The 42,097-nt window shown below is 64.8% G+C and carries 43 protein-coding genes and 1 pseudogene (1 of these 44 cut by a window edge); 26 read left to right on the forward strand and 18 right to left on the reverse strand.

Annotated elements, in window-relative coordinates:
* Nucleotides 1-156 carry the start of a hypothetical protein gene (locus tag OMP43_RS13265; RefSeq protein ID WP_051743944.1) on the reverse strand. The gene continues 795 nt to the left of window position 1, outside the view, so the window shows 156 of its 951 coding nt (coding positions 1-156); the start codon lies at nucleotides 154-156; its stop codon lies off the left edge, out of view.
* 161 nt (nucleotides 157-317) lie between these two features.
* Between OMP43_RS13265 and OMP43_RS13270 the strand changes: the two genes are divergently transcribed.
* Nucleotides 318-1,556 (forward strand): site-specific integrase, encoded by a 1,239-nt coding sequence (locus tag OMP43_RS13270; protein WP_013039113.1) that lies wholly within the window; start codon nucleotides 318-320, stop codon nucleotides 1,554-1,556.
* 314 nt (nucleotides 1,557-1,870) lie between these two features.
* On the opposite strand, the gene OMP43_RS13275 is transcribed toward OMP43_RS13270, so the two are convergent.
* Nucleotides 1,871-2,749: an AAA family ATPase gene (locus tag OMP43_RS13275; RefSeq protein WP_009824028.1), complete on the reverse strand. Its 879-nt coding sequence runs from the start codon at nucleotides 2,747-2,749 to the stop codon at nucleotides 1,871-1,873.
* Nucleotides 2,676-4,076, reverse strand: a complete 1,401-nt coding sequence (locus tag OMP43_RS13280; RefSeq protein ID WP_004212864.1) for a Mu transposase C-terminal domain-containing protein — start codon at nucleotides 4,074-4,076, stop codon at nucleotides 2,676-2,678. The genes OMP43_RS13275 and OMP43_RS13280 overlap by 74 nt, the downstream gene beginning before the upstream one ends.
* A gap of 191 nt (nucleotides 4,077-4,267) precedes the next feature.
* Between OMP43_RS13280 and OMP43_RS13285 the strand changes: the two genes are divergently transcribed.
* Together OMP43_RS13285 and OMP43_RS13290 are read left to right on the forward strand one after the other, a co-directional pair.
* A complete protein-coding gene (locus tag OMP43_RS13285) occupies nucleotides 4,268-4,840 on the forward strand; it encodes a recombinase family protein (RefSeq protein WP_009824027.1) in 573 nt (190 codons plus the stop codon).
* Nucleotides 4,841-5,129: 289 nt separating this feature from the next.
* Nucleotides 5,130-6,332, forward strand: a complete 1,203-nt coding sequence (locus OMP43_RS13290; protein ID WP_013039112.1) for an aspartyl protease family protein — start codon at nucleotides 5,130-5,132, stop codon at nucleotides 6,330-6,332.
* On the opposite strand, the gene OMP43_RS13295 is transcribed toward OMP43_RS13290, so the two are convergent.
* Nucleotides 6,326-6,745, reverse strand: coding sequence for a helix-turn-helix domain-containing protein (locus OMP43_RS13295; RefSeq protein WP_007406847.1), 420 nt, complete (start codon nucleotides 6,743-6,745; stop codon nucleotides 6,326-6,328). The two genes, OMP43_RS13290 and OMP43_RS13295, sit on opposite strands and share 7 nt — an antisense overlap.
* A 75-nt stretch (nucleotides 6,746-6,820) precedes the next feature.
* Between OMP43_RS13295 and OMP43_RS13300 the strand changes: the two genes are divergently transcribed.
* The 13 genes from OMP43_RS13300 to OMP43_RS13360 all read left to right on the forward strand — a co-directional run bounded on the left by OMP43_RS13300 (nucleotide 6,821) and on the right by OMP43_RS13360 (nucleotide 21,465).
* On the forward strand, nucleotides 6,821-7,447 hold the full coding sequence (locus OMP43_RS13300; protein WP_004212870.1) for a cation transporter: 627 nt from the start codon (nucleotides 6,821-6,823) through the stop codon (nucleotides 7,445-7,447).
* On the forward strand, nucleotides 7,447-9,414 hold the full coding sequence (locus OMP43_RS13305) for a cytochrome c/FTR1 family iron permease (protein WP_176599432.1): 1,968 nt from the start codon (nucleotides 7,447-7,449) through the stop codon (nucleotides 9,412-9,414). The genes OMP43_RS13300 and OMP43_RS13305 overlap by 1 nt, the downstream gene beginning before the upstream one ends.
* Nucleotides 9,415-9,487: 73 nt before the next feature.
* Nucleotides 9,488-9,784: a hypothetical protein gene (locus OMP43_RS13310; protein WP_007406840.1), complete on the forward strand. Its 297-nt coding sequence runs from the start codon at nucleotides 9,488-9,490 to the stop codon at nucleotides 9,782-9,784.
* A 60-nt stretch (nucleotides 9,785-9,844) separates the two neighbouring features.
* Nucleotides 9,845-11,122: a TolC family protein gene (locus OMP43_RS13315; RefSeq protein WP_013039111.1), complete on the forward strand. Its 1,278-nt coding sequence runs from the start codon at nucleotides 9,845-9,847 to the stop codon at nucleotides 11,120-11,122.
* Nucleotides 11,122-12,300, forward strand: coding sequence for an efflux RND transporter periplasmic adaptor subunit (locus OMP43_RS13320; protein WP_070936352.1), 1,179 nt, complete (start codon nucleotides 11,122-11,124; stop codon nucleotides 12,298-12,300). The genes OMP43_RS13315 and OMP43_RS13320 overlap by 1 nt, the downstream gene beginning before the upstream one ends.
* A 3-nt stretch (nucleotides 12,301-12,303) precedes the next feature.
* Nucleotides 12,304-15,549, forward strand: a complete 3,246-nt coding sequence (locus tag OMP43_RS13325; RefSeq protein WP_004212878.1) for a CusA/CzcA family heavy metal efflux RND transporter — start codon at nucleotides 12,304-12,306, stop codon at nucleotides 15,547-15,549.
* Nucleotides 15,550-15,602: 53 nt separating this feature from the next.
* The gene (locus OMP43_RS13330; RefSeq protein WP_013849881.1) at nucleotides 15,603-16,091 is read left to right on the forward strand and encodes an SRPBCC domain-containing protein; all 489 of its coding nucleotides are present in this window, start codon (nucleotides 15,603-15,605) and stop codon (nucleotides 16,089-16,091) included.
* Entirely contained in the window at nucleotides 16,088-16,465 is a 378-nt protein-coding gene (locus OMP43_RS13335; protein ID WP_009824022.1) for a hypothetical protein, read from the forward strand. Before OMP43_RS13330 ends, OMP43_RS13335 begins: the two co-directional genes overlap by 4 nt.
* A gap of 47 nt (nucleotides 16,466-16,512) precedes the next feature.
* Nucleotides 16,513-16,926: a hypothetical protein gene (locus OMP43_RS13340; protein WP_004212881.1), complete on the forward strand. Its 414-nt coding sequence runs from the start codon at nucleotides 16,513-16,515 to the stop codon at nucleotides 16,924-16,926.
* A gap of 3 nt (nucleotides 16,927-16,929) precedes the next feature.
* Nucleotides 16,930-17,616, forward strand: a complete 687-nt coding sequence (locus tag OMP43_RS13345) for a hypothetical protein (RefSeq protein ID WP_004212882.1) — start codon at nucleotides 16,930-16,932, stop codon at nucleotides 17,614-17,616.
* On the forward strand, nucleotides 17,613-18,221 hold the full coding sequence (locus tag OMP43_RS13350) for a cation transporter (RefSeq protein ID WP_004212885.1): 609 nt from the start codon (nucleotides 17,613-17,615) through the stop codon (nucleotides 18,219-18,221). Before OMP43_RS13345 ends, OMP43_RS13350 begins: the two co-directional genes overlap by 4 nt.
* A complete protein-coding gene (locus tag OMP43_RS13355) occupies nucleotides 18,218-20,719 on the forward strand; it encodes a heavy metal translocating P-type ATPase (RefSeq protein ID WP_004212886.1) in 2,502 nt (833 codons plus the stop codon). Before OMP43_RS13350 ends, OMP43_RS13355 begins: the two co-directional genes overlap by 4 nt.
* Complete coding sequence (locus tag OMP43_RS13360; protein WP_004212890.1) at nucleotides 20,716-21,465, forward strand: HAD-IIB family hydrolase; 750 nt, start codon at nucleotides 20,716-20,718, stop codon at nucleotides 21,463-21,465. Before OMP43_RS13355 ends, OMP43_RS13360 begins: the two co-directional genes overlap by 4 nt.
* A 196-nt stretch (nucleotides 21,466-21,661) precedes the next feature.
* On the opposite strand, the pseudogene OMP43_RS13365 reads toward OMP43_RS13360, so the two are convergent.
* The 9 genes and pseudogenes from OMP43_RS13365 to OMP43_RS13405 all read right to left on the reverse strand — a co-directional run.
* A pseudogene (locus OMP43_RS13365) lies at nucleotides 21,662-24,214 on the reverse strand (Tn3 family transposase); the annotation flags it as partial.
* 77 nt (nucleotides 24,215-24,291) lie between these two features.
* Nucleotides 24,292-24,774 carry a cytochrome c gene (locus OMP43_RS13370; RefSeq protein ID WP_021224435.1) on the reverse strand — a complete coding sequence of 161 codons (483 nt, stop codon included), beginning with the start codon at nucleotides 24,772-24,774 and terminating at the stop codon, nucleotides 24,292-24,294.
* A 12-nt stretch (nucleotides 24,775-24,786) separates the two neighbouring features.
* Nucleotides 24,787-26,022 carry a molybdopterin-dependent oxidoreductase gene (locus OMP43_RS13375; RefSeq protein WP_021224436.1) on the reverse strand — a complete coding sequence of 412 codons (1,236 nt, stop codon included), beginning with the start codon at nucleotides 26,020-26,022 and terminating at the stop codon, nucleotides 24,787-24,789.
* An 89-nt stretch (nucleotides 26,023-26,111) separates the two neighbouring features.
* Nucleotides 26,112-27,263: a TDT family transporter gene (locus OMP43_RS13380; RefSeq protein WP_037513249.1), complete on the reverse strand. Its 1,152-nt coding sequence runs from the start codon at nucleotides 27,261-27,263 to the stop codon at nucleotides 26,112-26,114.
* A complete protein-coding gene (locus tag OMP43_RS13385) occupies nucleotides 27,260-28,132 on the reverse strand; it encodes a LysR family transcriptional regulator (RefSeq protein WP_021224438.1) in 873 nt (290 codons plus the stop codon). The genes OMP43_RS13380 and OMP43_RS13385 overlap by 4 nt, the downstream gene beginning before the upstream one ends.
* 337 nt (nucleotides 28,133-28,469) lie before the next feature.
* A complete protein-coding gene (locus OMP43_RS13390) occupies nucleotides 28,470-29,240 on the reverse strand; it encodes an anti-sigma factor (RefSeq protein WP_021224441.1) in 771 nt (256 codons plus the stop codon).
* Nucleotides 29,237-29,746, reverse strand: a complete 510-nt coding sequence (locus tag OMP43_RS13395; protein WP_021224442.1) for an RNA polymerase sigma factor — start codon at nucleotides 29,744-29,746, stop codon at nucleotides 29,237-29,239. The genes OMP43_RS13390 and OMP43_RS13395 overlap by 4 nt, the downstream gene beginning before the upstream one ends.
* A 1-nt stretch (nucleotide 29,747) precedes the next feature.
* Nucleotides 29,748-31,187: a YncE family protein gene (locus OMP43_RS13400; RefSeq protein WP_021224443.1), complete on the reverse strand. Its 1,440-nt coding sequence runs from the start codon at nucleotides 31,185-31,187 to the stop codon at nucleotides 29,748-29,750.
* Nucleotide 31,188: 1 nt separating this feature from the next.
* Nucleotides 31,189-31,554, reverse strand: a complete 366-nt coding sequence (locus OMP43_RS13405; protein ID WP_021224444.1) for a DUF305 domain-containing protein — start codon at nucleotides 31,552-31,554, stop codon at nucleotides 31,189-31,191.
* 232 nt (nucleotides 31,555-31,786) lie between these two features.
* On the opposite strand from OMP43_RS13405, the gene OMP43_RS13410 reads away from it, so the two are divergent.
* Nucleotides 31,787-32,353, forward strand: coding sequence for a recombinase family protein (locus OMP43_RS13410; protein ID WP_004212894.1), 567 nt, complete (start codon nucleotides 31,787-31,789; stop codon nucleotides 32,351-32,353).
* A 6-nt stretch (nucleotides 32,354-32,359) separates the two neighbouring features.
* Here OMP43_RS13410 and OMP43_RS13415 read toward each other — a convergent pair whose 3' ends face one another.
* Both OMP43_RS13415 and OMP43_RS13420 read right to left on the reverse strand, forming a co-directional pair.
* Nucleotides 32,360-33,784: a transposase gene (locus OMP43_RS13415; protein WP_216313314.1), complete on the reverse strand. Its 1,425-nt coding sequence runs from the start codon at nucleotides 33,782-33,784 to the stop codon at nucleotides 32,360-32,362.
* Between the two features lie 94 nt (nucleotides 33,785-33,878).
* Nucleotides 33,879-34,295, reverse strand: coding sequence for a helix-turn-helix domain-containing protein (locus OMP43_RS13420; protein ID WP_021224446.1), 417 nt, complete (start codon nucleotides 34,293-34,295; stop codon nucleotides 33,879-33,881).
* 63 nt (nucleotides 34,296-34,358) lie between these two features.
* On the opposite strand from OMP43_RS13420, the gene OMP43_RS13425 reads away from it, so the two are divergent.
* Nucleotides 34,359-34,775 (forward strand): mercuric transporter MerT family protein, encoded by a 417-nt coding sequence (locus OMP43_RS13425; RefSeq protein ID WP_004213257.1) that lies wholly within the window; start codon nucleotides 34,359-34,361, stop codon nucleotides 34,773-34,775.
* Nucleotides 34,775-34,996, forward strand: coding sequence for a GDCCVxC domain-containing (seleno)protein (locus tag OMP43_RS13430; RefSeq protein ID WP_004213258.1), 222 nt, complete (start codon nucleotides 34,775-34,777; stop codon nucleotides 34,994-34,996). The genes OMP43_RS13425 and OMP43_RS13430 overlap by 1 nt, the downstream gene beginning before the upstream one ends.
* 16 nt (nucleotides 34,997-35,012) lie before the next feature.
* Here the strand turns inward: OMP43_RS13430 and OMP43_RS13435 are convergent, their stop codons facing one another.
* Complete coding sequence (locus tag OMP43_RS13435; RefSeq protein WP_004213260.1) at nucleotides 35,013-35,597, reverse strand: DsrE family protein; 585 nt, start codon at nucleotides 35,595-35,597, stop codon at nucleotides 35,013-35,015.
* 27 nt (nucleotides 35,598-35,624) lie between these two features.
* Nucleotides 35,625-37,097, reverse strand: a complete 1,473-nt coding sequence (locus OMP43_RS13440) for a multicopper oxidase domain-containing protein (protein ID WP_216313316.1) — start codon at nucleotides 37,095-37,097, stop codon at nucleotides 35,625-35,627.
* A 203-nt stretch (nucleotides 37,098-37,300) separates the two neighbouring features.
* On the opposite strand from OMP43_RS13440, the gene OMP43_RS13445 reads away from it, so the two are divergent.
* Genes OMP43_RS13445 through lgt form a run of 7 tightly spaced genes read left to right on the forward strand, consistent with a single transcriptional unit; the run spans nucleotide 37,301 to nucleotide 41,407 of the window.
* Nucleotides 37,301-37,642 (forward strand): metalloregulator ArsR/SmtB family transcription factor, encoded by a 342-nt coding sequence (locus OMP43_RS13445; RefSeq protein ID WP_004213264.1) that lies wholly within the window; start codon nucleotides 37,301-37,303, stop codon nucleotides 37,640-37,642.
* A gap of 2 nt (nucleotides 37,643-37,644) precedes the next feature.
* Nucleotides 37,645-38,070: a YeeE/YedE family protein gene (locus tag OMP43_RS13450; protein WP_004213265.1), complete on the forward strand. Its 426-nt coding sequence runs from the start codon at nucleotides 37,645-37,647 to the stop codon at nucleotides 38,068-38,070.
* 3 nt (nucleotides 38,071-38,073) lie between these two features.
* The gene (locus tag OMP43_RS13455; RefSeq protein WP_004213266.1) at nucleotides 38,074-38,517 is read left to right on the forward strand and encodes a DUF6691 family protein; all 444 of its coding nucleotides are present in this window, start codon (nucleotides 38,074-38,076) and stop codon (nucleotides 38,515-38,517) included.
* Entirely contained in the window at nucleotides 38,514-39,293 is a 780-nt protein-coding gene (locus tag OMP43_RS13460) for a sulfite exporter TauE/SafE family protein (protein WP_004213267.1), read from the forward strand. Before OMP43_RS13455 ends, OMP43_RS13460 begins: the two co-directional genes overlap by 4 nt.
* Nucleotides 39,294-39,312: 19 nt before the next feature.
* Nucleotides 39,313-40,062, forward strand: a complete 750-nt coding sequence (locus OMP43_RS13465; RefSeq protein ID WP_007016078.1) for an MBL fold metallo-hydrolase — start codon at nucleotides 39,313-39,315, stop codon at nucleotides 40,060-40,062.
* A gap of 36 nt (nucleotides 40,063-40,098) precedes the next feature.
* A complete protein-coding gene (locus OMP43_RS13470) occupies nucleotides 40,099-40,485 on the forward strand; it encodes a rhodanese-like domain-containing protein (protein ID WP_004213269.1) in 387 nt (128 codons plus the stop codon).
* Between the two features lie 46 nt (nucleotides 40,486-40,531).
* Nucleotides 40,532-41,407, forward strand: a complete 876-nt coding sequence (gene lgt, locus OMP43_RS13475) for a prolipoprotein diacylglyceryl transferase (protein ID WP_007016079.1) — start codon at nucleotides 40,532-40,534, stop codon at nucleotides 41,405-41,407.
* Nucleotides 41,408-41,410: 3 nt separating this feature from the next.
* Here lgt and OMP43_RS13480 read toward each other — a convergent pair whose 3' ends face one another.
* Nucleotides 41,411-42,025: a DUF6118 family protein gene (locus OMP43_RS13480; protein WP_228222247.1), complete on the reverse strand. Its 615-nt coding sequence runs from the start codon at nucleotides 42,023-42,025 to the stop codon at nucleotides 41,411-41,413.
* Nucleotides 42,026-42,097 lie beyond the last annotated feature (72 nt).

Genomic DNA, 42,097 nt, shown 5'->3' on the forward strand with positions numbered 1-42,097 from the left:
GATCGGCACGCCGGCGAGACCTGCTAACGCCGCGGCGCCGTGAAGGCGCGATCGCGCAAGGAAAATGTCGGCGCTTGTACTATGATGAAGCCGGCCGTCGAGCCGGCCGAGCAGCAACATTGGGTCATTTGCGCGGCGGTCGACGATCTCCTGCATCGCTCTTACGCTTAGCGCGTGAGGAAACCAAAGTCAGCAGTTGGTTTCGCCTCATGCTATCGTCGAAAAGTTCATATGCGATAATTGCACTTATCACATAAGCAGATTTGACCGTTCTTTATAAGGTGGGCTACAAGCGCGGCTGAGGAGCGAGGCGCGTCGTGAGCACCGAAACCGCCCGGGAAGGGCCAGAAATCCCCGTAGCGCCGCCTGAGGCTGTCCTGCCGGCCGTCAGGGCGCCGGCCGACCTTGCGTGGACGATCGTGCAGATGCGCGCCGGCGAGCGCATCACCGTCAACGAGGGCCTGATCGCCGCCTATCAGGCCGCTTCATCGCCCCATAGCATCCGTGCGCTCAAGTCCGACGTCGAGGCGTTCGATGCGTGGTGTAGGCGCAACAACCGGATCGCGCTGCCGGCCACGCCCGAGACCGTGGCCGATTATCTCGACGCGCGGGCCGGGAAGGGGAGCCGGCCGGCCTCGCTATCCCGCTACAAGGCGTCGATCGCCAAGATCCACCAGCTGCTCGAGCTCAAGGATCCGACGCCGGCGCCGCTGGTGAAGCTGCGGCTCCAGACGGTGCGCCGCGAGAAGGGGGCTGCGCAGAAGCAGGCGCGGCCGCTGCGGTTCAAGGGCCCGGTGCGCGACGTCGAGCGCGACAAGGCGCGGGGGCTCAACATCCGCGCGCTGCTCGAGAGTTGTGGCGAGGATCTGCCGGGGCTGCGTGATCGGGCGCTGCTATCGGCCGCTTATGACACCGGGCTGCGCGCCTCCGAACTGGTGGCGGTCGCCATTGAGCATATTGAGGAGGCGATCGATCCCGAAGCGCGGCTGCTGCAGATTCTGCGTCATAAGGGCGATCAAGACGGGGAGGGGGCGACCGCCTACCTCAGCCCGCGCACCGTCGCGGCGATCGCGGCGTGGACCGAAGCGGCGGGGATCACGACAGGGCCGCTGTTCCGGCGGGTGCAGGTGCGGCGCTACAAGGCGCGGGCAGCCGTGCGCGGTCGGCCGATCGACAGCATCTCGGGCCGGGAGACGTGGGATCTGCGCAAGACGCTGTCCAAGCCGGCGGTGAAGGCGCGCGTCGAATATGACATCGGCACCGTGGCGCTGCACCCGGGCTCGATCGGACCAATCTTTCGGTCGATCATCGGCCGCGCGTTCGACCGTGGCGCGCTGCCCGATTTGACGGCGGACGATCTGGCGCGGTTGCTGAAGGGGATCAGTGCGCACTCGACGCGGATCGGGCTCAATCAGGACCTGTTCGCCAGCGGGGAGGATTTGGCCGGCATCATGGACGCGCTGCGGTGGAAGTCGCCGCGGATGCCGCTCGCTTATAATCGCAATCTCGCGGCAGAGCAGGGGGCGGCGGGGCGCCTTATGGCGAAGATTGGCTAGTCATGACGGCCTAAATAGGTCTTTGGATGATGCCGTGCGACCACACGACGGCGGCAGGTAGATCGAGGGATTTGCGCAGCGGCAAGAACCGGAGAAGGGAGGCTGAGCCCCCGGGGTCTTGAGCTACAACGTTAAGCCTAAGAAACGGGCAGGGGCCTGGTAGCGCGTAGTGTATGAGCGAAGCCACCATCGCTCAAACTCATCAGCACAGTCCAATTTCGAAGAGGAAACAAGAAAGTGGTTCCGGAAACGGTATGGATCTTATCCTGTGTAAACGCTCGCGCTAAATGGCGGCGTTCTGATCGCGCTATTTGTCAGTTGCCGGGTCCGATGACGAGGCAATCGCGCGCGGCCTGAACGATGTCAGCGGTGACCTCCTCGACGCGGTTGAGGGTCATGATCCGCCGCATCTGCGCGAACAGGCGCTCCATGAGCCGGAAGTTGCCGCGCGTGATGCGGATCACGGCTGCCTGCGCTTCGATCGCGTCGAGTTGGGCCGGGTCGAAGCTGATCCCGAAATCGCCGGCGTGGGTCGCGAGCAGCAGCCGCATTTCGGTCTCGGTAAGCGGTTTGAACTCGTGGACGAAGCCGATCCGCGAGTAGAGCTGGGCATAGCGGGCGAGGCGCTTCTCCAAGCCCGGCATACCCATCAGGATCAGCCCGAAGCCGTGGCGATCGGCCATGTCGCGGAGATGTTCGAGCGACTTTATGGTCAGGCGGTCGGCCTCGTCGACGATGACGAGGGGGCAGGCGATGCGGGCGGCGTCATGGGTGATTTCGTCCTGCGAGCCGCCCGCGACCGTCAGCCGGGCATAGCCCAGCTTAATGAGGTTGAGGCCCAACACCGCGTCGATCGTCTTGGGCGTGTTGCTGACCGACACGGTGTAGAAGACGGCGCGGCAGCGAGCGACCTTTTCGCCAAGGAGCGCGGCAATGGGACGGAGCGCGGCATATTCCCCCAGGTCGGGGAAGCTGGAAAACTCGCGCGCCGATCGCGTCTTTCCGACGCCCGGCCGGCCATGACACACGCCGATATAGCGGTAGTGCGCGCAGGCTTCGGCAAACTCGACGAACCGGGCATGTTCGCGGGTCGCCAGGAACGGCTGCTCGACCAGGAACTCAATCGTCAGCGGCGTAGAGCCGGAGCCCTCGGTAGGTGGTGGGCCGGGAAGCCGTATCCTCTTGGTCGCCATCGAAGGTCTCCGTGGGGGCAGGCACCTGCTTGTCGCGCTCCTTCGCGCCGCGCCGGGCGCGCTGGATCGCGCGCAACGACGGGTGCCCAGCGTGCTCGGAGCTGAGCGCACGGCAGACGAACCGGCCCTGGTGGTAGACGTGGATCTCGGTCAGGTCGCGGGGGTCATAGACCGCCTCGACCTGCTCGCCGACGAAGGCCGCGAGCGTGGGTTCGACATAGCGCCTGCCCATCAGACGGATGCCGTCGCGCAGCACTTTACGGGGCTTGGGCACGTGCACGAGCAGCATGTCGAGCTGTTCAAGGCTGTCGGGCATTGCGGGCAGGAACCCGCCCTTCTGCCAGCGCGTGATCGGCGGTTCGCCGGTGCTGCCATGCGGGCGACGATGATAGACGCCGCACACGAACGCCTCGAAGCGGGCGCGCAGCTCGTCGAGCGTGAGCACTGGCGCCGACAGCGGCTTGCCCGCGATCAGGTGGCCGGGCAGGTCGGGCAGGAACATGTCGTTGATGGTGCGGAACAGCCGCTCGATCTTGCCGCGCCCGCGAGGACGCCCCGGCAGCGAATGGATGAGGCGGATTTTGAGGGCGATGCACGCCTGCTCGATATGCTCGGAGATGAAATCCGAGCCGTTGTCGACGTAAAGCTGTTCGGGAATGCCGCTGACGATCCATTCGGGATTGGGCTTGCGCCAGATCGCCTGCCGCAAGGCGAGCGCCGTGTTGAGGGCACTGGGGGCATCGAGGCTGAGGAAGTAACCGGCGATGGCTCGGCTGTGATCGTCAACGATGACGGTCAGCCAAGGACGCACCGGGGTTCCGGCATCATCGAGCACGAGAATGTCGAGAACGGTATGATCGGCCTGCCACATCTCGTTCGAGGTCGCGGCTTCGCGCCGATGCACTAGCTCGTGCTGGTCGCGGTAGACGGCCGGATCGGAGGCTGCGGCGATCTGGCTTGCCGGTATCGCCCTGACGACACGCGCGACGGCCGCATAGCTGGGGGTTCGGTGTCCATGCGCGATGGCGAGTTCCTGCACCTTTCGGTGAATGGCGGCGACCGGGGGTCGCGGGCGCTTGGTGGCGAGAGTGCGGGTCAGTTCGACCAGATGTTCCGGCAGGTGCAGCCTGCCCCGATCGTTGCGCGGCAGACGCGCGAGACCGGCAAGTCCTTCGGCACGGTAGCGCCCGAGCCAGCGCTGCAACGTCCGCTCGCTCAGCGTGCCGGTGCGGGCGAGGTCCGCGAGCGGGATGCCATCGGCGAGGTGCGGTTCAAGGACGCGGTAGCGCTCGATCGCCAGCGGCGGGACAAGCGCCGGATGCGTCACCGCCGACGGTCCGTGTCGCAGGTAAGGAAAACGGAGATTTGCCTGCCCATCGCCATGCGAGTCCGCTCGCGTTGCCAAACCGGCCTGTTCGACGTAAATCTACCCGGTAAAGAAAACTAGGGCAACATAGACCTGCCGATGACGACTTTCTTCCCAAACCGCGCCCGATCGGGGCGCCACCGGCCCTACGCATGAAAATCGGTTACGCCCGCGTATCGACCGCCGAGCAGAACCTGGACCTCCAGCGTGATGCGCTGAAGGCTGCCGGCTGCGAGAAGGTCATCACCGACAAGGCCTCCGGGGCGACTGCCGCTCGCCCTGGATTGGAAAAGGTGAAGGAGCTGCTTCGCGCCGGCGACACACTGGTGGTCTGGCGCCTCGACAGGCTCGGCCGCTCGCTCCGTGATCTGATCGGATGGATGACCTACCTCGACGAGGAAAAGGTCGGGCTGCTGAGCCTGCACGAGGCGATCGACACGACCACCACGTCGGGCAAGCTTACCTTCCACCTGTTCGGGGCATTGGCGGAGTTCGAGCGCAACCTGATCCGCGAGCGGACCCAGGCCGGTCTCACCGCAGCCCGCGCTCGCGGCAAGAAGGGTGGCCGGCCGGCCGCACTCGGCAAGGACAAGCGCGACCTGCCCGTCAGGCTCTACCACGAGAACACGATGCCGATCGCCAAGATTTGCTCGATGCTCGGCATCTCCAAGCCAAAACTCTACGCCTATGTGCGATCGGCCGAGACCAAGCCGGTAGCCGCGTAGCGACGCTCGCCGACAAATAGCGCGATCAGAATGCCGCCACTTAGCGCGAGCGTTTACACCGTTCGCGGTCCCGATCGGCCCAGCGTCCCCCGGAACCGTTCGTTATCGGGAAGGCATCTAAGCGGTCTGCACCATCCTTCATCTAAAGTTCTCCAAGCGCTTCTGAGGATTTTCGGGCGCACCAAAAGCACTTGCTCCTCCAGTGGCTGGAGCATGTAACCGCAATTTGCTCTCCTGCGGACGGGGGGCTGGAGGTGGCTTTTTGACGGCCCGTGTTGAAGCAATCGGTATGTCTCGACGCTCATTAGTGGCGCGGCTGGTGGCCTGTGGAACCGGCTTGGTGCTCGGTTCTCCAACGCTCGCGCGACAGACTTCCCGGTCTGCGGGCTCGTGGAACTTCGGTGCGGCTCACCTCGAATGGGAGCCGCTGGAAGTCGGCACGGGTGATACCCTCCTTGTTTCGGCACAAGTGCGCGGAGTGCCGGTGCGGGCGGTGCTCGACAGTGGCAGCGGCGCGTCGATCATGAGCACGGCGCTCGCGGCGAAGCTCGGCTTGAACGATGGTGAGCGGCGCATGATTAGCGGGCTGAGCGCCAAGGCCCCGGTGCTGCTGGTCCGCGACATCGACGTACAGCTCGCCCGCGAAACCCGTCGCTTACCCTTTGCCGTCGTTGGTGATCTGAGTTCAGTGTCGGCGGCCTTCGGACGACCGATCGATATCCTCCTCGGTGCCGATATGTTCACGGGTAGCTGCATCGCGCTCGATTTCGCGAAAAGGCGTATGGCGGTCGTCAAGTCAGGCACGTTTCTCGCCGGTCCCGACTGGCGCGCTGTCGCGCTCGGGCGCGGTGCCAAGCAGGAGCTGTTCATTCGAGCTTCCGTCTCGGGTTTGCCTCCCGTGCCCTTGATGATCGATCTTGGCAGCTCGGCCGCGCTGATGCTCTCGTCGGCCTATGCCCGCGATCAAGGGCTGTTGAACGGGAAGCTCGTCTCGACCGCGGCGATCGGCGGCGTCGATGGTGTGCGTATCAACGATGCTTTCACGATCCAGAACATCAACATCGAAGGGCTTGGCGTCTCGAACGTCCCCACACTCGGGATGAGAGCTTGGCTCTCCACCAGCACGGTTGGCAATGTCGGCCTACCGCTGATCGCTCAATTCGACGTGGTGTTCGACGTGACCGCCGGATTCGTGTGGCTCCGGCCACTCGGTCCTCGTCGTCGCCTGCCGATGCTGAAGGACCGTAGCGGCCTTGGCCTCGCAGCCTCACCAACGGCGCTCACCGTTGTTCATGTGGCGGCGAACAGTCCCGCGGAAAAGGCTGGCTGGGCGGTCGGCGACCGGATCGTGGCGGTGAACGGCCATTCGATCGATGCGAACTATACGCGTGGGGAGCTCTGGCAAGTGCGCTCCCGGCCTGCTGGCACCCTCGTAAAGCTGACGATGGCCTCGGGTGATGTGCGCGAGCTCAGGCTGGCCGATTATTATTGATCGGCTTGAGGGTGGCCTTTGCCGATCGCCTTCATGATCCGACAATCGGCCATGCGCGCCTTGGTGCAGCTCTGGCTGAGCATTGCCAACTCATCCCGCAACACCGCGAGTTGCGCCAGTCTCTCCTCCACATCCTTGAGGTGCTGAGCAGCGATAGCTGAGGCGGCACCACAATCCTGGTCCGGGTTCTGCGCCAGCCCCATCAACGAACGGATCTCGTCGACGGAGAAGCCAAGCCGGCGACCGTTGCGGATGAAGTGCAAACGCTCAATGTCACTGGCATCGTAGGTTCTGCGACCCGACGCCGTGCGAGGGGCGGATCGGAGCAACCCGATCGACTCATAAAAGCGGATCGTCGTCACCTTCGTCGAGGTCTCGCTGGCGAGCTGCCCAATCATCACCGGCTTCATCATGCCATCCTTGCTTATGCGAACGTGTCGCACATTTCGCTTGCTTCTACAGCGACTGGAGGTGGTAAGGAAGGCCGCATGAATGCTTCTACCGAAAGCTGCGGGTGCCACGGGGAGCCCGCGCGCGCGCAAACCGATCCGGCCTATCGCCGTGCGCTGCTGACCGTCGTGGTGCTCAACCTCGGCTTCGGAGTCGCCGAGCTGTTCGGCGGGTTCATCGCCGATAGCCAAGCGCTGAAAGCGGATTCCCTCGATTTTCTCGGGGACGGGTCGATCAGCCTTATCGGTCTTCTCGCGCTTGCCTGGTCCGCACGGGCGAGGGCAAAGGTCGCGCTGACGCAGGGGTTGTTTCTCGGTGCGCTTGGCGTGGGCGTAATCGGTTTCGCGATTTGGCGCGCCCTGAACGCAACCGCGCCCGATGCCGAACTGATGGGCACAATCGGCGTTGTCGCGCTCGCGATCAATGTCGTGTCCGCCTTGGTGCTTGCGCGTTTCCGGGAAGGGGACGCCAATGTTCGCGCGATCTGGCTGTTCAGCCGCAACGACGCGCTCGCCAACGTGGCGGTGATCGCCGCAGCCGGTCTGGTGGCGTGGACAGGAAGCGCCTGGCCGGACCTCGCCGTCGCCGGCCTCATCGCCCTCCTGTTCCTCCACTCCGCTTATGAAATCGTCACTGGCGCTCGGCGCGAATTGGGAGAGCGGTAGTGCGTCTGCTCGCGTTGATCCGGGCAATGCTCTCGTTGCGGCTGCTCTCCGCGCTCGCGGCGCTGCTGATCCCTGCTGCGGCAATCGCCGAACCCGGCGACGTGCAAACCGCATGGCGGCTGCTCGACTATATGGCCGTCGATTATGGCGGCGCGGTCGCCAACGGTCGGATCAAGAGCACGTCGGAATATGCCGAGATGACGGAGTTCGCCGCGTCGGTCTCGACACGGCTTCAGGGCCTGCCGGCGAAGCCGGAGCGTCAAGCCCTCATCCAGCGGGCTGCCAACCTCCAGGCGGTGATCGCGGAAAAGGGACCGACTGAACAGGTGGCAACATTGGCGCACGGGCTCGCGGCCGATCTGTTGCGCGCCTACCCGGTGCCGCTCGCGCCCGATAAGGCTCCGAACCTCGTCTCCAGCGATGCACTGTTCCGACAATCCTGCGCGTCCTGCCACGGGATGACGGGCAACGGCCGTGGCCCTGACGCCGCCAAGCTCGCTACGCCCCCGATTGCTTTCACCGATGCCGAGCGCGCGCGCCAGCGCAGCGTGTTCGCGCTCTATCAGGTGGTGACGCAAGGCATCGACGGGACCGCGATGCAGAGCTTCGCCGATCTGCCCAACGATCAGCGCTGGGCGTTAGCATTCCGAGCCGGGAGCTTCGCCTTCACGGATGCGCAGGCGCGCGAAGGCGAGCGGCTTTGGAAATCCGACCCGACCCTTCGCCGGCGCATTCCGGACCTGAAAACCCTGGTCGCGCTCACCCCGGCCGCGCTCGGCGCGGCGATCGGCGACGCCAAGGCTGACCCAGTGCTCGCGTTCCTGCGTCGTCATCCCGAACAGGTGATACAACAGGCTCCCGGCTCGCTCGCGGTCGCCCGCGCCAAACTCGCCGAAAGCGTGGCGGCTGCGCGGCGCGGCGATGCGCGCATGGCGAAAGAGCTGGCGCTGTCGGCCTATCTCGATGGGTTCGAGCCGATCGAGCCAACACTCACCGCGCGCGACGCGACGCTGATGGGTCGAATCGAGGGCGCGATGGGGGAGTTCCGCGCCTCGATCGACCGGGGCGCGTCGCCCGATGATCTCGCGGAGAAGGTCGCAGTACTGGGCGGCCTTTTCGACGATGCGGAAGCGGCGCTCGCGCCTGATGCCGCCACCGAAGCGTCCACGTTCCTGGGCGCGTTCACGATCCTGCTGCGTGAAGGGCTCGAAGCCCTGCTCATCGTTGTCGCCATGATCGCGTTCCTGCGTAAAGCCGAGCGCGGCGAGGCGCTGCGGTACGTGCATGGCGGCTGGGTCAGCGCGATCATCGCGGGCGGGATCACCTGGGCGGTCGCCACCTATGCGATCGGGATCAGCGGTGCGAGCCGGGAGCTGACGGAAGGGTTTGGCTCGCTGTTCGCCGCGGTCGTGCTGCTCTCGGTCGGGATTTGGATGCACGGCAAGGCGCAGGCCGATCAGTGGCAGCGCTATATTCGCGAGAAGATGTCGCGGGCGCTCTCGGGCGGGTCGGGCTGGTTCCTGTTCGGGCTGGCGTTCGTCGTAGTTTATCGCGAGGTCTTCGAGACGATCCTGTTCTATGCCGCGCTTTCGGCGCAAGGTGACAACGGGATGCTTCTCGCGGGGGCCGGGTCGGCGATTGGACTGCTCAGCCTGATCGCTTGGGCCATGCTTCGCTACAGTCGCAAGCTGCCGATCGCGCAGTTCTTCCGCTATAGCTCCTGGCTCATGGCGGTCCTGACCGTCGTGCTGGCGGGTAAAGGCGTCGCCGGGCTCCAGGAAGCCGGCCTTATCAACATCGCACCGCTCGCGGACGTGCCACGGCTGTCGATGCTCGGCGTGTTTCCCACTTGGCAATCGGTGCTGGCGCAACTCCTGATGGCGGTCGCCATTGCGGTCGGGTTCGCCTGGAACGGGCGCGACCGATCCCGCTCGGGTTCCGGCTCAGTGACCCTTGGTTCGAATTAGTGCAATGACATGAAAACCCTTCCGTGATAGAGGCAAGCTAGTGCGAGCCTTTTTGCCTTTCCTGACATGCCTGATGCTGGTCCTGACCAGCTTCTCCGGCATGGCCCATGCCGCCGATCTGGCGGGGGGAAGCATCGCGGGCGTTGAGTTCACGGTCCATACCGCCGGTGACATCGATCAGGTGCCATCGGACTCGGACAAGAATGTCCCGCATCATCACAATTATTGTCACGGACACGACGTCGGCGCGCCTGCGCGCACGACGATGGAATATACCCCCGTCCTCACAGTGCCCAAGCCGACAATCTCCGCCTCTGCGTCGCTCGACGGCCGCACCGGCATGGTCCATTTGAGGCCCCCCCAAGCCTGACGTCCGATTTGGGCGTGCGTTGGCGCGCCCCTGTCGATCATCGTCAGGAGTCCTATTTTCATGAATCGTATCCTCGCGGCCATGCTGGCCGCAGCGTCTTGCGCCACGATGGCGCAGGCGCAGGTCGGACCGTCCGCGCCTGTTGCGCAGGATGCGCCGGTCTACACGCTTGACCAAGCGGTCAGTGCAGCGGGCGGTTCGGCCCCTGCTGCGGAAGCGGCGACAGCTGGAATCGACGCGGCCCGTGCAGGTCGCACAGTCGCCGGCTTGCGGCCCAATCCGGTGGTTCAAGGCCAAGTCGAGAATGTCATCGGCTCCGGGCCGTATCGGGGGGTCCGCAGCGCGGAAACCACGGTCGGCTTTGCGATCCCGATCGAGCTAGGCGGCAAGCGCGGCGCCCGCGTCGCGGTCGCCAATGCGCAATTGTCCCGGGCCGAGATCCAGGCCGCGATCATCGCGGCGGATGTCCGGCTTCAGGTAACGCAGCTCTATGTCGAAGCGGTCGCGGCCGATCGCCGGGTAATGACAGCCCGCGATCAGGCCCGGATCGCCAGCGATGCGCTGCGGGCCGCGAGCGTTCGCGTGCAGGCAGGGCGGGCATCGCCACTCGAGCAACAGCGCGCGGATGTCGCGCGTATCAATGCCGACGCCAATGTGGAGCGGCAGCTTCGCTTGGCCGAGGCGGCCCGCGCCAATCTGGCGCGTCGGATCGGACGGCCGATCGACGGCCTGCTCGATGACACGCTGCTCGATCGCCTTCCCGATGTGAACGTCTATGGGCCGTTGGCACCGGTCAACACGACCGGCACACTCGCGCTGGCGGCAGCCAACGCGGATTTCTCCATTGCCGAAGCCGGCGTGCGGCTCGCGCGCGCCAATCGCGTGCCTGACCTGAACGTCGGGCCGTCGATCCGCCGCCTGGAAGCGACCAACGACATGGCGGCGGTGTTCAGCGTGTCGATCCCGATCCCGGTGTTCAACAATGGTCGCGCCGCGATTGCGCAGGCGACCGCGCAGCGGACCCAGGCGGATGCGCAGCGCCGCGTGACCGCGCTCGACATCGAACAGGCGATCACGGACGCGCAGGCGCAGGCGGCCAATGCCGCAACGACGGCTCGTGCGGCGTCGGGGCCGGCGCTGGCGGCTGCACAGGAGGCCGCCCGCATCGCGCGGATCGGCTATCGCGAGGGCAAGTTCGGCCAGCTCGAATTGCTCGATGCTGAACGCACGCTCGCCGAAACGCGGGTCGCCGCGATCGACGCGCTTGCCAATTACCAGAATGCCCGCGCGCAAGTGGAGCGACTGACCGCTCGTGCGCCCAATGGGGGGAATCAGTGATGAAGAGCTTTTATCTCGCGGGCGCGGCGTCGCTCGCCCTGCTCTTGGCTGCCTGCGGCGGCAAGGATGGCGGAAACGAGGCAACTGCCGAAGGCGCAGCTGCCAATGAGACGGCAGCGGGCATGGAAAAGGGCGGTGCTGAAGGCGGTCATGCCGGTGAAGGCGTCGTCACATTGGGTGCCGACCAGATCGCCACAGCGGGCGTCCAGGTCGGACGGCCGATCATCGGCGGGGCCGGGACGATCGAGCTGCCCGCGATCATCGAGGGCGACCCACAGGGAACGCAGGTCGTCTCGGCCGCAATTGCGGGACGCGTGGTCGCGCTCACCCGTAACCTCGGCCAATCGGTCGGACGCGGCCAGACCATTGCGGTCATCGAAAGCCGCGAGGCGGCGCAGATCAAGGGCGAGGTCGAGGCGGCGCGGGCGCGGCTTCAGCTCGCTAATTCGAACCTCGCGCGCGAACAGCGGCTGTTCGCGCAGAGAGTCTCCCCTGAACAGGATCTGATCGCCGCCCGCACAGCGGCGACGGAGGCGCGGATCGCCCTGACGCAGGCGCAGAGCATGGTTTCGGCGGCGGGTGTCGGCGGCGGCGGGCTCAACCGGCTCGGCATTGCCGCGCCGATCTCGGGCCAGATCATTGCGCGCCCCGTGACGCTGGGACAAACGGTCGCGGCGGATGCCGAACTCTATCGCATCGCCAACCTGAGCCAGGTGTCGATCGCGCTTAATCTCAAGCCCGAGGATGCGGGCCGGGTGCGTCCCGGCAATACGGTGCTGGTGAAGGCGGCAGGCCGTCAGGCGACCGCCCGCGTGACCTTCGTGTCGCCGGCGCTTGATCCGCAGACGCGGCTCGTGCCTGCGCTCGCCACCCTCGACAATCGCGGTGGCGAATGGCGGGTCGGCGAGCCTGTGACGGCAGCCGTGCAGCTCACGGGCAGCGGCGGGAGCGGGGCGGTCCGCGTGCCGACGACGGCGGTCCAGAGTTTCGAGGGCAAGTCGGTCGTGTTCGTGCGCACGCCCACCGGCTTCAAGGCGACCCCGGTCCAGCTCGGCGATGCGTCGGGCGACACGGTGATCGTCCGGTCGGGCCTGACCGGCAACGAACAGATCGCCACCACCGGAAGTTTCACGCTCAAGGCCGAGATCGGCAAGGGCGAAGCGAGCCACGAGGATTAAGCCATGATCGCCCGTATCGTAACCTGGGCGGTCGAGAAGCGCTGGCTAGTCCTGCTCCTCACCGTCATCGTCGCCGCCATCGGCGCCTTTTCCCTCTACCGGCTACCGATCGACGCGGTGCCGGACATCACCAACAATCAGGTCCAGATCAACGTCCGCGCGCCTGCCCTCTCGCCCGAGCTGGTCGAGAAGCAGGTGTCGTTTCCAATCGAAACCGCGCTCGCCGGCACCCCCGGCCTGGAATATACGCGCTCGTTGAGCCGCAACGGCTTCGCGCAGATCACGGCGGTCTTTTCGGACGCGACGGACATCTATTTCGCCCGCCAGCAGGTGGGCGAGCGTCTGCGGGGCGTGCAAGAGAATCTGCCCGACGGCGTGAACCCTGAAATGGGTCCGATCGCGACAGGCCTGGGCGAGGTGTACATGTACACCGTTCGTCTCGATCATCGCGAGGACGACAAGCACAAGCCCGGTGAACCGGGCCAACAGCCCGATGGCAGCTACATCACGCCAGAGGGCGAGCGACTGACGACCGAAGAGGACAAGGCGACCTACCTGCGCACCGCGCAGGACTGGATCGTGACGCCGCTTCTGAAGACCACACCGGGCCTCGCCGGTGTCGACTCGATTGGCGGTTACGCCAAGCAGTTCCTCGTCGTGCCCGACGTGCAGAAGCTGGCCTCGCTCGGCATCACGCTGACGGACCTGGGAAATGCGCTGGAGCGCAATAACACCAGCGTCGGCGGTGGCTTCGTCAATCGCAATGGCGAAGGTCTGGCTGTTCGCTCGGATGCGCTCGTTCGCAATGCCAGCGAGTTGGCCAGGACCGTGATCGCGACACGTAACGGCGTGCCGATCACGGTCGAACAAGTTGCGACTGTGAAGACGGGTCAGGCGATCCGCATGGGTTCGGCATCGGAGAACGGTACCGAAGTCGTCGTCGGCACGGCGATCATGCGGATCGGCGAGAACAGCCGCATCGTGTCGACCGCGGTCGCTGAGAAACTGAAGACGATCAACGCTTCGCTGCCTCCTGACGTCGTAATTCAGCCGGTGCTGAACCGCACCGAGCTGGTCAATTCGACGATCAAGACGGTCGCGAAAAACCTGTCCGAAGGCGCGGTGCTGGTCATCGTCGTGCTCTTCCTGCTGCTCGGCAACTTCCGTGCGGCCCTGATCGCGGCGTTGGTCATCCCGATCACCATGATGCTGACAGGCTTTGGTATGCTGCGCGCTGGGGTCTCGGCCAATCTGATGAGCCTTGGGGCTTTGGACTTCGGTCTGATCGTCGACGGCGCCGTCATCATTGTCGAAAACGCGCTGCGCCGGCTTGCCGAGCAACAGCATCATGAAGGCCGATTGCTCAGCGTCAAGGAACGGCTCGCGACCGTGGCAGCCGCTGCGCGTGAGATGATCCGTCCCTCTGTGTACGGGCAGGCAATCATCATCCTCGTCTACGTACCGCTGCTCACGCTGACCGGCGTGGAGGGTAAAACGTTCGGACCGATGGCGCTGACCGTCATCATCGCGCTCGCCTTCGCCTTCATCCTCTCTCTCACCTTCGTGCCGGCGATGATTGCGATCTGGCTGTCGAAGAAGGTCGAGGAGAAGGACGGCCGCATCATCACGTGGCTGAAGAAGCGCTACGAACCCGGTCTCGACCGGGCCATGAAGCGCCCGACGCTGACGATCGGTGCGGGTGTGGGAAGCCTTGTGGTGGCGGCGCTTGCTTTCACTACGCTCGGCTCGGTGTTCCTGCCGCAGCTCGACGAAGGCGATTTGCTGATCCAGTCGCTCCGCATTCCGGCAACGTCGGTCCAGCAGAGCCAGGCGATGCAGGTGCCGATCGAGCGGATGATGTCGAAGCAGCCGGAGGTGCAATTCGTCTATTCCAAGACGGGCACCGCCGAGCTGGCGGCCGACCCGATGCCGCCGAACGCGACCGACATGTTCGTCATCCTGAAGCCGCGCAAGGATTGGCCGGATCCTGAGCTTCCCAAGGAGGAGCTGGTCAGCCGGATCGAGGGTAATCTCGCGAAGATTCCGGGAAATGCCTACGAGATCACCCAGCCCATCCAGATGCGCTTCAACGAGCTGATCGCCGGCGTGCGCGGCGACATCGCGGTGAAGGTGTTCGGGGACGACTTCAACCAGATGAACCGGACGGCCGAGCAAATCGCGGCGGTGCTGCGCAGAACGCAAGGCGCAGCGGACGTGAAGGTGGAGCAGACGACCGGTCTTCCCATGCTCGACATTCGCGTCAACCGCGACGCGATGGCGCGGTTGGGCGTTACGGCTCAGGATGTGCAGGACACCGTGACTGCGACGATCGGCGGGCGAACATCGGGCCAGATCTTCGAGGGCGACCGTCGCTTCCCCGTGGTGATCCGCCTGTCGGAGGCGCAGCGTGCCGACATCGGCCTGCTCCAACAGGTGCAGGTGCCGGTGGCAGGCGGCGGCTATGTACCGCTGTCCAGCGTCGCCGAGATCAAGGTGGTCGATGGTCCGAACCAGATCAGCCGCGAGAACGGCAAGCGGCGCGTGGTGGTGCAAGCCAACGTGCGTGGCCGCGACGTCGGATCCGTCGTGGCGGATGCGCAGGCGGCGATCGGCAGCCAACTCCGGCTGCCTGCCGGCACCTATCTCGAATGGGGCGGCCAGTTCGAGAACCTCCAATCGGCAAGCGAACGGCTGAAGCTGGTCATTCCGGCTTGCTTCATCTTGATCCTGCTGCTCCTCTACGGGGCGTTGGGATCGGTCCGCGACGCCGCGATCGTGTTCACCGGCGTGCCTTTCGCGCTGGTGGGCGGCGTCCTGTTGCTGTTCCTGCGGGGCATGGACTTCTCGATCTCGGCGGCAGTGGGCTTCATCGCCCTCTCGGGCATCGCGGTCCTCAACGGCCTCGTCATGGTCAGCTCGATCCAAGATCTGATCCGATCAGGGATGAGCCGCGAGGAAGCCGCGCATGTTGGCGCGATGCAGCGTCTGCGACCCGTCATCATGACCGCGCTAGTCGCCAGCCTCGGCTTCGTGCCGATGGCGCTGGGCGAAGGCGCCGGCGCAGAGGTTCAAAAGCCTTTGGCGACGGTCGTCATCGGCGGTCTGATCTCGGCGACGCTTCTTACGCTGTTCGTGCTGCCGACACTCTATGCCCGGTTCGGGCAGAAAGTGATCGAGAAACCCGAGCACTACAATGAGGAGCATGAAGGGGACGACCACGGTCAGACCTTCGTGAACAACTTGGCCTGATGGATGGGCGGGGCGATCCGCGATCGCCCCGCCCATCTCTGGGAGATGGGGATATGCCTCGCACCATAACCAGCTCGATGCTTCACGGCGGGCCACTGCGCATCTGGTCGGCACTCACCGATCCGGATCATCGCCGGGCGTGGAGTCCGCTCGTATTTCTCGATGATCCGTCCCGGCTCGGCGACACAGAATGCACCTTTGCGATCCAGGGCATCACCCGGCCAATTCGGACGCCAGCACGGATTGATCGATTCGATAAACCGCACGCCTTCGCTTGGTCCTGCGGCATCCCCTATCTGTTCACGCTCGAAGAGCGGTACGAGCTGGCGGGGGACGATGGCGGCACCAGGCTAACGCATAGCTGCACGCTGCGCGGGGCGCTCTCCCTGCCGTTCGCGGCGATGATGTTGCGCCGCCTGCGATCCCTGATGGTCGAATCTGACGATCGCCTCGCAACCTATCTCCGCTGGCGGGTAGGTCAGCCTGCCCGGGCTATCAATCGTCAGCGCGTCCCCTTCCGCTGCAGGAGGAAGGCGCGATGATGATGCACTGTAAGCGGGTGCTGCCCGCCGTCATCCTCGTTGTCGGGCTCGCGGCGTGCTCGGAAAGAAAGCCGCCAGCCCCGCCAACGGAGCAGCAGATCCATTCGTCCGACAGCGCCGTGGCGACCGGGGAAATGGGGCGGCATAGATATCGCTGTTCCGACGGGGAACCGCTGTTCGTCGATTACAAGGACAACGGCCTGCAGATCGATTTGCGGCGCTCCAACGGGGGACCGCCGATGATGCTGACCGCGCCAGCGCAGGGCCTGCAATATGTCGGCGAAACAGCCACCGCGACCTTCAAGGGGTCGCAGCTCACCATCGTGGAAGGCGATGGCCGTACCCGGATCTGCGAGCAGGAAGGCACGCGATGAACTGCCCTGCCTTCGAACGCCACAGGGCGCTTCGTCGGAAGAGACCGATGTCTGACACGTCGATTTCAAATGTGACAACCTTGTGCGGCCTGAATCGGGCCGGTCTGGCGATCGCGCGCCTCGGCGTCGTTCTCGTCTCCGGGGCGGTTATAGGGGCGTGTAATCCAGCGCCGACCCAGCCTACCGAGCCGGCGCATGAAAAGCATCTGACGTCGAAACTAATCGCGCAGCGCATCATGTACTGCGACGACGGCACACGCGCCGATGTCGACTTCATCGATGACGGCTTGAAAATGGCCGTCACCTGGCTGCCGAAGGGCAGGACCGAGATCCTGCGCGCGCAGCGAACCGGTGACGAGTTTCGCGGCGACCATTCGCGGGCTGTCGTGGCGGGCGGATCGATCGCGTTCACGCGACGCGGGAAGATCCGCGTCTGCCACCGAACCCCGGAGGAGTCCTAGGAAATGCAGGCACTGCTCTATACGCTTGCGCCTGTGCTGGCGGTCGTGCTCGGCGCGATTGTCGCGAGCCGCACCAAGTTGAAACCTGGCCTCGTGGCGGGCCTACAGCATCTCGCTGCCGGCGTCGTGTTCGCGGCGGCAGCGACCGAAATCCTGCCGCAGGTCAAGCATGAGGCATCGCCCAGCGCGACGTTGATCGGCGGGGCGGCGGGCGTCGCGACCATGCTGGGGCTCAAGGCTCTTGAGGCCCGCTTCAAGGGGCCGATGGCGCTACTCGCCGCGATCGGCATCGACATTCTGGTCGACGGCCTGGTGCTCGGCCTCGCTTTCGTGGCGGGCGAGAAGGCAGGTCTCCTGCTGACGATCGCGCTCACTCTGGAAGTGTTATTTCTGGGACTGACGCTGACCGACGAGCTGGCGGAAACCTATCGCTCGCGCTTGCGCATCATCGTGATCGTCTCGGCATTGGCCCTGCTGCTGCCGATCGGCGCGCTCGCTGCCGTGCCGGTCGCCGCGCTGTCGCCGGTGATGATCGCCGGCTTCCTCAGCTTCGGGCTGATGGCGCTGCTCTACCTCGTCACGGAGGAGTTGCTGGTCGAGGCGCACGAGAAACCCGACACCCCGCTCATCAGCTCGATGTTTTTCGTCGGCTTCCTGGCCCTGCTGACACTTGAGGAGATGATGGGATGATCCCGGGCAACGACAACAATGGCGGGCAGGAGCGCCGCACACTGTGGATCGTCCTGCTGCTGAACGCGGCGATCGCTGCGGGCTTCTTCGTTTCCGGCTTCTTCGCGGACTCGAGCGCGCTGATCGCCAACGGCGTCGACAACCTGTCCGATACGGCTGTGTATGCGCTGAGCCTTGTGGCGCTCACCCGGGGCCAGACATGGAAGACACGCGCCGCGGTCGCTTCGGGCGTCATGCTGCTGATCTTCGCGGGCGGCATCTTGATCGATGTCGGACGGCGCTACGTGCAGGGCAGCGAGCCCATCGGACCTACCATGATGGTCATGTCCGCGATCGCCGGCGTCGTGAATTACCTCTGCCTGCGGCTGCTCCAGCGCCTCAAGGATCCGGACGTCAATCTCCGGGCCGCAACCACCTTCAGCTTCAACGACTTCATTTCCAACGGCGGCATCCTGATCGCCGGCGTGCTGGTGCTGTGGTTGGGTACCAATTGGCCGGACCTGCTGGTCGGCTTCGCCACCGCCATCATCGCCATCAAGGGCGGTGTCGAAATCCTGCGCGACGCGCGCGCCGAAACCAAGAAAAGCGAAAGGAGGTCGTCATGAACGACAAGCTCGAACTCGACATTCCAGTGTTGTTGCCGGACCTTCCTGACGCGGCCGATGCCTGCCTGGACCGTCTCGTATCAACCCTGTCAAAGCGCGAAGGTGTCGAGCGGGCGCATGTGATCTGTCTCGACGGCAACACGCCAGCGGCGCTGTGCATCCATTTCGATGCCGCCAAGCTGCCGCTGCCACGGTTGCGCGAAATGGTGCGCGCCGCAGGTGCCGAAATCACCGAGCGCTACGGCCATGCGATCTGGCAGGTGACGGGGATCAACCACGAACGTCGGGCGCGCACGGTCAGCGATGCGCTGTGCGCCTTGCCCGGCGTGGTCCAGGCAAGCGCCAGCACCAGCGGGTCTGTCCGGGTCGAATATGATCGCCGCGAAACCACCGAAGAGGAGGTGCGCGCTGCGCTTCGCAAGCTGAAGGTGAGGGTGGGCAAGCGGGTCGCTGCCGATGAACATGCCGGCCACGACCACGGCCCCGGGGGCCACGGCGCGGGCGAAGAGAAGCACGGCCCCGGCGATGGCCACGACCATAGCCACGCCGAATTTCTCGGCCCCAATACCGAGCTGATCTTCGCGCTCGCCTGTGGCGCGCTGCTGGGGATCGGCTACGCGATCGAGAGGCTGGTCGCTGGCGCGCCCGAATGGCTGCCGACCGCCTGCTATATCGCAGCCTATTTCTTCGGCGGATTCTTCACGCTGCGCGAGGCGATCGACAACCTCCGGATGAAGAAGTTCGAGATCGACACGCTGATGTTGGTCGCTGCGGCCGGCGCCGCTGCGCTGGGCGCATGGGCCGAAGGTGCGCTGCTGCTGTTCCTGTTCAGCCTCGGCCATGCGCTTGAGCATTATGCAATGGGCCGCGCCAAGAAGGCGATCGAGGCGCTGGCGAAGCTCGCGCCCGAAACCGCGACCGTGCGACGCGGCGGGCAGACCAGCGAAATCCCGGTCGAGCAGATGGTCGTCGGGGACATTGCCATCGTCCGCCCGAACGAGCGCCTGCCTGCCGACGGCTTCGTCATCAAGGGCACCAGCGCGATCAACCAGGCCCCGGTCACGGGTGAAAGCATCCCGGTCGACAAGGTGCCGGTCGCAGATGCCGCAGCGGCACGCGCCAAGCCCGATGCAGTCGACGCGGAAAGCCGGGTTTTTGCTGGTACGATCAACGGCGGCGGCGCGATCGAGATCGAGGTGACACGCCGTTCCAATGAAAGCGCGCTTGCCAAGGTCGTGAAGATGGTGAGCGAAGCGGAGACGCAGAAGTCGCCGACGCAGCGCTTCACCGACCGGTTCGAACGGATCTTCGTGCCCGCCGTCCTGGTCCTGTCAGTGCTCCTGCTGTTCGCATGGGTGGTCGTCGACGAGCCGTTCCGCGACAGCTTCTATCGCGCGATGGCGGTGCTGGTGGCGGCAAGCCCGTGCGCGCTCGCGATCGCAACGCCGAGCGCGGTCCTGTCGGGCGTTGCCCGTGCAGCGCGGGGCGGCGTGCTCGTGAAGGGCGGTGCACCGCTCGAAAACCTCGGGTCGCTCAAAGCGATCGCTTTCGACAAGACGGGCACGCTGACCGAAGGTCGTCCGCGCATCACTGATGTCGTGCCCGTCGATGGCGCCGATGAAGGCGAGTTGCTGGCGCTGGCTGTCGCCGTCGAAGCGTTGAGCGACCATCCCCTGGCCCAAGCGATCGTCAAGGACGGCCGCGAACGTCTGAACGATCGTGCCGTGCCGACTGCCGGCGACCTCAAGAGCCTGACCGGTCGGGGCGTCACCGCGAGCGTGGATGGCGAGACGGTGTGGATCGGCAAGGCCGAGATGTTCGGAAGTGAGGGCATTCCGGCGCTGGGGCAGGGCGCGCAGGACGCAATCGCGAAGCTGCGCGAGAACGGCCGCACGACAATGGTGGTCCGCAAGGGGGACCGCGACCTGGGCGCGATCGGCCTGATGGACACGCCTCGCGAAGCTGCCAAGACCGCGTTGCGTCGGCTGCACGAGATGGGCGTGTCGCGGATGATAATGATCTCCGGCGATCACCAGAAAGTCGCCGAAGCGATCGCCGACGAAGTCGGGATCGACGAAGCGTGGGGCGACCTCATGCCCGAAGACAAGGTTGCCGCGATCAAGAAGCTCGCCGGCGAAGACAAGGTCGCGATGGTGGGCGACGGCGTGAACGATGCGCCGGCGATGGCAAGCGCCACGGTCGGCATCGCGATGGGCGCGGCGGGGTCGGACGTTGCGCTGGAGACAGCCGACGTGGCGCTGATGGCCGACGATCTGGCGCACCTGCCATTCGCAGTCGGTCTTAGCCGCCATACCCGTGGAATCATCCGGCAGAACGTCTTCGTCAGCCTGGGTGTCGTCGCCTTCCTGGTGCCTGCTACCATCCTCGGCCTCGGCATTGGGCCAGCGGTGGCGGTTCATGAGGGATCGACGCTGCTCGTCGTCATCAATGCGCTCAGGCTGCTCGCCTACCGCGATCCGGCAGGGAAGGCGGCATGAAGTGGCTGATCGCCTTCGACCTCGACGGCACGCTTGCCGAGAGCAAGCGGCCGTTATCGGAGGATATGGCCGCAATCCTCGCCCGATTGCTCGCCATCACGGATGTGGCGGTGATCTCGGGCGGGGACTGGCCGCAGTTCGAAAAGCAGATCGCCTCGCGCCTTCCTGCCGGCGTCGCGCTCGACCGTCTCTGGTTGATGCCGACCACAGGCACGAAACTCTATCGGTTCATCAATGGCGCTTGGCGCGCGGTCTATGCCGAACTGTTCGACGACGCGGAGAAGGCGAAGATCCGCACGGCCTTCGATCAGGCGCTGACCGATGCCGGTCTCGCCGACGAACGTATCTGGGGCGAACGGATCGAGGACCGGGGCAGCCAGATCACCTTTTCGGGCCTGGGGCAGGCAGCGCCGCTGAAGGAAAAGGAAGCGTGGGATCCTGACCGAAAGAAGAGGACCGCGTTGCAGGCCACGTTGCGCGCGAAGCTGCCGGAGCTCTCGATCAATCTCGGTGGCACGACATCGATCGACGTGACCAGAGCAGGGATCGACAAGGGCTATGGCCTGAAGCGCCTGAGTGCCGAGAGCGGTGTCCCGCTCGACGGGATGCTGTTCATTGGGGATGCGATATTCCCCGGTGGGAATGACTATCCCGCTGCTGAAATCGGCCTCGACACAGTGAGGGTGCGCGACGTCGCGGAAACCACCGCCGTCGTGACCGCCATCATCGCGTGTCTGCACCGATAGGATCAAGATACATGGTCGGCTCCATCGCGGAATGCCGCATTGTCAAAGCTCTGGCTTCTGTCGCTTAGGGCAGCGCTTCCTAAAACGAAAAGAAGGCAATGTGCGCGTCTCCGCGAACAAAGCCTCCAGCGATCAATCTAAGAGATTCCGCCGCGCTTCTCAATCGTAGGGGGCGTTTGCGGGAGGGGGCGGAATCCTACGCTAAGGATTTGGGCCAGCGATATTCCCCGGTTAGATTGATGTGTTCCCATCCCAACGGCGAGACGTGGGCGAGTAGATCAGGCGCGATATGGGTACCGCTGGCGGCCCGGGTATTGACGACCTCGCCGAGCTTCATGGTGTTCCAGAATATGATGATGGCGGCGAGCAGGTTCATTCCGGCGATGCGATAGTGCTGGCCTTCGCCGGATCGATCCCGGATTTCACCTCGGCGGTGGAAGCTGATGGCGCGCTTTAGGGCGTGGTGGGCCTCACCCTTGTTGAGGCCGATCTGAGCCTGGCGCTGGAGGCCGGCATCAAGAATCCAGTCGATCATGAACAGGGTTCGCTCGATGCGGCCCACCTCTCGCAATGCGAGGGCCAGCTCATTCTGGCGCGGGTAAGAGGCGAGCTTGCGAAGAATCTGGCTGGGGGCGACGATCCCCGCTGCGATCGTCGCCATGATGCGCAGGATGTCGGGCCAGTTGCGCTCGATGAGCGGTTCATTGATCTTACCTCCGACCAGCGCTCGCACATTGGCCGGCGTCGCGTTGGGCGTGAAGGCATAGAGTCTTTTCTGAGGGAGATCGCGGATACGGGGGGCGAACCTGTAGCCGAGCAAGGCGCAGGCGGCGAACACATGATCGGTGAAGCCGCCCGTGTCGGCAAAATGCTGGCGAACGCGGCGGCCCGCGTCATTCATGAGCAGCCCGTCCAGGATATAGGGAGTCTCGCTGACCGTTGCCGGGATCACCTGGGTTGCGAACGGCGCATATTGATCGGACACATGGCTGTATCCCTTGAGGCCCGGGACGTTGCCATATTTCGCGTTGATCAGATTCATCGCCTCGCCCTGCTCGGTAGCAAGGAAGAACTGCCCGTCGCTGGATGCCGATTGCCCTTGTCCCCAGAAGGCGGCCATGGGCAGGGCGGCGTGGGCCTCCACGATCATGGCGAGCGCCCGATCATAGGCGCTGCCTTCGACATGCCAGCGCGCGATCCGCAGCAATTCCCAGAAGCTGTGCGTGTTGGTCGCCGCCGCCATCTTGCGCAAACCGAGATTGACGCCTTCCGCCAGCAACACGTTCATCAGGCCGATCCGGTCGCTGCAGGGCGCGCCGGTGCGCAGATGCGTGAACGCCTCGGAAAATCCGGTTCGCTCATCGACTTCCAGCAACAGATCGGTGATCCTCGCGGGCGGGAGCTGTTGATAGAGATCGAGCACGAGATCCTCGGCCCCTTCGGGCGTGTCGGCCCTCAGCTTGTCGATGTGCAGCTTGCCGTTCTCGATGATGCCGCCTGGGATCGTGCCGGTTCGCGCCGCGCGGCCAAACTCCTTCAGCCGTGTATCCAGTCGAGCCCTGCGCTCGGCCAGCCATTCGCCGGGCCGCAGCGGCACGGCGAGCCGCGCGGTCTGCTCTATCGCCTGTGGCGGGACCAGAAGCTGCTTGAGGTCGCCATAGCGGCGCGATCCCGCCAACCATATGTCACCGGACCGGAAGGCGTCGCGGATGTGGAACAGCACCGCGATTTCCCAAAGCCGGTGGTCGCCGCTGGGCTCAGCGCGAAGATGACGATGCCATTTCGAGTTGGGACGTAGAAAATCCACCGGCGGATCGACCTTGATCCCGTTACGCAGCATCGCAACGGCCGCCAGAAGAGGCGTGGCGATCGGCGCCGCCTGCATGTCGAGCAGGCGCAGCATCCTGGGCGCGTAGAGGCGGAAACGGTGATAGCCGTCCAGCACACGGCTGAGCGGGTCGGCCGCGAGCACGTTGGTCAGCGCGGAGGCCGTGGCGACAAGGGTTCTGAACCGTTCCCAGCCAGGCCCGGTGGCGATTATCCCGTCCAGGGCCGTGCCATCGTCCTGCGCTCCAAGCAAAGCACCACCGATTTCGGCAAAGGACTTCAGCGTGTCCCGAACGGCCGCCTTTTCGTCGGCGATCCTGGTGTTGCAAAGGCGTTCGGAGGCCCGATAGAGACGGCCTACGATGCGATCGTGGGTCTCCACGATGACATCGGCCAGCGATGACCGCCATTCCAGGGTGCAGACAGCGAGGATCGCAAGCCGCCTGTCTTCGGGCAGATCACGCATGCCGTCGGCGTAATAGCGCTCGCCCTGCCGGCGAAGCCGGGTCACACGATGCGCCGGCACGCCGTCCAGCAAATCCGCCGGAAGATCGAACCTTTGAAGATATTCCAGTCGATCCATCAGCCGGTTAGCGGCTGCTGAATTTGCGCCAACCTCGAACTGTCGCAGCCATACGAAGCGCGTGACGCGACCATCCACCGTATCCTCCAACAGGTGAGCCAAATTCTCGCTCAGGGTTGGCGTGATGCGATGGGCGATAAGATCCTCGATCCGGCGCTCGGCCTCAACCAGCGCATCGGCGCAAAGGCGCTCGATCGTCGAGGAGCCGGGAAGGATCGTGCGGGTGCGGCGACACTCCGCAACGAAGCGACGGGCAAGATCCTCATTCGATGTCGCCGCCTCGGCTTCCCGAGCGATCCATTCGCGCAAATCCCGTGCGCCCCGCCCCGAAAAGGAGCGTGGCTGTTGAAAAAGTCCTACTGAAGGCTGCCGATCGTCTGTCGAAATCGCCTTTTTAGATTATGCGAGAGGTTTGCTTATCCGGTTCCACCTGAGACATCAGGAGCCACCTTGGGGTCGGGATCCTGTGCCTTGCCGGTTGCGGGTGCCGCTTTCTGGCTCGGCATAGCGGTGAGATAAGCAACGATCGCGTCAACGTCCTTCTCGGCCACCGGCGCCTTGTACACCTCACGCATCTTGGTGACGGTCGCCTTCCACTGGTCCGCCGATAGCGCAGGCTGAGTTAGCGCCATGCTGGCCGAGTGGCACGAAGTGCAGTTGGCGTTGATGACGTCGGCGTGCGGACCATCGGGGTAGGTAGCGTCATCGACCGGCAGGTCGACGCTGGTCGAGGCGAGCGAAAAGCCGCGGGCTGAGACGCTGGTGGGCGGTGCCGGCTCGGATGTCTCGGAGATCGGGGCAGGCGCCTTGCGGCTGCTCGGCGCCCCGATCGAGACGAGGATAATGCCGGTCAGGCCGATCAGGCCAGCGGCCATGATGCCGGGAGACGGGGTCTTCATGCTACTCGCTCCTCAGGCCGCGATGATGGTGGTGGTCTCGATATTGCCGCGCATGAACCCGCCCGGGTTCCAGATCGGCTTCATCGGCTGGGCGACACCGTTGGTGTTCCAGCAGCGCACCATGATCGGGTTGGCACCGCGTCGCAGCGGCACGCGACCATCCCACCGACGGAAGCTGTACCTGCCCTCGTCCGCTCCGAGCGTCGTCCTGTACCAGGTGCGGCCTCCGTCCGACGATACATCGACCTTGGCGACGCCGCAGTCGCCGCCCATCGCGATGCCGCCGACCGGGATCGATGCCTCATAGGCTATCGTCTGGCCATCGGGCAGGCTGGTCATCCAGCTGCGCGGGATCATGCGGTTGATGGGGACAGTCGGGAAGTCTCTGGCGCCGGGCGCGACATTCGCGCCCGGCGTCGCGGGGATCTTGTAGGCCTTGGCCATCCAATACTGGTCGTCGGGGCCGGGCAGTACCTCGATCGAGTTCAGCATCTTGACCCAATAGGTCGAGTACCAGCCCGGCACGATCAGCCGGCAGGGAAAGCCATTGAGGAGCGGCAGCTGCTCGCCGTTCATGCCGAAGGCGATCATCACTTCGCCGTCGCGGGCATGGTCGATGTCGAGCGCCTTCTCAAAGTCAGGGGCGCCCGCCACGACCGGTTGATCGAGCGCACCGAAGCGCACCTGCACCGCGCCTGTCTTGACCCCGGCGAGGTCGAGCACGTCGCGCAGGCGCACACCGAGCCATTTGGCATTGCCCATCGCGCCGTTGCCCCATTGCGCGCCGGCAACACGTGGCTGGAACAGCCCACGGCTGTTTCCCGAGCATTGGTTGACCGCCGCCATCTCGACCCGCGGCAGGCGCAGCAGCTGGGCGAGGCTGATCGACAGCGGTCGGTTGACGTGGCCGAAGACGTTGAGGCGGAAAGTCTCGACATCGATCGAGGTCGGGATGTCGGCCCAGTGCCAGCGGACGAAGAACTGGTCGTTGGGCGTGAACACCGACTTGTCGAACACGTCCATCGGCGTTTCCAGCAAGGGCGGATGGACACGCTGGAGGATCATGCTGCCCTTGCCGGGAAAGGCGCTGGTCATCGGCCGTTCGGCATTGCCGCCAGGCAGCTTCAGGTCGACGAGCTGCTGCGCCAGTGCCGGCGCGGCGGCAAGGCCGGCGGTACCGAGCGCGGCATGCCTGAGAAAGCGGCGACGGCTGGTCTCACTCGCCAGTTCGGCGTCGAAATTGTCCATGACAAGGCTCTCCTGTGGCCAGCCACGCTGGCGGATCGAAGGGGCGTTTCGCAAGTGATCGGACCGACTGATCCGATCATCATGGCGGATCAGTTCGGGGTGGCGATGCAGGGTGAGACGAACAGGTTGCCGCGCCATGCGCCGGCCAGCGTCTTGGCGCCGACGAGCAGCCACATCGCCGCAAGCGCGACTGTCAGCACCGTGCCGACGAAACCGAAGAAACCGAGGTTCAGCGTCGTGCCTAGGCGTAAGGTGGCGACGGTGTAGACGCCGAGCGGAAAGGTATAGCCCCACCAGCCCAGGTTGAACGGGACGCCGGCGCGCCAGTAGCGGATGGTGATGAGCGTCGCGAGCGCCAGCCACCACAGGCCGAAGCCCCACAGGCAGAGTCCGGCCACAACGCCGATCCCTTGCGCGACGGCACCGACACCGGCCAGCCCGTGCGCCGCGAGGATAGCCGGCGCGTCCGCCCCGAGCACCAGCATGCCCAGAGCACCCGTGCCGATCGGTCCCAGCGCCAGCCAGGAGGACGCCGCCATGCTCTCCTGCGGCAGTTTGTGGAGCGCCATGCGCAGGATGAGGATGGCGAGGATGCCGAACGCGACCGGCACCGAATAGGCCCACAGCACATAGGAGGTCGCAAGCGTGACGAGCTGCGCGTGAGGATCGGCCAGATGCGGCGCGAGCAGCCCGCCGCTGGCGCCCGCCACTTCGGCAGCGACGACCGGCAGCAACCATACCGCGGTCATGCCGTCCAGGCTGTGCTCGTGACGGGTGAACATCATGTACGGGATCAGCACGCCACAGGCGAGCGACATGGCGGCGTCGATCCACCACAGGACGTGTGCGACCGGTACGATGCCATTCCCGAACCGTGCGATGCCGAAGGCGAGGCAGCCGTTGATGATCGTCGCGAGGCCCATCGGGATGGTGCCGATGAACATCGACACGGTGTTATGCCCGAAGATGCGCCGCGCCTCGTGCCCGAACATCACCCAGCGCGCGCCATAAAGGCCGGCGAACAGCGCGAAGAGTGCGATATTGAAGAACCACAACACCTCGCCGACGGGTTTAAGCGAAGGCCCGATGCCGGGCACCTGCGGCAGCGCGAGCGCGAGGATACCGGTGCCCATCGTCGCGGCGAACCAGTTGGGCGTGAACTGACGAATCATCTCGCGGGGATGATCGAGCCGGCTGAGCGGCTTGAGGCCGCTGAGAACGGAGTGCGTGTCGGCAGTCATGCGACCTGCTCCTTGATGAGGTCCGTCAGCGCGTCGGCCGCGCGGGTGCGATAGCGTTCCTTGTGGCGCAGCGCGTGAAAGGCGCGGTCGGGCAGCCCGAGCGGCAGCTCGACAAGGTCACCGGCCTTGAGCGCGCGCGCGACGACCAATCGCGACAAGACGGCAACGCCGGCACCCGCCTCGACGGCGGTGCGCACCGCCTCGTTGGACGGCAGCGTCATCGCTATCGTCAGCTGGGCCGGATCAAACCCGCGCGTTCGCAGCACGTCCTCGAAGGTCGAGCGCGTACCCGATCCCAGCTCACGGACGATCCAGCGTTCAGTGCGCAGCCAGTCCTCGTCGACGCGCCCGGTGTCCTCGCGGCCGACCAGCACCATCGGATCACGCCCGACATGCCAGTGGGCGAGCGCCGGTTCGTCCACCTCGCCCTCGACGAAACCGAGCTCCGCCGCGCCGCTCAGGACCTGCGCTGCCGCACCTTCGGTGTTGTCGATCGCCAGTTCGACCGCGATCTGCGGGTGGCGTTCGTGGAAGGCGGCGAGCTTTGCCGGCAACCAGTAGCTCGCGATCGTCTGGCTGGCGACGATCCGCAATGAACCACGGGCAAGCCCGGCATAGTCCGCCAGCATCGTCTCGGCATGCGCTGCCCGCCCCAGCACCGCGCGCGCTTCCTCCAGAAAGCCGCGGCCTGCTTCGGTCAGCTGGATGCCACGCCCGACGCGGTGAAACAGAGGAACCCCGTAGCGCGCTTCGAGGGCAGCAATCGCGCCGGAGGCAGCGGACTGCGTGACGTTCAGCACCTCCGCTGCCTTGGTGACGTGTTCGCGCTCCGCGACACCGACGAAGATTCTGAGCTGCTCCAGGGTCATGCAGCATATATCGCGTACTTAGATCGATACGACCAACCGTTTGATATGGTCATTCCAATCTGGATATCGGAATGATCGGCAGCCTTTCGTCTGCGATGGTCTCGAAGACTTGGAGCGTTAGGCGGGCCTGCGACGTTTGATCGTCCATGACCGCTCATCACTGGCGGGGTGATCCTTGCGATGCTCGTCCTGTTCGTCGGCGCGCCGCTGGAACGCCACATCCGCGAGCGAGCCCGCCTGACGCCGGCCGAGGCCGCCAGGAAGGATGCCGAGCGCAAGCCCTGATCGCGCTGGCCCGCCCGGTGCCTGTCGGCGCTGAGGAGCAGCAAGGGCGCTATCAGGACACCAGCGCCGCATCGGCCTGCCGCCGGACTTCATCGGCAATCGGATGCAGCTCGGCCGCAGGCCGCTCGCCCACCACACTATAGCCGATCCCGTCGACTGCCCATGTGACCCGGCCCATGGTCCCGCTGGACGTGCTGGTCATGCTCGCAGTCTTGTCGATCTGCATAGGCCTCGTCAGCACCGCGAGTTTCGACGCTTGCGGTCCGTCGTAGAGGAGCAGTGCCGCAGGGCCGTGAGGCGTCGCGACCAGTCGCCCCCCACCATAGCGATAGCCGGCTGTGCTGAGGTCCGGGATGGTGACGCGCTCACCCAAACGGGCGGAGGTCCATCGGATCAGCATGGCGCGCTGATCCGGACCGATCTCCGCCGGTCGTATCCGGTCGGCGGCATAGACACGGAAATTGTCACTCGCCTCGTTGGCCAGCGCCGCGATGCCTGCGCGGGGTTCACCGCTCCACTTCGCGCTCGACCAACCACCGCCAAACCCGACCGCCAGCAGAAGTGACGCGGCGATGGCGAATTGCCATCGCGGCTGACGTTGCCGCCCCCTGATGGCTGCGACGCGCATCGTCGCCGGGATCGGTTCATCCGCGATCGGGGCAAACAGGGATGCAAGGGCTCGCGCCTGCTCCGCCTGTTCCCGCAAACGGGCATGCAGGTCCGGCTGGCCTTCAAGATAGGCGTCGACCAGGCGCTGCCGCTCGGGCGACAGCCTGCCATCGATCCATGCGGCCAGATCGTCCTCGCCGATCGGGCTGGTCATTGCACGCTCCTCAATCGCGGCCGTTCACCCTCCCGGAGGAGGGTCGCCAGTCGGTCGCGCGCCCGGGATATGCGCGACATCACCGTGCCCAGCGGCACGCCGACAACGGCAGCGACCTCCGCATAGGGCAGGCCCTCGACCGATACGAGGAGCAGCACCGTTCGCTGCTCCTCGGGCAACGCATCAAGGGCGCGCAGCAGGTCGCGGTGGTGTAGGCCTGTTTCCTGATCGGCCGGACGGCCGAGCGTGGCGTCGTCCACGAGGTGGAGCGGAACCGCTGTGCCTCGCCGGCTATGCTGCCGCTGATGGTCGACCAACAGATTGTGCAGGATCGTATAGACCCATGGGCGCACCTCCGCCCCGCGTCGTTGTCGCCAGCGCCCGACCGCGCGCTCGAGACAATCCTGCACCACGTCATCTGCCATTGCCCGATCGCGCAACCACGACCGGGCATAGCGGCGCAGACCGGGGATCAGGGGCTCGATCGCGGCGGCAAGCGGGTCCATGTCAGTCGCGCTGTACCTGCACGATGCGTCCCGGCGCGCCGTTCACCACCTCAGCGACCGCCAGAAAACGGCGGGGCGTCGCGGTGCTGCCTTGAACGATCTGCCGGATCGGACCCGACGCGTTGACGATCGCCGCACCCGCCGGGTTGCTCATGAAGTTGGCAAGCGGCTCTACAGCGCCGCTACCATCCGCGTTGGCGGTCAGCACGAGCATGTAGGGCTTCTTGGGCTGCAAACCGGTAACGGCACTCTGCACGACCTGAATGATGCCTTGGTCGAAGAGGGTGATGCTGCTTGCCGCACCCTTGCCGCCGATCGGCCCCATAGTCAGATGCAACGCCTTGCCGGCCGTGCCGAGCGGCTGGAGATTGTCGGTGCCGGGGCCTGTCGGAACAGCGTTCGGCACATAGGCGATCGCCTGCGGTGCCTGTCCGACCGGCACGGTAGCGACGACCGTGTTGCCAGCGGTGTCGATCGCGGCCAGCTCATCGGCATTCTCCAGCCCGACATAGATGCGCCGACCGTCGCCGGACGGCCAGACACCGTGCGGCATCTTGCCGACTGGAATGGTTGCCACCAGCGTGAAGTCGGACGTGCGGAACACCTTCACCGCATTCTCCCCGCCGACCGTCACATAGGCGAACTGCCCCTTGGCCGTGCGGGCGAAGTTGACGTGATTGGTGATCGGCCCGGTATCCAGCACCTTGAGGATTGTGAAGGGTGGCCTGGCATCGAATGCGACCGTCTTGCCGATGTCCTTTAGCGTAAACCACGCCTGCTTGCCGTCCGGCGTCGCGGCGATGTTGGGGCAGAATGGGCTCGGCTGCGCCACCTGTCCGACCTGTGCGTGGGTTGCGACATCGAACACGGCCAGCACCGGATTGAACGAGGAACAGACATAGCCGTATCGCCCATCGGGCGAGAAGATCGTCATACCCGGACCACCGGGCGTCTTGATGCGGCCGGTTTCCTTGTACGTCGCGGGATCGAGCACGGCGATATAGTCCTCGCCGCGAACGGTGACCCAGACCTCCTTTCCGTCCGGCGTGAAGAACGCCTCGTGCGGACTGCGCCCGACATAGGTCGTGTGTTTGACCGTGTTGGTGGCGGTGTCGATCCACGACACGGCATTCGATCCGATCGACACGACCGCCAAGGTCTTCCCGTCCGGCGAGAAGCCCAGGCCGTGGACCAGCACTTGTCCCTTGTAGAGCGGGGAGAAGTTCATCGGCTGCGGATCGCCGAGCTTGATGACGCCGAGCAGCCGGTTGTCGGCCGGGTCCGTCACCGACACCGTGTTGGAGAATTGTTCGGACGCATAGACGCGGTCGCGGTGGCTGACGGGCATGTCCTTGGCGTTCCACGGCGCCTGCTGCGCCATGGCGAGGCCCGGTGCGGCGCTCATCAGCAAGGCGGCCGAGCGCAGGATGGTCCGGATCATGTCAGTGCTCCATAGGGCTGTGGTGGTCGCCGCCCTGCGTCGGGGCCGGCGTCGAAGGCGGTAGCGGCTGACCGATCGCCAACTTCATAGCGGCAATCTCCTGCTGCTGATCGATGATGATCTCCTGCGCGATGCGCTTGAGCTGCTCGTTATGGCCGTAGCGCAGCTCCGCCACTGCCATATCGATCGCACCCTGATGATGCGGGAGCATCATCGTGACGAAGTCGCGGTCGACGTTGCCGGACGGCTTGACCATCATGCCCGCCATCATCCGGTCCATCGCGGCAGCCACCATGCTGGCGTAACCACCGGCAGGGGCGGCCGCGACTGCGCCTGTGAGCAGGGCCGAAGCAGTCAGACCGAGCATCCAATATCGTCTACGCATAAGCCTCCGGCGCATCAGTCCTGAAAGCATAGACGACGCTCGTCCGGGTTTATTCCATGGGTGAGCCGGTTATCAGCCTTCCCGATTGGGAACCTCCAACGGGACGACCGTGACCGACACAAAAATCCGCTGTATGCCCGCCGGGGCTTTCCCAAAATATGTTCCCGAAATATGAGTCCCGAAATTCGCTGTTTGAGATGGGATAACGGGACTCATGCTGGTTGGTTATGCGCGTGTCTCGACCTCCGACCAGGACCTGACGCTACAAACCGATGCGCTGACCAAGGCTGGCTGTGAAAAGCTGTTCACCGACAAGGTGAGCGGCGCGAAGCTGAACCGTCCCGGTCTGACCGAAGCTCTCAATTTCGTGCGGGCCGGTGACACGCTGGTGATATGGAAGCTCGATCGCCTTGGCCGATCGATCGGGGGCCTGATCGAACTGGCGGCGGACTTGTCCGCTCGGAAGATTGATTTCCGGTCCCTGACGGACGGGTTCGACACGGCAACCCCATCGGGCCGTCTGCTGTTCCATATCCTCGCTTCTGTCGCGGAGATGGAGCGCGAACTGATAAAGGAACGGACGATTGCCGGTTTGGCAGCGGCACGGGCCAAGGGCGGCACGGGCGGAGGCCGCAAGTCGGTCATGACGCCTGACATGCTCGATACCGCCCGCAAGCTGCTCAAGGCTGGCGACAAACCGGCGAAGGTCGCGAAGCTGCTCCAGGTCGGCCGTTCTACCTTCTATCGCCACTTCCCTGCGGCCGAGCGCGAACCCGGCTAACCGGCGTCAGAAGATCGTCGCGTAGTAGGATTGCTCGAACCGGCCACGGCTGATCCGGGCCATGCGCTCGATGCGTTCCGGCACCGGGGGCGGGCGACGGTTCCGGGCCGGTCTTGCGTCGGTGCGGGCTAACAGCACGAGATTGGCAATGGCCGCGCCCAACAGAAACTCTTCTTCGGCACCGCGCAGTCCGCGAAGGTGCAGGCGGGTCAGCCCTCGCTTGCCTTTGGCATCGGCGAACACCCGCTCGACACCCCGGCGCAGCCGCATCGACCGCTTGAATAGCGGCGTCTGCATCTCGCCGCGCACCATCTCACGCACGTCCTCATATTCGCTGTGCGTGACCGACCTGTTGCTGCCTGCGGTGCATTTCCGTTTGAGGTGACAGGCGCGGCAATCGGCAGGACTGGCGCTGTATCGGAGAAAGCCCGCCCGACGATCGGCACCGCGAAAGGGCAGTATCTTCCCAGCGGGGCAGACATAGCGGTCCTGCTCCCGCTCATAGCGGAAGGCTTCGCGGGGGAATTTGCCCTTGGTCTGTTCGGATCGTTCCAGCACCGGGATATGCGGGATGGTGCCGCGATCGGTGACGAACGCCAGGAACGCAGCGCTGCCATAGGCGGTGTCGGCCGCGACACGCTTTGGCCGATAGCCGAACCGATTGTCGGCCCGTGCCAGCATGGTCCGCCCCGCATCGACTTCCGCGGCGAAGCGGGCGGGACTGGCCTCCACGTCGATCGCCACCCCTCCCGGCGTGTCAATCAGGACATTGAAGGCATAGCCGAACCGGCCCCGCGCCGTGCGCGCCGACCATGCCGACGCCGGATCGGTGCGTGACACCTCGGCCGGTTTGCCACGCGGTACGCCATGTTCCTGCGGTGGAGCATTGGCCTGATCCGCCAGCCATTCACAAACCGGGCGGGGAAGCCGGGGCGCGGCCATGTCGGCGTCCCGCATCTTGCGCTGCCAGCTTGCATCGGCCGCGACGAACGATGCATCGATTGCGGCATCCTTGTGGGCGATCAGCCCCGCATCGGCGCAGCGCCGCACCGTCTGCTCGAACAGGATGCGGAAGATGCTAGCATCGCGGAATCGGCCATGCCGGTTCTTGCTAAACGTCGAGTGGTGCGGCACCGGCGCGTTGAGCGGCAATCGGCAGAACCAGCGATAGGCGAGGTTGAAGCGGACTTCCTCACACAGACGGCGCTCCGACGTGATGCCATAGAGGCGAGCGATCAGCGCCATGCGGACCAGCAATTCAGGCGCGATCGAGGGACGCCCACGGCAACTGTAGTGCGGCGCGAGCGCATCGCGCAGTTCACCCAGGTCGATCAGCCCGTCTATCCTGTGCAGGATATGATCGGCGGGGATCATCGCTCCCAGCGCCCGCCAGCTTGCGCCCTTGCCGCCTCGCTGTTGCTCACCCATCATGGCCGCTGCTCCCGATGTGTCGAAGCAGGGAACCCGTTAGGAACGCGATCGGATCACCCGGCCTTTTTTCAACAGCCCCGACCGGTTTTGACACCTAAGTGGTTGTATATTGGTCAAGCAATTCGATCACGGCACAACTCGCCGCCCCGTCGCCCTCGCAACGGTCGATCGTCGTGGCAAGCAGGCTTTCGAGTTGCGCTAGGTCTGCCATTTTCGCGCGAACCCGCTCCAGGTGGTGGGCCGCGATCTCGCGGACCTCACTGCACGACGCCTGCGCGGGACCGCCAAGTGACAGGATCGCGCGCACCTCGGCCGGGGTGAAGCCGAGTTCACGCGCGCCACGGATGAATCCAAGGACGCGGACGTGGCCGGCCCCATATACTCGCCGGCCCCCGCTCGTGCGGGGTGGGGTCGCCACAATGCCGACGCGCTCGAAATAGCGGATCGTCTCGATGTTCACGCCGGTTCGGCGCGACAACTCGCCGATAGCTAGGCCTTTCTCATCCCTCATAATTCGCTTGCTCCTGTAGCCGCTACAGGAGGCATTAGGGGGTTATTCCGCCGGAGACGACTGATGAATAAAAGGATTTTGCCGCACGAAACCCTGGCCGCTTCCGCATCGCCACGCCGCGCCGACGCGGGGCTATCCGCCCTGGGTGCGCTGGCGAGCTTCGGCGCGGTCCTAGCCGCCGCATCCTGCTGCGTCTTGCCGCTCGCGCTGGCGGCGCTGGGCGTGGGGGCGGGCCTGTCGAGCACCTTCGCCGCGCTGATGCCTCTGCGCTGGGCCCTGACGGCGCTTTCCCTCGTCGGCCTGGCTGCCGGGTGGTGGGCGTATGTGCGGCGTCGGAGGACCTGCGCTGCGGATCGGTCCTGCACCGTGACCCTACCGTCCCGCGCAACTCCGATCATGCTCACGATCGGCACGACCCTGACGCTGACCGCGCTGATATGGGATCGCATTGAAGCGCCGCTTATAAAGGCGCTTTCCTGATGCAGCTCACCTCCACGCTGACCTGTCCCGAGTGCGGCGGTGTCGCGACCGAGACGATGCCCACCAACGCCTGCCAGTTCTTCTATGATTGCCGACATTGCGCGGCGGTGCTGCGGCCCCTGGCCGGCGACTGCTGCGTGTTCTGCTCGTTCGGCGATGTCCCATGCCCTCCGATTCAGGAGGCGAAGGCGAACGGGACCGTGGCGGGCTGCTGCGGGTGAGGGGGTATCGCTCCTTTCAATCCGGGATGAGCGCGTAACCCCGGATTTGTAGATTCGCCAAGGTTGTAAGCGCCGAATCATCGATCTCAACGCCCGAAGCCACTTGGTTCGGCATGATCTCATTTCCGACCATGGCCTGACTGCAAACGCGGATTGAAACACCGGCTTTCTGGAGAGCGGCAATCAGCGCAGCGTTCGGGTTGGCCGCTACCTTCATACGCGCCGCATATGGCGCGTTCTGCAGGACGAGCGGGGTCGCGGGACCATGAATGATGACGGCGATGTCACCAGCCGGATGGACCTTGTCCGCGCCTAGCAGGTTCACGAAGCGCGCGACCTTCTCAAGGCTGGGATTCACTTTGTCGGGAGAGCTTGCGGCCTTGGTGACATTGAACAAGACGCGGTAGCGAAGCTTGGGATCGGGCCGCTCGGCAGCACTGGGCACGGCCACGATCCCGCCAAATCCCGGTATTACGGGATAAACCAGATTATCCTGTGCAGCTAGCGAGGTGCCGCCGGTCAGCATCGTTGCCGCGAGCAGAAATGTGGCGAAAGCTCTTTTTGGCAACCTTGCTCTCCTGTTGGACGGTAGGCGCTGCATAAACTCTCCAGAAGTGGGAGCCTACGCCTACGCAACACTGAACTGGCCCATCATTCCATTATCCTCATGTTCAAGGATATGGCAGTGATACATGAAGGGAGCGCTCTTGGCCGGCTGATCAAATCGGATGAGAAGCTCCACCGGTTCCTTGACGAGGACCGTGTCGCGCGGCCCCTGGTCGAGAACATCGGGCTGCCCGCCACCGCGGGTGAGAACATCAAAGTGGACGCCGTGAATATGGATCGGGTGGCGCATCATTTCGCCAGACACCTCCCATATTTCGGTGGAGCCTAGCTTCACCGTCTCATCGATGCGATTCATGTCGAATGGCTTGCCATTGATCGTAAGGCCGCCACCGCCGCTTCCTGAGCCCATCATGCCGCCCATGCCCATGTTGAGGCTCAGAGGGCGACGGCGCACCGCCTTGCTGGCGTCGGGCCCAGTTCGTGATGCCAGAAGGGTCGGCACGACGCCGCTGGCACGAGCCTGTCCCAACGGCCGTGGTTCAAACCGCAGCACGGTCGCTGGTGCCGCGGCATCGGTCCTTCGGGCGCCACGCCCCATCATACCCATGCCGCCCATCATCGAGCTGTTGGTATCAGCCGCCGTCACCAGCGAGGCGGACCTACCGTCCGTGAAGTCCACGAGAAGCTCGGCACGTTGGCCCGGCGCCAAGGTTATGGCTTCCAATGCCACTGCGTGTTCGAGCAGCCCCCCTTCGGTTCCGATCCAGTGAAAGCTCCGCCGATCGGAAAACGACAGCTCATAAATCCGCGCGTTCGATGCGTTGACGAGCCGCAGGCGAACCAACCGATTTGGCACCGCCGCCAGCGGATTCACCGCGCCGTTCACAAGGATCGTGTCGCCGCGCCGGCCCTGCATGGCGACCATCATGCCGCCTGGCATGACAAGGCGACCATTTTCGAACTGGCGATCCTGGATGAGCAGGGGCAGATCGTCCACGCCATATTCTGACGGGAGCCCCAGGCCCTGCTCTTCGTCGTCGGTTACCAGCAACGCCCCAGCCAGGCCCGAATAGACTTGCTCGGCCGTCAACCCATGGACGTGTGAGTGATAAAGGAGGGTCGCTGCGGGCTGCCGGATCGGGAGCGTGGGCCGCCAGGTCGCGCCCGGCGCGATGATCTGATGGGGGCCGCCATCCAGCTCTCCGGGGATCAGAAGCCCGTGCCAATGCACAGTCGTGTCCGCGTTGAGCCCGTTGGTCACGACAGCCGCCACGTCGTCGCCACGGCGCACCCTGATCGTCGGTCCGAGATAGCTGCCATTATACCCGAGCGTGTCACTCGGCCGGCCTGGATAAAATGAAGTCGTTCCGGACTGGACCCGTAGCGCGAATGAGCGGCCAGGCCGTGCGTCCAACAGCGGCGGCATCGGAAGCGGGTTTGCACCTCCCCCGCCGAGGCCCGGCGTGGAGCGCGAGCAAGCGGTGGTTGCGAACAATGCCGCTCCGCCAGCCAACAGCGAACGTCGATCGAGCATCTAAATCTGTCCCAGCGTGCAGCGCAGCTCGGAAGCGATACGGACAGCCTGGTCGATCAGCATGGGGTTACCTCGCACTCCGGCGCTTCGAAGGAGCCTCGATGGCTTGGCGAAATAGTAGCTCACGGGGGGAACCTCCTAGCTGGCGCTTGATCGAACACCACTCCATCATATATGCTACATATAAGATGTTTGGAGCAACTGTGCCACCTTCCCTCGTTAAAATGTCTCCGGAGCTTCTGGAGGAAAAGGCCGGCGAAGCGGAAGCGTTCCTCCGTTCGCTTGCGAGCCGGCACCGTCTGATGATCCTGTGCAGCCTGCTCGGCGGGGAGTTGTCGGTAACCGATCTGGGCGAACGCCTCGGACTGACACAGTCGAATTTGTCCCGCCATCTGGCCACGCTGCGCGACGAAGGCCTGGTCGGAACACGGCGGGAGAAAACGACGATATTCTACCGCATCACGTCCGAGCGCGTGCTGCCGATCCTGACGGAACTCTACGCACTCTTTTGCGCCGGTGACGAAGCTGAGAGCAGAGAATCCTGACGATGGAGGGTTTCACCCCATTCTCGGCCATCGTGGGCGGCGCGCTAATCGGCCTCTCGGCTTCCTTCCTGTGGATCGCCAATGGGCGCATCGCTGGAATCAGCGGCATCGTCGGCGGGGTGCTTGCGCCTGTCCGCGGCGAGATGGCCTGGCGCGCAACATTCCTGGTCGGCCTGCTCGCCGCGCCCTTGCTCTACCGGGCGGCGGGCGGCCTGCTACCGGACCTCACGTCGCCGGCCCCAGTCGCCGTCGTGATCGCAGCCGGCCTTCTGGTGGGATTTGGGACTCGGCTCGGGAGTGGTTGCACCAGCGGGCATGGCGTCTGCGGAATAGCGAGGCTCTCGCCCCGCTCGCTCGCCGCGACAGGCGTCTTCCTCATCACAGCGGCCGCGACTGTGTACGTCGCCCGACACGTCATCGGACTCTGAGCAATGAGGAAGCTGCTCATCGCGCTCGCCTCGGGGCTCATTTTCGGCTTCGGCCTGATCGTCTCCGCCATGATAGCCCCCAGCAAGGTTCTGGCGTTTCTTGATGTCGCCGCGCCGTCGTGGGACCCGAGCCTTGCCTTGGTGCTGGCCTCGGCCGTCATGGTTTCAGCGTTGGGATTTGCACTCGGCCGAAGGCGCGATGCTCCGCTTTTCGCACCGGCGTTCAATGGGCCATCGTCCCGGTCCCTGGACAAGAAGCTTCTCTCGGGCGCGGCTTTGTTCGGCGTCGGATGGGGCCTCGTCGGCTACTGCCCTGGTCCGGCCCTGGTCGCCCTGAGCCTCGGAGCGCCGGCGGCGCTGGTGTTCGTCGTGGCGATGCTGGCGGGCATGGGCGTCTTCGCCCTTCAGGAACGTTATCGCGCAGCCAGGCCCGGGGCAAACCCATGACGCCGGTCGACATCCTCACGCTCATATCCGGTGTCGTCGTCGGCTTTACCCTCGGGGTGATCGGCGGCGGCGGCTCGATCCTTGCCCTGCCGTTGCTGCTGTATGTCGTGGGCATGAAGGACCCGCACGTCGCGATCGGCACGAGCGCGCTGGCGGTGGCCGCCAATGCCTTCGCCAACCTGATCCAGCACGCCCGGGCCGGAACCGTGAAGTGGCCCTGCGCCCTCGTCTTCGGGGCATCGGGCGTCATAGGCGCCCTGATCGGCTCCACCCTGGGCAAGATGGTGGCGGGTCAGCATCTCCTGGTGCTGTTCGCAGGCGTGATGATCGTGGTGGGGGTTTCCATGCTGCGCGGCAAATCCGGCGGCGGCGACCCGGGCGTGCGGATCACGCGCCCCATCGCTGTGCGGCTCGTGGCGATCGGCCTTCTCGCCGGCCTCCTGTCAGGGTTCTTCGGCATCGGCGGCGGCTTCCTGATTGTGCCCGGCATCATGCTCGGCAGCGGCATGCCCATCCTCAACGCGGTCGGATCGTCGCTGTTTTCGGTGGGAACGTTCGGATCGGCGACAGCCCTCAACTATGCCCTGTCAGGACTCGTGGATTGGCGCGTGGCCGGCTTCTTCATCGCTGGCGGGGTCGCTGGCGGCGTCGCCGGCATGCAAACCGCCATCCGGCTCGCCGATCATAAGGGCTTGCTCACCCGCATCTTCGCTTTCGTCCTGCTGGCCGTGGCCGCCTACATGCTGTTCCGCAGCCTGGGCGGGATCGGCGGCTAGACACCATTGGAGACCGATCATGATCTTTCGTCAGTTGTTCGAGCCGGAGTCCTCGACCTACACCTACCTCCTCGGTTGCCCGGAGACGCGCAAAGCCGTCCTGATCGATCCTGTCCTCGAAACGATCGAACGCGACCTTGCCGCGCTTCAGGAACTGGATCTCGAACTGGCTTATACGTTGGAGACGCATGTGCATGCGGACCACGTCACATCGGCCTGCTATCTGCGCAGCCTTACCGGCTCCAAGATCGCGTACCCCGCCATGGACGGCCTTCCCTGTGCTGACGTGGGGGTCGCCGAGGACCAGCCTTTGACTGTCGGCGCGCTCAAGCTTCAGCCGCTGTTTACGCCGGGGCACACCGACGCCCACCATACCTACCTGGTTGAGCAGCCCGATGGTCTTCGCGCCTTCACCGGCGACGCCCTGCTAATCGACGGCTGTGGCCGCACCGACTTCCAAAACGGTGACGCCGCCACCCTTTATCACTCCGTCACGCAGAAGATTTTCACGCTGCCGGGCGATGGTCTGATCTACCCGGCTCACGACTACAATCATCGCCACATCACGACAGTGGCGCAGGAGCGTGAACGGAACCCGCGCCTTGCGGGCAAGACCGTTCAGGAATTCGTCGCGATCATGGCCGCTCTCGATCTTCCCTACCCAAAGAAGATCGACGTTGCCGTTCCGGCAAACAAGCTTTGCGGTGATTGCCCGACAGATTTGCCGGAAATGCTGCGCCAGATAGGCGGCAAGTCCGAGCAGGGCTGAGCCATCCGATACAGGTTCATTTACAGGAGAAAGTCGATGCCAACACGCACCTCGAAACAACTGGTTTCCGAAGCGAATGCGATTGTCGAAACTATCGCGCCTGACGATGCAGCCAAACTTGTCGGCAATCCCAAGGTCCAGTTCGTTGACATCCGCGAGCCAGGGGAAGTCGCAAAATCGGGGCTGGTGGCTGGTGCGGTGCATGTCCCGCGTGGCCTTCTGGAATTCCAGGTCGATCCTGAAAGCCCCACCCACAATGCCAAACTCGCCAGTGGATCGCGGTTGGTGCTCTATTGTGGGTCCGGCGCCCGCTCGGCGCTGGCCGCAAAATCACTCAAGGAGATGGGCGTGGAGAATGTCGCCCACGTCCCCGGCGGGTTTGCGGCGCTCAAGGATGCCGGCGCTTCAATCGCACCGGAATAACCCATGGCGCGCTCGAGCGCCGCTTCTCGCAGGCAGGATACAATCCTTGGATAGCCATATCGCATTCGCCAGCCTCGGATTGAGCCCGATAGCCATCTCCATAGGCCCGCTCGACATCCGCTGGTACTCGCTGGCCTATATCGCCGGCATCATTGCCGGGTGGTGGTATCTGCTGCGGCTGCTGGCCCAACCAGCGGCCCCGATGAACCGCGCACAAGCCGACGATCTCGTGTTCTACGCGACGTTGGGCGTTATCCTCGGTGGCCGTCTCGGCTATGTGATCTTTTACGGTCCTGAGATGATCTTCGACCCCCTGCAAATCCTCAAGCTGTGGGACGGCGGCATGTCGTTCCACGGGGGTGCAGCTGGCGTCTCGCTCGCGCTGATCCTGTTCGCGCGACGACACGGCCTCGAATGGCTGCGGGTCCATGATTATGTCGCCTGCACCGTGCCGATCGGCCTGTTCTTCGGCCGCCTCGCTAATTTCGTGAATGGTGAGCTTTGGGGAAAGCCCACCGATGTGCCTTGGGCGATTGTGTTCCCCGGAAGTCGCGATGGCCTCGCGCGTCACCCGAGCCAGCTCTACGAAGCCGGGCTGGAAGGACTGGTCTTGTTTGCCGTGCTCGCGTGCCTTTTCTGGTTTACCAACGCCCGACGTCGCCCTGGCATGCTCGTCGGCGTGTTCCTTCTTGGCTATGGGCTCGCTCGCTTCATTGTCGAATTCTTCCGGGAGCCGGATGCCCAGCTTGTCGGCTTCACAGCCAGAACAGGGCTTCATATGGGTCAGTGGCTCACCGTGCCGATGATTGCCGCAGGTATCTATTTGATAGTCGCAGCTTGGCGCGCCGGCTCGCGCAACCAGCAGGGCAAATCAGTAAAAAGTGAGCCAGCAATCATGCCAAAATCGAGTTGCAGTGAATAGGAACTAGCGGTCGCTATCCTGCTGCTCCTCAAGGCTAGCACCAACTTTGATTGTGCATCGCACCGTCTCGCGCGTTCGGGCTGCGGCCTTGCTGCACCCTTCGATCGTTTCGCGATTGGCCAACACCATCCTGTCGGCCGCTATGATCGCGCGGAACGCGGTGGGCGAGGCGGCCTGCATCATCCGCTGCCCGCCTTCCCACATTGACAGGTCGAGCGCTCGCGCCGCCATCTTTTCCGGCCATTGCCAGCTCGCCGGCACGGCACGCGCGACGACGCCGGCGAACGCCGCCCAAAGCACCATGCCGAGCACCACTCCGCCGATCGCCGTCCACATCAACCAGCGGTTCTGCTCGTAGCCCCGCCGCGCCGATGCGGTGACGCCCTGAAGCGCCCGAGTTGCATCCTTCAGCTCTGCGGCTGCGGTCGCGATCGTCCGCCGGTCCTCGGCGCGGGCGTCACCGCCTGCCGCTACGATCCGGTCAACAACGTGACGCGGCGTTGCTCCGTCCCTGGCTGCCGTCACCAGCGCGTCGGCGCGCTGCAAGGTGGCGTCGATCTTCTGCACCATGCCCGCCAGCGTCTCGCTATAGGGGGCGTTTGCGGGAGGGGGCGGAATCCTACGCTAAGGATTTGGGCCAGCGATATTCCCCGGTTAGATTGATGTGTTCCCATCCCAACGGCGAGACGT

This window comes from Sphingomonas sp. CBMAI 2297, assembly GCF_029870595.1.
Classification (GTDB): Bacteria; Pseudomonadota; Alphaproteobacteria; order Sphingomonadales; family Sphingomonadaceae; genus Sphingomonas.

Coding starts and splice junctions, on each gene's coding strand:
- OMP43_RS13275 (WP_009824028.1), bottom strand. CDS start 2,749: ATGGCGACCAAGAGGATACGGCTTCCCGGCCCACCACCTACCGAGGGC.
- OMP43_RS13285 (WP_009824027.1), top strand. CDS start 4,268: ATGAAAATCGGTTACGCCCGCGTATCGACCGCCGAGCAGAACCTGGAC.
- OMP43_RS13290 (WP_013039112.1), top strand. CDS start 5,130: ATGTCTCGACGCTCATTAGTGGCGCGGCTGGTGGCCTGTGGAACCGGC.
- OMP43_RS13295 (WP_007406847.1), bottom strand. CDS start 6,745: ATGATGAAGCCGGTGATGATTGGGCAGCTCGCCAGCGAGACCTCGACG.
- OMP43_RS13300 (WP_004212870.1), top strand. CDS start 6,821: ATGAATGCTTCTACCGAAAGCTGCGGGTGCCACGGGGAGCCCGCGCGC.
- OMP43_RS13310 (WP_007406840.1), top strand. CDS start 9,488: ATGCTGGTCCTGACCAGCTTCTCCGGCATGGCCCATGCCGCCGATCTG.
- OMP43_RS13315 (WP_013039111.1), top strand. CDS start 9,845: ATGAATCGTATCCTCGCGGCCATGCTGGCCGCAGCGTCTTGCGCCACG.
- OMP43_RS13320 (WP_070936352.1), top strand. CDS start 11,122: ATGAAGAGCTTTTATCTCGCGGGCGCGGCGTCGCTCGCCCTGCTCTTG.
- OMP43_RS13325 (WP_004212878.1), top strand. CDS start 12,304: ATGATCGCCCGTATCGTAACCTGGGCGGTCGAGAAGCGCTGGCTAGTC.
- OMP43_RS13330 (WP_013849881.1), top strand. CDS start 15,603: ATGCCTCGCACCATAACCAGCTCGATGCTTCACGGCGGGCCACTGCGC.
- OMP43_RS13335 (WP_009824022.1), top strand. CDS start 16,088: ATGATGATGCACTGTAAGCGGGTGCTGCCCGCCGTCATCCTCGTTGTC.
- OMP43_RS13340 (WP_004212881.1), top strand. CDS start 16,513: ATGTCTGACACGTCGATTTCAAATGTGACAACCTTGTGCGGCCTGAAT.
- OMP43_RS13345 (WP_004212882.1), top strand. CDS start 16,930: ATGCAGGCACTGCTCTATACGCTTGCGCCTGTGCTGGCGGTCGTGCTC.
- OMP43_RS13350 (WP_004212885.1), top strand. CDS start 17,613: ATGATCCCGGGCAACGACAACAATGGCGGGCAGGAGCGCCGCACACTG.
- OMP43_RS13355 (WP_004212886.1), top strand. CDS start 18,218: ATGAACGACAAGCTCGAACTCGACATTCCAGTGTTGTTGCCGGACCTT.
- OMP43_RS13360 (WP_004212890.1), top strand. CDS start 20,716: ATGAAGTGGCTGATCGCCTTCGACCTCGACGGCACGCTTGCCGAGAGC.
- OMP43_RS13370 (WP_021224435.1), bottom strand. CDS start 24,774: ATGAAGACCCCGTCTCCCGGCATCATGGCCGCTGGCCTGATCGGCCTG.
- OMP43_RS13375 (WP_021224436.1), bottom strand. CDS start 26,022: ATGGACAATTTCGACGCCGAACTGGCGAGTGAGACCAGCCGTCGCCGC.
- OMP43_RS13380 (WP_037513249.1), bottom strand. CDS start 27,263: ATGACTGCCGACACGCACTCCGTTCTCAGCGGCCTCAAGCCGCTCAGC.
- OMP43_RS13385 (WP_021224438.1), bottom strand. CDS start 28,132: ATGACCCTGGAGCAGCTCAGAATCTTCGTCGGTGTCGCGGAGCGCGAA.
- OMP43_RS13390 (WP_021224441.1), bottom strand. CDS start 29,240: ATGACCAGCCCGATCGGCGAGGACGATCTGGCCGCATGGATCGATGGC.
- OMP43_RS13395 (WP_021224442.1), bottom strand. CDS start 29,746: ATGGACCCGCTTGCCGCCGCGATCGAGCCCCTGATCCCCGGTCTGCGC.
- OMP43_RS13400 (WP_021224443.1), bottom strand. CDS start 31,187: ATGATCCGGACCATCCTGCGCTCGGCCGCCTTGCTGATGAGCGCCGCA.
- OMP43_RS13405 (WP_021224444.1), bottom strand. CDS start 31,554: ATGCTCGGTCTGACTGCTTCGGCCCTGCTCACAGGCGCAGTCGCGGCC.
- OMP43_RS13410 (WP_004212894.1), top strand. CDS start 31,787: ATGCTGGTTGGTTATGCGCGTGTCTCGACCTCCGACCAGGACCTGACG.
- OMP43_RS13415 (WP_216313314.1), bottom strand. CDS start 33,784: ATGATGGGTGAGCAACAGCGAGGCGGCAAGGGCGCAAGCTGGCGGGCG.
- OMP43_RS13420 (WP_021224446.1), bottom strand. CDS start 34,295: ATGAGGGATGAGAAAGGCCTAGCTATCGGCGAGTTGTCGCGCCGAACC.
- OMP43_RS13425 (WP_004213257.1), top strand. CDS start 34,359: ATGAATAAAAGGATTTTGCCGCACGAAACCCTGGCCGCTTCCGCATCG.
- OMP43_RS13430 (WP_004213258.1), top strand. CDS start 34,775: ATGCAGCTCACCTCCACGCTGACCTGTCCCGAGTGCGGCGGTGTCGCG.
- OMP43_RS13435 (WP_004213260.1), bottom strand. CDS start 35,597: ATGCAGCGCCTACCGTCCAACAGGAGAGCAAGGTTGCCAAAAAGAGCT.
- OMP43_RS13440 (WP_216313316.1), bottom strand. CDS start 37,097: ATGCTCGATCGACGTTCGCTGTTGGCTGGCGGAGCGGCATTGTTCGCA.
- OMP43_RS13450 (WP_004213265.1), top strand. CDS start 37,645: ATGGAGGGTTTCACCCCATTCTCGGCCATCGTGGGCGGCGCGCTAATC.
- OMP43_RS13455 (WP_004213266.1), top strand. CDS start 38,074: ATGAGGAAGCTGCTCATCGCGCTCGCCTCGGGGCTCATTTTCGGCTTC.
- OMP43_RS13460 (WP_004213267.1), top strand. CDS start 38,514: ATGACGCCGGTCGACATCCTCACGCTCATATCCGGTGTCGTCGTCGGC.
- OMP43_RS13465 (WP_007016078.1), top strand. CDS start 39,313: ATGATCTTTCGTCAGTTGTTCGAGCCGGAGTCCTCGACCTACACCTAC.
- OMP43_RS13470 (WP_004213269.1), top strand. CDS start 40,099: ATGCCAACACGCACCTCGAAACAACTGGTTTCCGAAGCGAATGCGATT.